This is a genomic window from Arthrobacter sp. TmtSoilC51 (genome assembly GCF_055388015.1).
The window spans coordinates 4,751,543-4,808,230 of sequence record NZ_AP035877.1 but is presented as its reverse complement, the minus strand read 5'-3'; the positions used below and the strand labels follow the sequence as shown (position 1 = coordinate 4,808,230).

The following is a 56,688-nucleotide window of genomic DNA, read 5'->3' as shown; positions in this document are numbered from 1 at the left end:
GGCAGCCGCAACGAACGCCCCATGACACGGTATTTCCCGGAACTGGTGGAAGCCCTCAAGAAGAACCTTCCGGACAAGTGCGTCATCGACGGCGAGATCGTCCTCATAGCGAACAACAGGCTCGACTTCGAAGGCCTTCAGCAGCGCATCCACCCCGCCGACAGTCGTGTGCGGATGCTGGCTGAAAAGACGCCGTCCTCCTTCATTGGATTCGACATCCTGGCGATAGGAGATGAGGACCTCATGGACAAGCCGTTTTCCGAGCGTCGCGCTGCCCTGGAGAAGGCCCTGGCCAAGGCTGAGGCGCCCGTGTACGTAACGCCGGCGGTGACGGAACTGGACCAAGCGCAGGATTGGTTCGTGCAGCTGGAAGGTGCTGGGCTGGACGGCATACTTTCCAAACCGCTCGGCGGGACATACCAGCCGAATAAGCGGGTCATGTTCAAAACCAAGCATGAACGCACCGCCGACTGCGTAGTGGCTGGATTTCGCTGGCATAAGACAGGAAAGGTTGTGGGGTCGATGCTGCTCGGGCTCTATAACGACGCCGGCCAGCTGCAGCACGTTGGGGTGGTGGCTTCATTTCCCATGGCCAAGCGCGAAAGCCTGGTGGCCGAACTCGAGCCATACCAGACCGAGTTCAGCGAACATCCTTGGGGCCAGTGGGCTGATCAAGGAGATGCAGCAACCACTGGCTCCCGCATGCCTGGCGCACAGAGCCGGTGGAGCGCTGGCAAGGACTTCTCCTTTGTTCCCCTCCGGCCAGAGCTCGTCATCGAGGTCGCCTACGACTACATGGAGGGCGAGCGGTTCCGGCACACCACCCAGTTTCGCCGGTGGCGGCCGGACCGGACTCCAGGGAGTTGCACCTATTCCCAGCTGGAGGAGCCGGCTGATTACGACCTCGGGGAGATCCTGAGGCTGCCGTAACCGGAGTCGGCCGCCGCTATTACGTCGTTGGGCCGCTGTTACGTTGTTGGGCAGCGACGAAACAGCGGCTGGGAGACGACCTACTCTTCGTGGCCTTGGTCGCCGCTCATACTGCCCTCGCCCGGCGGGGTTTCTCCCGGGGGCACCCCGCCACCGGGCTCCAGTCCCGTGATGTTCCCGTCCGCAGGATCGGGGTTGGACGATGCCGCGGGGTCCTTGTCCTCTTCCTGGCGCATATCCGGATCGGCGTGGACATCGCCCGGGTCGCCCGCAGTGTCGCCGGCCGTATCGTCCCGCTCGGTTGCGCCCGAGGCCCCGAAGGTCCGCGGATCGTCTTCCGGGTCATAGCTGGTCATGGTGAACCCCTTCCTAAGCAAACTTACTATTGAGCCTGCCCGGCCAGCCTCCCGGTCGCAAGCCCAACAAGGGGCACCCGGGCCCGGCTCCGCCGTCGTGCGTTAGTGCCTAACTCTGGCGCGAGGTGGCAGCGACAAAGCTCCTGATAGCGTCCGCAACAGCTTTCGGACGCATGTGCTGAGCCACGTGGCCCACTCCTGGAATCTCCACAAGCCGCCCTTGGGGGATTGCCCGCGAGAGGCGAAGCGCCCAGTCCGGTCCGGCCACGTGATCGCGGCTCCCGCGGAGCACCAGCACGGGAATTCGGAGTTTGGCCAGCTGCTTCTCGGTTGGGTACTTCATCATCACCCGCAGCTCCGTGAGGTACCAGCGCGGCCCGCATTGCAGGTAGTCGGTGATCACAATCCAGTTGGACGATGGGCTTTCGCGGAGAAGCCCGTCAAGGAATAGGGCCAGCGATTGCTGTGCCACGTTCTTGTGCCGGGAGTCCACCACGGGGCCCATGAGGACCAGGTTCCGGGCCCGTTCGGGCTCGTAAAGGGCCGCTTCGATGGCGAACTGCACGCCCATGGAGTGCCCTACCAGGATGTACGACTCGATGCCGCACACTTTCAGCGCCTCGGCAATGAACGCCCCATGCTCCTCAACGGACAGTTGCCCGCCCGGTTTCGGTGTGCCGGCAAAGCCCGGAAGATCCAGTGAATAGGTAGGCGCGCCCGCGGCGAGAACGGCGTGAAGGCGGGCAAGGTAGCGGTGCGAAACGCCGATGCCATGGATAAGGACGTAAGCGGGCTCCGCCTGGTCCCCGGTTTCGGCGGGCCCAGGTTTTGCATGGCTTCCCAGCTGCGGCGGTGCCGTTCCTTCCGTCCACAGAATCCGGCCAGTCAGCCCGCGGGCCTCGACGTTGGCAGATAGTAGCGTTGCCGGCTTTCCTGAAGTCAATGGCATACCGCTATTGAAACAGTCCCGGCGTGGGTTTGCCGGTGTCCGACCCGCCCCGGGGCTTAGTCGCGGGTGGCGTCATCGGACTCGGCGGGGTCGCCTGTTGGATGCGAAGCATCAGGTGCGGCGGCAGCTTCAGCCGCTTCCCGGCGTCGGGCAATCTTGGATTCTGTCCACATGGCAACCGCCACGAACACTACGCAGGCAAACATGAAGGTGGCTACGAAGTTCAATCCCATGGCCGATCCCAAGGGTGCGGCAAGGGCCATTGCGGCCACCCCGGCCACGATATGCCACCCTTTGAAATTGCCCACCAAACAAGCGTAACCCCGGGCTAAACAGGTGCTGGCCCGTTGGCTGGGATCGTTGCTTGATCCTTATCACTCCGACGCTTTTAGTCGCCGCGCGTGTCATCTCCGGCGTCATTTGCCGCTTCATCTGCAATGGAGGCCTCGGCCTGCTTCCGCTTCTGCGTTTCAAGCCACGCGATGATGGCGGCCTGGCGGATCCGGCGGTGCGTTCCGCGGTATTCAACCGGGATCTCGCCGCGGTCGGTCATATTGCGCAGATACGTGTGCGAGATACCGGCGAGTTCCGCTGCCTGGGACGTGGTGAGCATTTCCTCCACGCTGCTGACCGTCACAGTTTCGCCACGGCTGAGCCGGGCGAGGAGATCGACGACGGCGTCCCTCGCCTGATCGGGCAGGCGGTGGACAGTGCCGTCCACGAACACGGTGATGTCGTTGCTCTCGTGGAGGGAGCGTGCGAGATTCCGGGCGTCGTCGGCGGGAAGGCCCGCCGTGACGCGGGGAGCTATCAATGCCATGGCAGAAGCCTAACCTGCGCCCACTCCGGCCTGGGGGTGATCGCCCGTTTCGATGGTTCGCTGCGTACTCGCTGGTTCGTACGGCATAGTGTGCAGCGAGCCATCGAAATGGCGCAAAAGAAGCTGTTGACAGCAAACAGGTAACGCGCGTAACCTAAGTCACACGTTCCAAGTAACGCGCGTTACCAATCCACCGAGCAAAACCTCGACCCACCGAACAAAGACGCGGAGCATTCAATGGCGAAAAGCACCTCCCCCAACAAGGCCGCAGCTGTGCGGCAGCGGGGTGTCACCATGAATGACGTCGCCAAGCACGCCGGTGTATCAAGGACCGCAGTCTCGTTCGTGCTGAGCAACCGCGAAAACGCCAGCATCTCCGAGGAAACCCGCACCCGTATCAACGATGCCGTGCAGGCACTGGGCTACCGCCCGAACGCCGGAGCACGGGCCCTGGCATCCCAGCGCAGTGATTGGTACGGGCTTGTCACCGAGATCGTGACGGCACCGTTCGCCGTCGACATCATCAAAGGAGCCCAGGACCAAGCCTGGCTTGATCGTCGGTTCCTGCTCATCGCGCCCTCCGACCAGGCCGATGCCGTAGGACCCAACAAGGGCTTGGAAGATGCCGCCATTGAAAAGCTGCTGGAACAACGAGTGGAAGGACTTCTCTACGCAGCAACCTTTCACCGGGGCGTGCACGTTCCGCAGAGTGCCAACGAAGTACCAACCGTCTTGATCAACTGCTTCGACGCGGACGGAAAGCTGCCCTCGATCGTCCCTGACGAGCGTGCGGGTGGCAGGGTCGCGGTCGAGCGCTTGCTTCAAGCCGGCCACACCCGGATCGGAATCATCAACCTTGACCCGGTCATTCCGGCAGCAGTGGGGCGATTGGACGGTGCCCGCGAAGCACTGGCCGTCGCAGGACTGGAGCTGGACCCGGAACTCGTGGTGTCCGGATACGCAACGGCCGACGGCGGCTACGAAGCCGCGTGCCGGATCCTGGACCACAAGAACAGGCCAACCGCACTGTTCTGCCTCAATGACCGCATGGCGATGGGTGCTTATGACGCCATCAAGGAACGGGGCCTGACCATCCCCGGAGACATCGCAGTGATCGGCTTCGATAACCAGGAGCTGATTGCGGCCTACCTGAGGCCAAAGCTGACCACCGTTGCCTTGCCGTTCCAAAAAATGGGAGCCCTGGGAGTCCAGACGCTCGCCGCTCTTACAGCAGGACAGCCGATCATTGCCGACCAGCAATTGGTCGACTGTCCGCTGCTAGAACGCTCTTCGGTCTGACCGCGAAATCAACTTCGAAGAGCAAACCCCTTACCCACCCCTTCACCTTGGACGATGAAGATAGGAAAGAGATAACCATCATGACACAACCCCGATTCCTGAGGTCTGCCCGCATCACGGCGGCCGGACTGGCGGTGGGCGCGATGCTGCTGACCGGCTGTGCCGCCACCGTCAATAAGACCGCCGGCACCGACGCCGCAGCAAACGCGAGTGCGTTCCTCACCATCCCGCGTGAGGACATGGGCACGTTCGTGCAGAACTTCAACCCGTTCGCGCCCACCGTCAACCCGATGGTCCAGCAGTCCATTTACGAGTCCTTGCTGATCTTCAACCCGGCAAAGGGAGACACTGTGCCGTGGCTCGCAACTGAGTGGAAGGCAGCCGACGACGGCAAATCGATCACCTTCACGTTGCGTGACGGAGTGAAGTGGTCCGACGGCAAGCCGCTGGTCGCTGACGACGTTGCTTACACGTTCGAGCTTCAGAAGAAGATCAAGGGTGGCTACGACTACCTGGACACGGTGACCGCCGAGGGAACCAACAAAGTCACGTTCAACTTCAATAAGCCATGGTCGCCGGCCCTTTACGACGTCGGACAGCTCAGCATCCTGCCCAAGCACATCTGGTCCGCGCTGGCGGACCCGGAGAAGGACGCCAACGCCAAGCCCGTGGGCACCGGCCCCTACACGGAAGTGGACAGCTTCCAGGCCCAGTCCTTCGTGCTGAAGAAGAACCCCAACTACTGGCAGCCGGAAAAGCAGAAGATCGCCGGCATCAAGATGCTCGCTTTTGCAGGGAACGACGGCGCCAACCTCGCCGCTGCGAACGGGGACGTGGACTGGGCTCCGCAGTACATCCCGAACATTGAAAAGACCTTCGTTTCCAAGGACAAGGAACACCGCCAGTACTGGTTCCCGGCAACCGGCGCCATGATCAACTGGCAGCTCAACACCACCAAGGCACCGTTCAACGATGTGGATGTCCGCAAGGCGCTGAGCATGGCCGTTGACCGCGACCAAGTCACCAAGATCGGCATGAGCGGCTACGCCAAGCCTGCCGACTGCACCGGCCTTTCCGGGAACTACGAGAAGTGGAAGAACTCCGAGGTCAAGGACAACTGCACCTGGACCAAGCTGGATGTGCAGAAGGCCAACGAGCTGCTGGACAAGGCCGGCTACGCCAAGGGTGCTGATGGCAAGCGCAAGCTGAAGGACGGCTCGCCGTTTGAATTCAAGATCTCCGTTGGCGCCTCGTCCTCCGACTGGCTTTCAGTAGCCAACGTGATTTCGCAGAACCTCGCCGAGGTCGGCGTCACGGCAAAGGTTGACTCCCCGGACTGGGCTGCCGTGGTTGCAGGTTACGAGACGGGCGACTTCGACTCCGGCATCGTGTGGAGCGCCAACGACCCCAGCCCGTACAAGTACTTCAACACCTCCATGGGGACTGCCACGGTGAAGCCGGTGGGTACCAAGACGTTCGACAACTACCACCGCTTCGGCGACGCCAAGGCCGACGCGCTGCTGGCCGACTTCGCCGCAGAGGCCGACGAGTCCAAGCAGAAGGACATCGCCAACAAGCTGCAGGAAGAGTACAACGACGTTGCGCCGCTGGTGCCGCTGTTCTCCGGCCCGGAATGGGGTGCCTTCAACGACACCCGCTTCACCGGCTGGCCCACCGAGGGCAACCCGTACGCAACCCTCTCGGTACGGTCACCCACCACGGTGCTGGTGCTGACCACGCTCGAACCGCGCAAGTAGCGTAGCCGGCCGCAACCGGCGGCCAGCCCGCACACTGCACGCCCGGCGGCGAACCGCCACCCGGTCAACCCCGCCGGGCGTGCCCCCAAACTTTCCGTAATTCCCGAATGGAGGGAAACCGTGCGCTTCATCCTGCGCCGCCTGGGTTTCTACCTGATCGCCTTCTGGGCATCCATCACCCTGAATTTCCTGCTCCCGCGCTTCATGCCCGGCGACCCCGTCTCCCGCATGTTTGCCCGCTCCCAGGACAGAATGCAGCCCGAACAGATCGAGGCCCTGCGCAAGCTTCTTGGCGTGGACGATCGGCCCATTTGGGAGCAATACGTCGACTACATGCACAACATCTTCACGGGCCAGATGGGCGTCTCCATCTCCCGTTTCCCAACACCGGTCACAGAGGTTATCTCCTCCCAGATCGGTTGGACCCTCCTGCTGGGCGGAACCGCGCTGGTGATTGCCGCCGTCGTGGGTAACCTGCTGGGCATCCTGGCCGCTTGGCGGCGGGGCGGCGCTATCGACTCGGCACTGCCTCCGGTGCTGGTGTTCATCGGCTCGTTCCCGTACTTCTGGCTCGCGATGGGTGCGCTGTACCTGTTCGGCGTAGTGCTGGGTTGGTTCCCGATCCGCCACGCGTTCACGGATGGTTTGGAACCCGGGTTTACCTGGGAGTTCATCGGCGACGTCGGTGCGCACCTCGTGCTGCCGGCGCTGACGATCGTGCTGGTTTCCATTGGCGGCTGGATGCTGGGCATGCGCAACACCATGATCGCCACGAACTCGGAGGACTACATCACCATGGCCGAGGCCAAGGGGCTCCGTCCAGGCCGCATCATGCTCCGGTACGCAGCCCGGAATGCCATGCTGCCGTCCGTCACGAGCTTCGGCATGGGGCTGGGTTTCGTGGTAGGAGGTGCGCTGCTCACCGAGGTGGTGTTCGCGTATCCCGGCGTGGGCTACCAACTCCTCAACGCCGTCCAAGGCCTGGACTACCCCCTCATGCAGGGTCTGTTCCTGACTATCACCGCCGCCGTGCTGCTGGCGAATTTCCTGGTGGACATCCTCTACGTCCGCCTCGACCCGCGCGTGCGCAGCAACTAGAGGACTGATCATGACAACCGCACTTCTGAAGCAGCCAACTCCAACCCCGGCTGTCCGCAAGCCCAACCGCAGCTTCGTCCACGGACTCCTCACCAATAAGAAGGCCATGCTGGGCATGACCGTGATGCTCGTGTTCATCGCACTTGCGTTGCTGGCGCCCGTGCTCTTCCCTGGCGACCCGTCGCGGATCACCGGGATGGCCTCGCTGGAACCCTCCCCCGAGCATTGGCTGGGCACCACCGCCAAGGGACAGGACGTGCTCGCGCTGACCGTCCACGGCTCACGGAGTTCCCTGTTCGTCGGGCTGACCGTAGGCTTCGCGTCCACGTTCGTCGGCATCCTGGTGGGCCTTGCTTCTGCCTACTTCGGCAAGTTCATCGACGAAGCACTCTCCTTGGTGACCAACGTCTTCCTGCTCCTTCCCGGCTTGCCGTTGCTGGTTATCCTGGCCGCGTTCCTGCCGCCGGGCCTGGGCACCGTAATCCTGGTACTCGTGGTCACAGGTTGGGCCGGTTCGGCCCGCGTGCTGCGCTCGCAGGCCTTGTCCATCCGTTCCAAGGACTTCGTGGCCGCCGCCGCGGTGTCCGGTGAACGGGCTGGCCGGATCATGTTCCGCGAGATCCTGCCGAACATGGCCTCGATCGTCATGGGCACCCTGCTGGCTTGCGTCATCTACGGCATCGGCGCGCAAGCAGGCCTGGAGTTCCTGGGCTTGGGCGATGTCAGCACGGTCTCGTGGGGCAACAACCTCTTCTGGGCTGGCAACGAGGGTGCCCTGCTCACCGGAAGTTGGTGGGTCTTTGTGCCCTCAGGCGTGTGCATAGCACTGGTCGCGTTCGCCCTTGCCCTCATCAACTACGCCGTGGACGAGGTCACTAATTCGCGGCTGCGAAAGATCAAGACTCCGAAAGACATCGAAACGAGCGCCGCAAAATGACCATCTCCCAAGTCTCCTTCGGCTCCCACGAACCCGTCCTGGACGTCAAGAACCTCACCGTGAAGTACGTGGGCGATACCCGCTCCACCACTGCCGTCGATCGCGTTTCCTTCAGCATCGGCACCGGCGAAGTGTTCGGCCTCGCGGGCGAGTCCGGCTGCGGCAAGTCCACTATCGCCAACTCGATCATGCGCCTGCTGAAGGATCCCGCCAAGATCGCCGGAGGCAGCATCTCCTTTGGCGGCAAGGACGTGCTGGCCATGAGCCCGGAGGAACTGCGGCGCTTCCGTTGGCAAGACGTGGCCATGGTGTTCCAGTCGGCCATGAACTCGCTCAATCCGGTCCTGACCATCGGCGAACAGATCGTGGACATCTTCACCACCCACGCCAGCTACTCCCGCAAGGAATCGCTCCGCCGGGCGGGCGAGTTGCTGGAACTCGTGAGGATCGATCCCGCGCGCCTGAAGTCCTACCCGCATCAGCTCTCGGGCGGCATGCGGCAGCGGGCGGTCATCGCCATGGCCGTCGCCCTCAAGCCGTCGCTGTTGATCCTGGACGAGCCCACCACCGCACTGGACGTGGTGGTGCAGCAGGAAATCATGGCGCAGATCAAGGAACTCCAGCGCGAACTGGGCTTCTCCGTCCTCTTCATCACGCACGACATGTCCCTCATGGTGGAGCTCTCGCACCGCATGGCCGTCATGTACGGCGGACGGATCGTGGAAACGGCCAAGGCCCAGGACGTCTACGCCAACCCGCGCCACCCCTACACGCAGGCGCTCATGGGCGCCTTCCCGCCGCTCACCGGTCCGCGGGTTCCGCTGACGGGACTGCCCGACGGCGTGAAGTTCCGGAACATCCCAGACCTTGCCGAAGTGGCGCCCGGCCACCTCGTGGCACCGTTTGGTGCCGACGCTTTGGCGGTTGCCGGCACCACGGCCGTTGATCCCGCGATCCTGGAAGGAGTCGCACGATGAGCCACTCTGTACTTTCCTCCCATCCCGAAAGTGCCGCACGTCCTGCCGTTGCCACCGACACGCCCGCCCTCGAAGTCCGCGGTCTGGGTAAGTCGTTTCCCATCGGCGGCCTCTTCTCCCGTCAGTCTGTCCGGGCCCTGCACGGCGTTGACCTGACCATTGGCCGCGGCGAAATCGTGGCACTCGTGGGGGAGTCCGGCTCCGGCAAGAGCACGCTGGCCCGCTGTGTTGCCCGGCTCGAAAAGCCGAGCACCGGCGCGATCCTGGTTGACGGCGTCGACGTCCTCAAGCGTGACCGGTTCCAAGCGTCCCGTGCTTTCCGGTCACAGCTGCAGATGGTCTTCCAAGACCCCTTCGGCTCGCTCAATCCAGCCCACAGGATCGAACACTTCCTGCGCCGGTCGCTGGCGATCCACGGGAAAGGCGGTTCGGAGTCCGACACCCAGCGGCGGCTCGACGAACTCATGGCCACCGTTGGCCTGCAGTCCGACATGCTGAACTCCTACCCCCACGAGCTCTCAGGCGGCCAGCGTCAGCGCGTCGCGATCGCCCGTGCGCTCGCTGTGGAGCCGCAGGTCATCCTGGCTGACGAGCCCACATCCATGCTGGATGTGTCAGTGCGGATCGGCGTGCTGAACCTGATGCGCAAGCTCCGCGACGAGCAGGGCATCTCCATGCTGTACATCACGCACGACCTCGCCTCGGCCCGCTATTTGGCAGACCGGACAGCCGTCATGTTCGCCGGTGAACTCGTGGAGGAGGGCGAGTCCCTTGACCTGCTGGCCAACCCGGCCCACCCGTACACGCAGCTGCTTGTGTCCGCTGTACCGGACCCGGCCCGCGCTGGCTCCTACGATCCCGTTCGCCGGGCCGAACTGCGCCAAGCCGTGATGGCTTCCCCGCACTGCGCATTCGACGGCGACCCTGACCAGGCCTGCTCGGACACCGAACCCGTACGCCACCAGGTTGGCGATCCCGCGAACCGCCACTGGGTCCGCTGCCACCTCTACCGGCCGCGGGCTGGAGCGGGCGGACATGCACTGGCTAATGAACCCCTGGCGACCGAGAAGACAGACAAGAAGGCTTCCGCATGACTGAACTGACCCACCCGCTCGCCACCGTTCCGCGTGACGAGCTGGTTTCCCGCGCCGAGGCCGATCCCCTCCGGCCGCGATTCCACTTTGTTTCCCCGGCGGGCTGGCTCAACGATCCCAACGGCGTGAGCCAGTGGAACGGCGTGTACCACCTCTTCTATCAGTACAACCCGGAGGGCGCGTTCCACCACCGGATCCAGTGGGGCCATGCCACCAGCACCGACCTCGTCACCTGGACGGACCAGCCGGTGGCCTTGGAGCCGTCGGGGGGTCCGGACGCCGACGGTTGCTGGTCCGGCGTGTTGGTGAACGACGGCGGTACGCCCACCTTGGTGTACTCGGGACGACTCGACGAGCGTGAGCTGCCGTGTGTGGCAGTGGGATCTGCGGACCTCATGACCTGGACCAAAGTGCCCGAAAACCCGGTCATCGCAGCCCCTCCGGCGGGGGTGGACATCACCGCGTACAGGGACCACTGTGTGTGGCGCGAGGGCACCAAGTGGCGGCAGCTGGTGGGCTCGGGCATTCGTGGGCGCGGCGGCACGGCGTTCCTCTACGAGTCGGAGGACCTGCGCTCGTGGGACTACATCGGTCCATTGTTCATCGGCGACGCCTCGCAGGGAGATCCGACAGACACCGACTGGACCGGCACCATGTGGGAGTGCGTGGACATGTTCCGCGCGGGCGGCGGTTCCCTGGGTTTGACCACCGGGCTTTCTGCCGACGCCGATCCTGATGTGCTGGTTTTCTCCGCCTGGGACAACGGCGACACCCGCCACCCGCTGTACTGGACCGGTCGCTACGCGGGGGACACCTTCGAGCCTGCAGCCCTGCACCGGCTCGACTACGGCGGTCGGTTCTTCTACGCACCGCAGTCGTTCGAGGACGAGTCCGGGCGGCGTATCATGTTCGGCTGGATGCAGGAAGGACGCAGCGACGCCGCGATGGTGGAGGCCGGATGGTCGGGCGTGATGAGCCTGCCGCGCGTCACCACCCTGGCCGACGACGGAACCCTGGCTTTTGCGCCTGTCCCTGAAGTGGAGAAGCTCCGCCGGGATCACGTCAGCGTTCCGGGACAAGTCCTGGTGGGCTCCGGCAAGCCCCTGGATACGGGAGTGTCCGGTAACCAGTTGGACCTTGAGCTGGACGTGCAATTGGCACCGGGAGCTGTGCTGCAACTGGGCATCCTGGGGTCGGGGGATGGTGCTGAGGAGACGGTCATCGAACTCAGCCGCTTCCTTGAGGGCGAAAACGGCACCCTCCGACTCGACCGCACCCGGAGCAGCCTTGACCCTGACGTGGATGTGGAGGACAAGTCCGGCCCGCTCCCAATGCCTGACGGACGGGTGCGCCTGCGCGTCCTGGTGGACCGGTCCGCCGTCGAGATTTTCGCGAATGGCAAGCCGCTCACGGCCCGTGTGTACCCGACGCTGGGCGGGGAGCGCGTGACCCTCGCGGCAGCGGAGGGAACCGTCACCCTGGCGAGCTTCGACGCCTGGACCATGGCCGACTCCTGGAAAGGCCCGCGTCCCCTCTTCCCCTAACACCGATCCTCTCTCACATCCCAAGCGTTTTTCGCCGATCCTCTCTCAGATCATGGGCGGTTTTGGCGAACGCTCTCTCACCCCTGAGATCAAAGGCGATCTGAATGCACAAGAGAATAGTTGCCGGCCTCGCGGCCGCAGTCCTGGGTGTTGGTTTCGCGGGAACGGGGGTCACTGCTCCGGCGGTGGCCCTGGACCCCGCGCCAGCCACACTCAACAGCACCACCAGCCCCATTCCAGATGTCGTCGGAGTCAGTGGTTCCTGGACCCGGTCAGCGGAAGGCGGGTACACCGCCGTCGCGCCTTCCGGACAGAACATCGCTGCGGTCAGTGAACAGCGTGTGGCGGGCACCGCCCGCTACACGGCCGAAGTAAAGGTCGACGCCGGGAGTCCCTACGCTGTGGGCGCGCTCGTCTTCCGCGCGACTCCCGACGCCGGCGCCGGATACGCGGCGACGATCGACCCCAACCTGGACCGCGTGAGGCTGTTCGACCTCGCGACGGGCGAGGACATCGTAACCCCCGCAACCGTAGCCCTCACCGCGGGACAGTCCTACAGCGTGGACGTCCACGTGGACGGGCCCCGGATCTTCGTGGCAGTGGACGGGGTTGCCAGGATTGACGCCACGGACCGCCGTTACGAATCGGGCCGAGTGGGCCTGCACGCCTACAACGGAACCGTGGTCTTCGGCACGCCCGGTGTGCGGACCATCGACGCAAATGTCAGCGGCTGGGCAGTCACCGGTGCGGGCTGGTCAGCGACCGCCACAGGCTTCCGCGGCGCGGCCCCAGCCGGCACGAACATCCGCGCCATCGCTACCGGGGAGTCGCCCGCCGACGTCGATTTCTCCACTGACGTCCAGGTCACGGCTCAATACGGCGTGGGCACAGCCCTGTTTCGAACCAATGCGTCGGGAACGTCCGGCTACGCCGCGGAGGTCGACCCCAACGCTGGCCGCTTGCGCCTGTACCGGGTCTCGGATAACGCCACGCTCGGCACGTTCACCACAGTCATCACGCTCAACAAGGTCTACCGCCTTCGGGTCACGGCGCTCGGAAACCAGTTGGCTGTCTACTGGCAGACCGATTTCCTTGACCCGAACGGCACCATGCCCGCCATCACTGCCACGGATGCCTCGCAAGCGTCCGGCCATGTGGGCCTCGGTTCCTACAACGGCACCGCCGCGTTCCAGAGCATGACGCTGCGCGGACTGGAGACGTCCCTGCAGGGTTGGCGGAGCTCCGCAGGTTCGTGGGAGCCCGACTCCAAGGGTCTCCGGGCTTCGGTGACTAGCGGCACCGCAGTGAGGTACATCCCGGCGGTGGCGTCCGACGTCGTAGCCTCCTTGGACCTGACCGTCACCTCACCGGCCACTGCCTCAGTGGTGGCCCGCAGCGGGGCGGACGGCACCGGCGGTACCGAACTCCGGATCGATCCCGGAGCGGGCACCGCGAAGCTGTACGACCGGGCCACTTCAGCGTTGCTGCACTCCGGAACCTTGCCTGCCACGAGCTTCAAGGCCGGGCAACTCAACCGCGTCCAGCTCACAGTTCGGGGGACCGAGGCCTCCGCGCTGATTAATGGCACGCCTGTGCTAAATGGCGCTGTGTCCGTGGCGACCGGCACGGGGTTCGCCCTGCTGGCCACAGGATCAGCCTGGTTCCAGAACGTCCGCGCGGACAACGTGGACCAGTACATGAATGGGCTCTACCAGCCGGGCTACCACTACAGCCAGAACTCGGGCAGCAGTTCGGACCCCAACGGGCTGGTGTACTTCCAGGGGGAGTACCACCTGTTCCACCAGGACCGCGGACGCTGGGCGCACGCCGTCAGCTCCGACCTGCTGCACTGGAAGCAGCAACCCATCGCCCTGCCGCACATGGCAGCAGGGGAGTCGTGGTCCGGTTCGGCAGTGGTGGACGCCTCGGATGCGAGTGGATTGTTCGACGGCGGCTCCGGCCTGATCGCCTACTACACGAGCTTCAACCATGATGCCTGGAACGGAAACCAGTCCGTTCGCGCCGCCTACAGCAAGGACCAAGGCCGCACCTGGCAGACGGTCCAAGCCGCTCCTGTGGTGGAAAACCCGGGCGGTCCCGACGGTGGCTGGGACTTCCGCGACCCCAAGGTCACTTGGGACGTCGGGTCCAGCAAGTGGGTCATGGTGGTGGCAGCCGGCGACCATATCCGCTTCTACTCCTCCACAGACCTCATCCACTGGACCTTTCAAAGCAGTTTCGGCTACGGCGACTGGATCCGCGGAGGCGTCTGGGAGTGCCCGGACCTCTTCGAAATGCCCGTGGAAGGCCAGCCCGGCGTGAAGCGCTGGGTGCTGTGGTGGAGCACGGGAGCTGTCCGAGCCACGAACGGTTCAGCGGCACAGTATGTGACGGGCACGTGGAACGGCACGGTGTTTGCGCCGGACACTCCTGTCTCCCAGGTGCTTCAAGCGGATCACGGCAGGGACTACTACGCGGCCATGAGCTTCTTCGGGGCCCCGGACGGCCGACGGATCATGATCGGCTGGATGAGCAATTGGGACTACGCTTTCAGCCCTCCGACGGGCCGATGGAATGGCCAATTGTCCATCCCACGTGAGCTCAAACTTGTTGACGTTCCCGGCGCCGGGCTCCGGCTGACGCAGGCTCCCGTTGTGGAGGAAGAGTCCCTGCGGACATCAACCTGGCAGGCCTCCGATGTGACTGTGACGCCGAGCTCCGCGAATGCGCTTGCGGGTGTTTCCGGTCGCTCCTTCGAGCTTGAGGCGGAGGTCGGGATTCCTTCTTCCGGAGGTGCCACATCCTTCGCGTTCGGGCTAAGGAAAGGGACCGGATCAACGGGCGCTCAAGAAACAACAGTGAAGTACGACGCCGGTGCTGCCGCACTCACCGTGGACCGCGGCACGGCCGGTCGGGAGGACTTCACCCGGTATTTCGCGGCCTCGGCGACCGACAATTCCACGGCGCCATGGAGTTCCACTGTGGTGGGTTCCGAGCGCCGCGTGAAGCTCCGAATCCTGGTGGACGCATCCTCAGCGGAAGTCTTCGGCGGTGACGGCACGGCTGCCATCACTTCGCTGATCTTCCCGGACCCGTCCTCCACAGGTTTGTCCTTTTCGGCGAGCGGGGGGAATGCCCGGCTGGTGTCCGTCAAAGTACACCAGCTCAGCGACACGGCCCGCCTGACTACCGCGCCGCCGTCGGACGTTCTGCCTCCCACCAGCGGGACAGCACGCCACAACCTGGGTACGTACGCCGTGGTCCCGGGCGGCAAATGGGAGAGCACGGGCGCAGGGCTGGCCGGTACGTTCGACAAAGACTCGACGGCCATGAGTCCGGCTGCCTTCACTGACGTCCGCGTGCAGGCAACCGTTCGTTTCGGTGCGGATCCCTTCGCTGGCGAGATGCTCAACCGGGACCTGGCTCCGGAGAAAGGGTACGGGGGCGCGGGCTCGGTGTTGCTCAGATCCTCCGCCGATGGATCCAGCGCCTATTACGTGAATCTGGACCCGAATCTCCGCGTGGTGCGGGTTTTCTCGCTGAACAACGGTGTCTTTACGGTGCTCGCGAGCGTTCCGGCGGCCTTGAGTCACGGGGTGAGCTATGCACTGGACACTTCGGTTGTTGGCAACAGGATCACAGTGTCCGTGGATGGAACGCAACTGATCGACGTCACGGATTCTGCCCTTGTTTCCGGGAAGGTTGGCGTCAACGTGTTCGACGGCAGGGCGGCCTACCAGGATGTGGTGGTGACGGCACTGCCGTAGGCCTGGCATCCAAGCGGGTGAGCCAGCCAAGCCAGCCAGCAAGAACTACTCCGCGTCCAGATCCGTCTCCAGCAACGCCACCAGCGCGTCCAAGGCTGCATCCGCGCCGTCGCCCTCAGCCCTCAAGACGACGACGTCTCCCTTAGCGGCACCGAGTGTCATAAGCGAAAGGATGCTGGCGGCGTCGAGCGCGTCATCGGCGGGTTGGCCCTGCATGGCGATGGTGACCTCCACCGGCTGTTCTCCCGCGGCCTCTGCGAAGAGGGCGGCCGGACGGGCGTGCAGGCCGGAGCGGCTGGCGATGGTGGCGGTGCGTTCGGGCATGGGTTTCTCCTTATGAGTAGACGCAGTAAAAGGGGTTAAAGGCCGAGCTCTTCGAGCACGGGGAGTTTTGCCCGGACCCACTCGCGGGCCTCCGTTGCGCTCGGCGCGGTGAGGGCCAGCCGGGCGAGTTCCTGGGCCTGCTCCAGAGTGACGGTTTTCAGCACAGTCCCCACTGCGGCCAGCGAGCGGGCGGTCATGGACAGCGTGCTAACGCCGAGTCCGGTAAGTACGACGGCGAGGGCCGGGTCAGCGGCCGCCTCACCACACACGCCCACGGGTTTGGTGCTGCCCTCCCGGCCCGATCCTTCCAGAACGGAGCCTTCCACAGTGAGTTGCACGAGCCGCAGGACGGCGGGCTGCCACGGTGTATTGAGTTCAGCGAGGGGTCCGAGCTGACGGTCGGCGGCCATGGCGTACTGCGTGAGATCGTTGGTACCGAGAGAAGCGAAGCTAACTTCACGGAGCACTGAGGCGGCAGTCAAAGCAGCCGAGGGAACTTCCACCATGACGCCGGGCGTTTGGATGCCGGCAGCAGCACACATTGAGGCGAACCTGCCTGCCTCCGCAGCCGTGGAGATCATCGGGGCCATGACCCAGACGTCGGCCTCGGACTCGGAAGCAGCCCGGGCAATGGCCTCCAGTTGACGCTCCAAAACACCGGGCGTGGTGAAGTCCGTCCGGTAGCCGCGAACACCCAAAGCAGGATTGGGTTCGGTAGCGTCCGTGAGGAAGGGGAGGGGCTTGTCGGCGCCGGCATCGAGCGTTCGCAGCACAACTTTCTTACCTGGGAACGCATCAAACACGGCCTTGTACGCGGCGGCCTGTTCGTCCACCGAGGGCTCGGTGTCGCGTTCCAGGAAGCAGAACTCTGTGCGGAAGAGGCCAACACCCTGTGCGCCCAGACCGGCAGCTGCCACGGCATCCTTGGCACCTCCGACGTTGGCGAGCAGCGGGACCAGGTGGCCATCCGCCGTCGTGCCGTTTCCGTCGAACTCAGCAAGCGTTGCCGAGGTTTCAGCCCAAGCGGTGGCAGCAGCGCGCTGCTCCTCCGACGGCGGGGAAGCCACGAATCCGGCAGCGCCGTCTACGTAAACCTCTGTGCCATCAACAATGGAATCAACGCCGTGGGCGGCAACCACGGCGGGCAGTCCGAGCGAGCGCGCGATGATCGCGGTGTGTGACTGCGGCCCGCCCCCAGAGGTCACAAGTGCCAGGACTTTGGAAGGATCCAGTGTTGCCGTGTCCGCAGGGGCGAGGTCCTCGGCCACCAGGATGAAGGGTGTGTCTGAGGAAGGGATGCCTGGGGCGGGAACGCCCCGCAGCTCAGCCACGATGCGGGCGCGGACGTCCAGCACGTCTGTAGCGCGCTCGGCCATGTAGCCGCCCAGGTTGTGCAGCATTTCGGAAACGGAGGCGCCAGCTTCCCAGATGGCGCGTTCCGCGGACGAGCCCGCGTTGATGAGTTTGGCCGCCGACTTCTGGAGCATGGTGTCTTTGGCCATGAGCGCGGTGGCCTCGAGGACGGCTTTGCCGTCGCCGGAGGCACTATCCGCGCGCCCCTTGAGCTCGTCGTGGACGGCTTGCGCTGCGGCTTTCAAGCCCGCGACGGCGTCCTCCGGACTGACGTCTGCGGCCAACCGCTCGCCCGACGGCGGTTCACTCACCGGTTTGGGCATCTGGCGGACGGAACCAATGATGCGGCCAGGGCTTACCCCTACTCCTTGGAAATTCTGCACTGAATCCTCTGTTCCTGCTGGTTGTTCAGACCCTGCGGCAACGGCACCCCAAGCCTGCGGAATGTAGCCACAAAATTCTGCTGTGAGCCACTTCATATAGCAACGCTATAGGTGCTAGGGTAGCGGCTATGAGTTTCGATGACCAGCTTCCGCCAAAAATTCGGTTGCTCCGCGCAGCTGCTGAGTTGCTGGCAAATTCGGAGGGGTCAGCGGTCTCAACGCGCCAGATCACAGCGTTGGCCGGCGTTACGGCGCCAACGCTCTACCACCACTTTGGCGACAAAGAAGGACTGTTCGACGCCGTCGTTTCTGCCGGTTTTGAAGAGTACGTGGCGGGGGAACGGGATTTTGCACCGTCCGGGGAACCGTTGGAAGACGTCCGGCGGATGTGGGACAACCACGTCCAGTTCGGGTTGACCCAGCCCCACCTTTATCTGGTGATGTTCGGCAATATCAGGCCGGAAAGCCGCCCAGCAATCGTGTCCGATGCTGAAGCGCTTCTGGAGGAAATGCTGAACAAGGCCGCTATCGCCGGTCAGATCAATGTGCCGCCCCGCGAAGCGGCACGAAGCATCCTCGCGGCCAACGTGGGTGTCACGCTCATGCTCATCGCCGAACCGGTGGAAGAACGGAACCTCGAGCTCTCAACGATGACCCGGGATTCCATGATTTTCGCCGTCTCCACGGATACCGCCCGTGGCGCCGCAGCGGAGGACTCCGGTAAGTCCTCCGTGGTTGTTGCGGCAATCGCCCTGAATGCGGCACTGCAGGCCTCGCATTCGGACCAACTTTCCAGCTCTGAATTGAAGCTCTTCCTTGAGTGGCTTCACCGTATTTCCAGCAGCTCCTAAGGCTGTTCTCTCTCGATCTATATCGACTGACCCCGCGCCGCCGCGGGACACACGTTAGGAATTCACATGGCAACAGAGACCGTTGCGAAGCCCCGCACCAGCCTGCGCGTTGGCGTCCAAAAGTTCGGAACATTCCTGTCCGGCATGATCATGCCCAACATTGGCGCCTTCATCGCCTGGGGCCTCATAACGGCCCTGTTCATCAAGGAAGGGTGGATTCCAGTCGCGGAACTTGGCGGTTTCGGGACCAACGCCGAGGGCGTTACCAACCCGGGCCTCGTTGGCCCCATGGTCAAGTACCTGCTGCCCCTGCTGATTGCCTATACCGGCGGCCGGATGGTCTACGACGTCCGTGGCGGCGTTGTGGGTGCCATTGCCACCATGGGTGTCATTGCGGGTACAACATCTCCGATGTTCATCGGCGCAATGATCATGGGTCCGCTGGGTGGCTGGACCATCAAGCAGCTTGATCGCCTCTGGGATGGCAAGATCCGTCCCGGCTTCGAGATGCTGGTGAACAACTTCTCCGCTGGCATCTGGGGTGCGGCATTGGCCTTGGGCGGCTTTTACGGCCTCTCATTCATTGTCAAAATCTTCACCGACGGCGCCGGAGCCGTGGTCCAGTTCCTCGTCAACAATGGCCTGCTTCCGCTGACCAGCATCTTCATTGAGCCTGCCAAGGTCCTGTTCCTCAACAACGCCATCAACCACGGTGTGCTTACCCCGCTTGGCATCCAGCAGTCCTTGGACCACGGCAAGTCCATCCTGTTCCTGCTCGAAGCCAACCCCGGCCCGGGCATGGGCATCCTGCTGGCATACATGTTCTTCGGCCGTGGCGCAGCAAAGGCTTCAGCGCCGGGCGCAGCGATCATCCACTTCTTCGGTGGAATCCACGAGATCTACTTCCCGTACGTCCTGATGAAGCCGATCCTGATCCTCGCTGCCATCGGTGGCGGCATGACGGGCATCGCGACCCTGGCCATCACCAACTCCGGCCTCGTGGCTCCTGCAGCCCCGGGTTCCATCCTTGCGGTCATCGCCCAGACGTCCCGTGACAGCTACGTCGGCGTGATTCTGGCCGTGGTCCTGGCAACCACCGTTTCCTTCCTCATTGCTTCTTTGATCCTTCGCACCTCCAAGAACAAGGGCGAGGACGATCTCACCGAAGCCACATCCCGCATGGAAGCCATGAAGGGCAAGAAGAGTTCCGTCTCCTCGGCCCTTGTGGGCGACCGGGCAGGCGAGCGCGGCGGCACCGTCCTCACCCGCCCTGTCCAGAACATCGTGTTCGCCTGCGACGCCGGCATGGGCTCCAGCGCCATGGGTGCCTCGGTGCTGCGCAACAAGATCAAGGCTGCCGGTTTCCCTGACGTCAAGGTCACCAACTCGGCAATCGCCAACCTGAGCGATTCCTACGATGTCGTGATCACCCATGAAGACCTCACCGAACGCGCCCAGCCGAGGACGGCAAGCGCCATGCACTTCTCGGTGGACAACTTCATGAACAGCCCCAGATACGACGAAATCGTGGAGCTGGTCAAGGCAAGCAACACCGAAAGCCCTGCCGGCGACACAACCGCCCCCACAGCAGCCGCCACCCACGGTGCGCATGCCGCTGAGCCGGCGGCCGCCGTCGTGGGCAAGGGAGTCCTGCTCCCCGAAAGCGTTGTGCTGAACGGTACGGCCCAGGACCGCGATACTGCGATCGACGAAGCCGGGCAGCTCCTGCTGGACCGCGGTGCCGTGGATGTCAGCTACGTGCACGCCATGCACGAACGCGAGGAATCCGTGTCCACGTACATGGGCAGCTTCCTGGCGATCCCGCACGGCACCAACGATGCCAAGGAGCACATCCGGCACTCGGCAGTTTCCATCATCAGGTACCCCGAGGGCATCGACTGGGGCGGCAAGAAAGTTAAGTTCGTGGTCGGCGTGGCTGGCCTCAACAATGAGCACCTCCACATCCTGTCCTCGATCGCCAAGATCTTCACCGACAAGGCCCAGGTGGCCCAATTGGAGGAAGCGACCACGGTTGAGGAAGTGCTGGAACTGTTCGGAAAGGTCAACGCATAGTGAAGGCAGTCCATTTTGGGGCAGGCAACATCGGACGCGGCTTTGTGGGGCTGTTGCTCCATGAGGCCGGATATGAGGTGGTGTTCGCGGATGTTGCGGACGCGCTGATCAGCCAACTCGCTTCTGCGGGCAGCTACAACGTCCATGAGGTGGGCGAGAACCCCGCGGTGAAAACCGTGGACGGGTTCCGTGCGCTGAACTCAAGCACGCAGGAAGCTGCCGTTGTTGAGGAAATCTCGACGGCGGATGTGGTCACCACTGCTGTAGGGCCGCACATCCTGAAATTCGTGGCACCCGTGATCGCTCGTGGGCTTGCAGCACGGGAGCCATCACTGCCGCCGCTGCAGGTTATGGCCTGCGAGAACGCCATCAACGCAACGCACCTCCTGCAAGCAGAGGTCCGGGCAGCCTGGGATGACTCCGCCGCTGACTTGGACTCAGTGGCTGTCTTTGCCAACACCGCGGTGGATCGAATTGTCCCGAATCAGGAGCCCGGCCAAGGCCTGGATGTCACGGTGGAGACGTTCTACGAGTGGGTCATCGACCGCACACCGTTTGGTGACCACGTCCCCGCTATTCCTGGAGCGACGTTCGTGGACGAACTTGGCCCGTACATCGAGCGCAAGCTGTTCACGGTGAACACCGGGCATGCTTCTGCTGCATACTTCGGCTATGCAGCGGGCTTCGAGAAGATCTCCGACGCCATGGCCGATCCGTCCGTGGCGGCAAAGGTCCGTGCTGTGCTGGAAGAGACCAAGGAATTGCTGGTGGCCAAGCACGGATTCGTGGAGGCCGAGCAGGAAGCGTACGTGCAGAAGATCCTGTCCCGCTTCACCAACCCGTACCTGCCCGATACTGTGGCCCGCGTCGGCCGGGCACCACTGCGGAAACTGGGCCGGCACGAGCGGTTCGTCGGCCCAGCGGCCGAACTCGCCGAGCGTGGCGTCACTCCCGTCGCGCTGCTGGAGGCCATGTCCGCCGCCCTCCGGTTCGACGACGGATCCGACGACGAAGCCGTGGAACTCGCAAACATGCTGTCCGAGCTGGACGCAGCTGCCGCCGTCGAGCGCATCACCGAACTTCCGCCGTCGCACCCGCTGTTCCCTGCGCTGCAGAAGCTCATAGAGGACCGCAAAGCGGAAGCGTAACCATCTCTTAAGAATGGCTGACGGCGAAGGGCCGGTGAGACTCGTCGCCAAGCGAGAGAGCGTATATGGGGCTGCGGCGTGGTGGGCCTCGCGAAGCGGGCACAGCCCCATATACGCTCTTAGAGCGCCCCGGCTACTTTGTCGCTGCCGCCGTTTCGGCTTCCGCCATCGCCTTCCACTCGGCCACGCGGGCCTGGTGCAGCGGCGACTTGCGAACAACCGCATAGGCGATGCCAAGGATCGCGAACCAGATAGGCGTCACCAGCAGTGCTGTGAGCGTGTCCGGCTGCGTGGTCAGCGCCCACACCAGGAACGCGAAGAACGCGAAGACCACCCACACCATCGGGATGCCACCAGGCATCTTGAACGGCGACGCCGCGTGCTGCTCCGGGCGGCGCTTCCGGAAGACGAGGTAGCTGGCCAGGATGATGGACCAGACGAACATGAAGCAGACGGCGGACACGGTGGTCACCATGTCGAACGCGGCGCCAACGTCCTTGCCCGCGTACAGAAGCACGACGCCGGCCAGCAGCAGAACGCAGGACAGGAACAGCGCGTTCTGGGGTACTTTGCGGCTGGAGAGCCGGCCGAAGACCTTGGGAGCGTCGCCGTCGTTGGCCAGGCCGAACACCATGCGGGACGTCGAGTAGATGCCCGAGTTGGCCGAAGACATGGCCGATGTGAGCACCACGAGGTTAACCACGGTTGCCGCCATGCCGAGGCCTGCCAGCGAGAACATGGCGATGAAGGGGCTGTGGCCTGCTTTGAATTCGGTCCACGGGGTGACGGACATAAGGATGATGAGTGCGCCTACGTAGAACAGCATGACGCGCAGGGGGATCGCGTTGATGGCGCGGGGCAGGTTGTGCTCAGGGTTTTTGGTTTCGGCTGCGGCCGTGCCCACGAGTTCGATGCCCACGAACGCGAAGACTGCGATCTGGAAGCCGGCGACGAAGCCCATGAATTCCTTGGGGAAGAATCCGCCATGGCTCCAGAGGTTGGTGAAGCTTGCGGTTCCGGCGTTGGACTGGAACCCGGTGAAAATCATCACCAGGCCCACCACGATCAGCGCCACGATGGCCACGATCTTGATAAGGGCGAACCAGAACTCCGTCTCGCCGAACGCCTTGACGGTGGGGAGGTTCAGAAGGAGCAGAATCACGATGGTTGCCAGGCCCGGGATCCACAGTTGGATTCCCGGCCACAGTTCATTGGCGTAGCCGGCGATCGCAATCACGTCGGCAACACCCGTGACCACCCAGCAGAACCAGTAGGTCCAGCCGGTGAAGAAGCCGGCCCAGGGGCCCAGGAGGTCCCCCGCGAAATCGCTGAAGGACTTGTAGTTGAGGTTGGAGAGCAGGAGCTGGCCCATGGCCCGCATCACGAAGAAAAGCATGAAGCCGATGATCATGTACACGAAGATCACGGATGGGCCGGCCACGGAGATGGTCTTGCCGGAACCCATGAAGAGGCCCGTTCCGATGGCGCCGCCGATTGCCAGGAGCTGGATGTGGCGGTTGCTGAGCGAGCGTGACAGGTGGGGCTCGCTGTCCCTGCTGGAGGCGCGGAGCTGCCCCGTTGTTGTCTGATCGGACATTAGTTTCAAGAACCCTTCGGAAGACCCGTCACAATGGTGACGGCCGTTACAAATCTGTTCGATAAAGCTATAGCTAATGTCTGACCAATGGCCAATCGGTCTGCATGGCGAAAGCTCCCCGTCTTGGAAAGAGGGGAGCTTAGGCCGGTGTGCGCTTAGGCGATCTTCCGCCGGTACGCGGCCATGGCGAAGGCGTAGGCGAGAGCCAGGATGCCAAGGCACCATGCGAGGGCAACCCAGATGTCGCTGCCCACCGGCTGTTGTGCGAACAACGCGCGAATGGAGTTCACGATCGAGGTCACTGGCTGGTTCTCGGCGAACCAGGCCACCGGGCCCGGCATCGTCGCGGTCGGCACGAACGCTGAACTGATGAACGGCAGGAAGATCAGCGGGTAGCTGAACGCGCTGGCGCCGTCGACGGTTTTCGCGGAGAGCCCGGCGATCACGGCCAGCCAGGTCAGGGCGAGCGTGAACAGGACCAGGATCCCGGCGATTGCAAGCCAGGCGCCCACGGATGCGCCGGTGCGGAACCCCATAAGAAGGGCCACGCCGACGACGATCGCGACCGAGACGAGGTTGGCCACAAGTGAGGTGAGCACGTGCGCCCAGAGCACGCTCGACCGCGCGATCGGCATGGACTGGAAGCGCTCGAAGATGCCGCCCTGCATGTCGAGGAACAAGCGATAGGCGGTGTAGGCGATGCCGGAGGCAATCGTGATCAGCAGGATGCCGGGGAGCATGTAGTTGATGTACGACTCGTCGGATCCGGTATTGATCGCGCCGCCAAGCACGTACACGAACAGCAGCATCAGCGCGATCGGCGTGACCGCGGTGGTGATGATCGTGTCGGGGCTGCGCAGGATGTGGCGCAGCGAGCGGCCGGTGAGGACGCGGGTATCGCTGAGGACGTGGGTGCTCATCGGGATGCCTCCTGTTCTTTCTGCTCTTCAGCCGTCTCGCCGACGAGCGCCAGGAAGACGTCTTCGAGTGAGGGCTGCTTCTCGACGTACTCAATCTCGGCCGGCGGCAGCAGCCGCTTGAGTTCGTCGAGCGTGCCGTTCTGGATAATCGTGCCCTTGTGGAGGATCGCGATGCGGTCGGCCAGATGCTCGGCCTCGTCGAGGTATTGGGTGGTGAGCAGCACTGTTGTGCCGTTCCGGGCGAGATCCTTCACGGTCTGCCACACTTCGACGCGCGCCTGCGGATCGAGCCCTGTGGTCGGCTCATCCAGGAAGATCACCTTCGGCTGCCCGATCAGGCTCATGGCGATGTCCAAGCGGCGGCGCATGCCTCCTGAGTAGGCCGCCACTTTCCGTGAGCCGGCGTCGGTGAGGCTGAACTGTGCCAGCAGCTCATCCGCGATCTTGCCAGGGTTCTTTAGGTGACGCAGTTTCGCCACCAGGATCAAGTTCTCCCTGCCGGACAGCACCTCGTCCACTGCCGCGAACTGCCCGGTCAGGCTGATGGACTCCCGGACCTGCAGCGGTTCCGTTGCGATATCAAAACCCTCGACGGCGGCAGTGCCGGCGTCCGCTTTGAGCAGGGTGGACAGGATCTTCACCATGGTGGTCTTGCCTGCCCCGTTGGAGCCGAGGAGGGCGAAAATGCTGCCCGACGCCACCTCGAAGTCCACGCCGCGCAGAACATGGAGATCCTTGTACGACTTCTCGATGCCCTCTACCCGGATTGCCGTTGCAGTCATGATTCAGCCTCCTTCGCTTTATCGACAGCCTTCGTGAGGCGCTCGCGTTCCTTATCAATCCAGCGCTTTCCGCCGTATGCCTGGGCAAACGCCTCGGCGAACTCGATGGGGTCCTCGCCGACGATCTCGCTCACGGGCGTACCGTCGATGGCGGCGCGTTCCCAAAGGTCGGCCAGGTCGGTGAACATCTGCACGATCGTGTCCCCCTCGGTGACCCCGCCGTAGTACATGAAGTACCGGTTGAAGGCGTTTGCCACGGAGGAGTAAGGCTCAGGCAGGGCATCCAGCCGCGCCTTGGCCTGCTTGTACTGCTTCTTTTGCTCGAGCGATCCGGTTACCAGTTCGATCCACTTCGCTGCCATGTTAATTTCCTCCCTTGCGGAGCTGTTCAAGCCGTTCGGACAAGAAGCTCCATGTGTTCCAAAATTCGTCCAGTTCTTTTTCGCCCTGTGGGTTGAGCGTGTACACCTTGCGGGGTGGCCCCTTTTCGGATGGCCGCTTTTCGACGTTCACCAGCCCCTTTTGTTCGATCCTGACCAGCAGTGCGTACACGGTGCCCTCAGCGATCTCGGTAAAGCCCTGCGCCCGGAGCAGCGTCGTGATTTCGTATCCATACGCCGCCTTTCCGGTGAGGAGGGCCAGAACAATGCCCTCCAATGTGCCTTTGAGCATCTCCGTCATTTGCTTGCCCATCGGACACCTCCCTCGCTACTCAGTAGTACTAGCTACCACTACATAGTAGAACTAAGTACCGGTACTTAGCAATACTGAGTTCTGATCAAAAATGACATGCTGAGGTAATGACCCCAGACTCTGCCGCCGCGCCCGCCCTGCTGACTGTCGACGTCGGCTCCGGAACCTTCAGTCTTCGTCGCGCCACTAAAGCCGACCTGCCGCGCATCCTTGCCTTGCTGATTGATGACCAATTAGGCGCGACCCGCGAAAATCTGGATGACCCTGCGCCGTACGAGCGGGCTTTCGACGCGATCGACGGCGACCCGGCCCACCTCTTGGTGGTGGGCGAGCTCAACGGCGAGGTAGTGGCCACGTTCCAGCTCAGCTTCCTCCCGGGCCTGTCCCGCAAGGGATCCTGGCGGGCGCAGATCGAGGCCGTGCGGGTTTCCGAGGTGCTCCGCGGCCAAGGCGTGGGCGCGCTCATGATCCAGTGGGCCATCGACCACGCGCGCGAGAGTGGCTGCTCGCTGGTGCAGCTCACCACGGACAAGTCGCGCGTTGCGGCGCACCGATTCTACGAGCGGCTGGGCTTCGTTGCGAGCCATGAGGGCATGAAACTGAAGCTCTAATCCCGTCCGATACTCATTAAAGCTTGACTCTTAGGCGACCTAACTCTTAGGCTACCTAAATATGACGAGCGCTTCGCCCTTCGACCCCCGACTACTGGACCTCGCCCAGGAATTCCGCGAGTCATTGCGCCTGGGCGTGTACATGTTCCGCCGCCTGGATCCGGAGGGCGAACTCACCGCTGCGCAGCTGAGCCTGCTGTCCATGATTTCCGACGGCGGCCTCCGCGTGGGCGATATCGCCAAGAACCTGGGGATCAAGGTCCCCAGCGCGACGGAGCAGATCATCAAGCTCGAACGTGCCGGCCTCGTCAGCCGGCAGCCTGACGTCAACGATTCCCGCGCCGTCCAGGTGGTCATCACCAAAGCCGGCAGTGCCGCCGTCGAGTCTGCCAACCAGCGGCGGAACGCGATGGTGGCCGAGCTGCTCCAAGAGCTGAGCAGCGACGAAGTCGAGCAACTCGCTGCGGCGCTCCCGATCATCAGCAAACTCAACAGCTCATTCCAGAACTAACCAGAACTAAACGCACCGACAAGGAGCCATTGAATGTCACGCCAGCTGGCTGACGCTTCAGAAAGCGCCGAGACAACTACCGAATCCACACTCGAAGCTGAAAAAGCTTCATTACTCAAACAGCCGAAGGCCGTGTGGGCCACCGCGCTTGCTGCCGTATTCGCGTTCATGGGCATCGGGCTCGTAGACCCGATTCTTCCGGCAATAGCCAAGAACCTTGAGGCCTCCACCAGCGAAGTTTCCTTGCTTTTCACGAGCTACTTCCTGGTGACGGCGATTGCGATGTTGATCAGCGGCTTCGTGTCCTCGCGCATCGGCGGGAAGAAGACGCTACTGATCGGGCTGGCCGTGATCGTAGTGTTCGCATCGTTGTCCGGTTTGTCCGGCAGTGTTGAGCAGTTGGTGGGTTTCCGTGCTGGTTGGGGATTGGGTAACGCCCTCTTTGTCGCGACCGCCCTCGCCGTGATCGTTGGTGTGGCCAGTGGCGGGACCGGAACGGCCATCATTCTCTACGAAGCAGCGCTCGGCCTGGGCATCTCACTCGGCCCGCTCCTCGGGGCATTGTTGGGCGGATGGCAGTGGCGTGCACCGTTCTTTGGAACTGCGGTTCTTATGGCCGCTGCTTTCATCGCGCTACTGGCGTTGCTCCCCAAAACACCAGCCCCCGCGAAGAAGTCACGCTTGCGGGATCCGCTCCTGGCGCTGGGACACAAAGGCCTCAGCACAACCGCGGCGAGCGCTCTCTTCTACAACTACGGCTTCTTCACCATCCTTGCTTTCACGCCTTTCATCCTCGGCATGGACGCATATGGCATCGGGGGAGTGTTCTTCGGTTGGGGCGTCGCGGTAGCCGTGTTCTCCGTGTTCGTGGCACCCGTGCTCCAGAAGCGCTTTGGCGCTGTAAAGGTCCTGACCGGCACGTTGTTCGCGCTCATGCTCGACCTCATTGGACTGGGACTTGCTGCGGGGCACTCGGTGACTGCCGTCGTCGTGCTTGTCATCGCGGCGGGCGCCCTGCTGGGAATCAACAATACGATCTACACGGAACTGGCCATGGGCGTCTCCGATTCGCCGCGACCCATCGCCTCGGCCGGCTACAACTTTGTGCGCTGGATGGGTGGTGCGCTGGCCCCGTTCGCGGCAGCCCAACTGGGTGAGCACTTTGGACCCCAGGTGCCCTTCTTTGCGGGTGCTGTTGCCATGGTGATCGCGATCATCATTGCCTTCGGCGGCCGCGGATATCTGAAGTCGCACGAACCGCACCTGGTGTAGATGCTCGTTATCTGGGCCCGTTGGACGTGACCGGTAATGGCGCCACCGGTGCGCCCTTGGGGATGAAAAGCGTCTCTGCCTGCTCCAGCGACATGCCGTTGGTCTCGGGAACCTTGAACATCACAAAGAAGAACGACGCCGAAGCGAACGCTGCGTACACGGCGTACGTCAGTGGCAGCGAACCTGCCGCCATGATGGGGAAGCTGAGGGTGATGGCGAAGTTGGCGATCCATTGCGCGGCGGCGGCCAGTCCCAGCGCGCGGGCCCGGATACGGGACGGGAAGATCTCGCCCAGCAACACCCACACCAGCGGACCCCATGAAGCACCAAAGCTGATCACGAAGACGTTGGCCGCAACAAGGGCAACGGGACCCCAAGCCCCGGGGAGGCTGATCTCGGAGCCGGTACCAACAGCCGAGGAGAACGCCAACGCCATGACGCCCAGGGATACGGCCATGCCGATTGAACCGGTGAGCAGGATTGGTCGGCGACCAATGCGGTCCACCAGTGCGATGGCTACGAGTGTCACCAGAATGTTGGTAACGGACGTGGCGACGGAGATGGTCAGGGAGTCCTTCTCCTGGAATCCAACCGCCTTCCACAGCGTGGTGGAGTAGTAAAAGATCACGTTGATGCCAACAAATTGCTGCAGCACGGACAGGATGATGCCAATCCACACCACTGCTTGCAGGCCGAATGAGTTGCCCCGCAGCGAGCCCTTCTTGGTGGACAGCTGGTCCTGCTGGATGGACTCGCGGATATCGCGAATGTGCCGTTCGGTGTCGTCGCCCGGGATGAGGGTGTCGAAGATCTTGCGGGCGGCATCTTCCTTGCCGTTGAGCACCAGGAAGTGCGGCGACTCAGGCAAACGGAATGCGATCCAGCCATACACAGCAGCGGGCACGGCACAAGCGATGAACATCCAGCGCCAGGCTTCCATGCCGAGCCACAAGGTGCTGCCGGCGCTGCCGGCTGAGTTGGCCAGGACGGCGTCGGACAACAGTGCCGCAAAGATACCCGTAGTGATGGCTAGCTGCTGAAGGGACGCCAAGCGACCACGCACGTGTCGGGGAGAAATCTCGGAAATGTAGGCAGGGGCGATGACCGAAGCAAGGCCGATGCCCAAGCCCCCTACCAAACGCCAGAAGATCAGGTCCCACGCGCCAAAGGCCAGTCCCGTTCCGATGGAGCTCACTAGAAACAGGAGCGCGCCGATCTTCATGGCCGGGATGCGGCCGTAGCGGTCGGCCACCTTGCCCGCCAGGTAGGCTCCCAGTGCGCACCCCAGCAAGGCGACGGCGACAGCAAAGCCAGTGACGGCTTCGCTCATAAGGAACTCGTCCTTCATGGCATCCACGGCACCGTTGACCACGGAAGAATCGAAGCCGAACAGGAAGCCGCCCACCGCTCCAGCGACGGCCAAGCCGATCACTTTCCTGGATACTGGGGGCACGCCTTCGGTGCTGGGATTGGACATGGGTCTCCCTTGGGAATGGTGGTGTGGGATTCACGGTGCAGGACGTCGTCGGCTGTTCCGACGGGGACGCCGGTGCACACGCGCTACACAGTGTTGCACGCCATATCCGCCAACTTCCAGTCAAGGTGAGTCAGATGACGTGCATTCACTAAATTAACGCAGCGGTCCTGATTGGTGGCTGGGAGTGAGCTGTGGGCTGCTGATGCGCCCTGGGCGGGTCAAAGAAGGCGGCTTTGAGCCAACTACTTGAACGCAAAGCACGACGGCGGCAGGTGCGTTGGGAGCGGAACGCACGTGCCGCCGTCGTTAGCTTTCATGCCCCAAGTGCGGGCGCTAGCTGCGGTACTCGATCGTCTTGCCGCTCCATTGGGGAATGAGGTGATTATGTTGACCAAGCTGAGGAGCGGGCCGTGGCGGCACGGACCCTGTTAGACGCAGTGGGGATGCCAGGGTAGCGAACCCGTCTTCTTCCATAGCAACCAGACCTCGTTCCCGTGCGTGCTCATTGGTCAAAGCATCGGTGACGGAACGGACCTCGGCGACGGGGACCTGATGGTGCTCCAGCAGGGCCACGGCTTGCTCGTTTGTCATGGCACTAAGCGCCTCCTCCAATTCAATGCGGAACTCCGATGAATGCTTGTTTCTCGTGGTCTGCAGGCGGAATCTAGGGTCGGACAGCCACCTGTCCCGGTCCAGAGCCGCTGATAGCCTGGGAAACAGTCGGTCGCCCGCAATAGCTATGGCGATTGATCCGTCCATCGTTTTATAGGTGCTGAATGGCGTGGACATGGCATGGTCATTTCCGCAGGCCGTGGGTTCTTCTCCGTGCAGGGCCCGCATACCCACGGACTCCAAAATGGACACCAGACTGTCCAACATCGCTAAGTCGATGTGTTGGCCTTTTCCGGTGGTGTGGCGCTCCTGAAGAGCGGCTAAGGCGGCAGTAGCCCCGTAGATTCCAGGGATGATGTCACCGAGGCTGACTCCTGCTCGGGTCGGTTCCCCGTTAGGCCAGCCGGTGACCGACATGAGACCGCTCATGGCTTGGGCGATCAGGTCGTAGGCCGGAGCGCCGCGAAGCTTGCTGGTTTGCCCGAATCCACTGATGCTCACCACGATGAGGCGCGGATTGATCTGCCGTAGTTTTCCTGCACTGATGCCGAGGCGTTCCATGACTCCCGGACGGAAGTTCTCAACGATGATGTCCGCTGTTTTTGCAAGATCGAGGAGCGTGCCACGATCGTCATCCTCTTTCAAGTTAAGCGTGATGCCATATTTGCTCCGGTTGAACAGCCGGTAATAGCCTGACTGGCCGTTGACAGTAGGGCCGAAGTGGCGGGAGTCGTCACCCTCAGGACTCTCAACTTTAATGACTTCGGCGCCAAGGTCGGCCAGAATCATTGCACAGAAGGGGCCAGCGAGCACACGGGAAAGATCCAGGACCCGGATGCCGTGGAGTGCGCCTTGAACCGGCGAAGCTGTGGCGTCATCGGGCTGGCCATCGGGCACGTGTTGAAGGCCGGAAGGGACTGTTTGGTTGGTGGTCATTTGCGTTCCTTAGGTTGACGGCTTTTCCTGTTTCCATCTCAACAGCACGCTGTTTTGGAATGAAGGGAAGGGCCCCCAAGTTGTCCGAGATACCGGACGATGCGAGGAGTATGCTTCGGATATGAACGGAGCTTTGCCGAGGTCGAAAGCGCCCGCTGCGGCGCAGGTCCTTGCCGTGCTGAGATATGTTGCGGGTCAAGCAGGACCAGTGAGCGCTTCAGCGATTGCCAGGGATGTAGGGCTGCCTCGGTCCACCACCTATCAACTGATCTCTGCGTTAATTGATGATGGATTCCTGCTGCATCTTCCCGAGGAACGAAAATATGCGCTCGGAGTTACGGCCCACGAGTTGGGGACCGGCTATTCGCGGCAGGCCCCACTTCAGCGCATCGCACGCTTCCCGTTGGAGCGGCTGGTGGCCCGTACGAGGCGGACCGCCCACCTTGCGGTCATGCATGGAAGGGACGTCGTCTATGTCATCGAGGAGCGTGCTCCCCGGCAGCGTCCCCTTGTGACAGATACAGGGGTGAGGCTGCCGGCTCATTTGACCGCGAGCGGAAGGGCAATGATGTCACAGATGGACCGTGCCCAAGTGTCTGCGCTCTTCCCCGGCCCGGAAGCCTTTTCGGTGCGTAACAGCAATGGTCCTCAATCGGTGCCTGCACTGGAGGACCTCTTGGCAAGAGCGCGTACCCTGGGCTATGCCTGGGAACAGGACGAGATTACGGAGGGTTTTTCCTCCGTGGCGGTTGCTGTCCTCGATAGGCAGCGATATCCGGTGGCAAGTGTGACGTTGACTGTTTCGAACCGGGCATTCCTACCAACTGAGAGGCGCCTTAGAAACGATGAGGAGTCGGCTGAGGAGAGGGCTTTAAGAATCGAAGATGTGGCCCGGACCTGGATCCCCGAGGTCAATCGATGTGCCCGGGAGATCTCACGGAGGCTTGGAACCCACAACTAACTAAAACGAGCAGTTGACCCCTTATGAAGGGGTCAACTGCTCGTTTGATGTATCTTCGCCGCGCTTTGTAGCGCGGGCTGCCGGCCTAGTGGTTTAAGGTTGTGCCCACGCCAGCCGGGATTGCGTCGACGGGATAGATCATTTCGGTCGGGGCGGTCGAATTCCGCTTAGCCAAGGGGAAATACAGGGCTGCCGTTACAACCAGTCCGACCAGCCAGGAGATGTCGGCTCCGCCCAGCAGTTCAGTCATCGGACCGGTGTACAGGGTCTGGGCCAGGAACGGTATCTGGACGAGAATACCCGCAGCGTAGGAGACCAAAGCAGTCTTATTCCAACGGCCGTATCGTCCGTTCAGATCGTAGAGCGCCGGGATATCCACCTTTTCCTTGGACACCAGGTAGTAATCAACAAGATTGATCGAGCTCCACGGGATGAAGACCATCAGCAAGAGCAACACAAAGTTCTTGAAGTTTGCTATGAAGTCCGGTGAGGCTACGACTGCAATGACTACGGACAGTCCGATGAAGCCCACCACATACGCGAAACGGGTCCATGTGGCCACTTTGGTCTTTCGGGTGAACGCTGTGACGGACGTGAGCATCGTCATGTACCCGCCGTAGGCGTTGAGTGTGTTGACGGTTAGTTTGCCGATGACGATGACCAAGTAAATAACCAGTGCAATGGCACCTCCACCGCTGAGGCCTCCAAGGAATGCAACTTGTCCATCCAGGAACCTCGAGCCTTTCGGCAGGGCAAGGGAAGCGAAGAGCGCACCGAGAGTCATGGACCACTGCGAGCCGATAACCGTGCCCAAGTAGCAGGCCCAGAAAGTCTGGCGCACCGGCGTTTTTGATGGCAGGTAACGGGAGTAATCTGCCACGTAGGGACCGTATGTCAACTGCCAGCCAGCGCTGAGTGATACAGCTAAGAGGAATGTGGGGAATTGGAACTCAGCGGATCCGAGGAGCGCACCCACATCATGGCTGGTAAACAAGCGGATGCCCAGGTAGCCAAAGCCGAGGATACCGGCAACAGTCGCGATGCGGCCCATGAGGTGGATATACCGGTAGCCCAGCGTTGCTACGAGGACTGTTAGAGCACCAAAAATCACCATACCCACCGCGGGCGTGCCCGTCTGCAGGATCTGGTCTACCGCCTGTCCGGCAAGGACGGTACCGGTGGCGGCGAAGCCCAGATACATGATCACTACCAATATCAGGGGAATAACTGCGCCGAGGATGCCGAACTGTGCTCGGCTGGAAATCATCTGGGGCAGTCCCAGACGCGGTCCCTGGGCAGCGTGCAGCGCCATTACCGCAGCGCCCAGGAGATTGCCGATCAGGAGGCCGATGATGGCCCATAGAGCGTCTGCTCCGAAAAGTACCGCCAAGGCGCCGTCCACGATCGCGGTGATCTGCATGTTGGCCCCAAACCACAAAGTAAATTGCTGGGCCGGTGAACCATGGCGTTCGTTTTCGGGAACGAAGTCGATGGAACGGCGCTCCACCCGCGTCCCGCCTGCCCCTGTATTTGTTGCTGTCTGCATGGTGTTCCTTTGACTAAATGAACGGAGAGTCCAGGTCCCCCTACCTGCGATCCATCTGAGCACGATCCGTGTTTTGCATCACGAAAAGTAACTCACGTTCCGTCCGGTATTTCGGACGATGTCTGAAAAGCTGTGACCTGGGCCATTTCGCGGGTCCTTCGGCGTATACCTTCAGAAAAGACCGCCGAACGCTGAAGCTGTCCGCGACCCTCCGTTCTGGCGGTCCATTCCAATCACCTTCCCGTAATACCTTCCATGGAGGACCGCATGAGTACCCAGTCTCTTCCCAACGTAGATCTCCCCTACTCCGATGGGGACTTCTTCCACTTTGAGTCGATGCTTCCCGCAAATGAATCTTGCCGCTTGGATGAGATCAGGGATTGGCTTGAGGCGGAAGTCCGTCCAGTAGCGGCTGACCACTGGAACCGTAGCGAGTTTCCTAAACACCTGATTCCCAAGGTTGCAGAACTGGACATCATCAGCCCTGTCCGCCGCCAGGGGCATTCCCATCTTTTTGCCGGGATGCTGACCGCGGCAATCCACAGGGTTGACGCATCCTTCGGCACTTTCTTCAGTGGCCACGATGGCCTGTTTACTGGCTCGATTGAGCTACTGGGTTCGGAGGAGCAGAAGGCTGACTGGCTACCGGACTTCTACTCCCTCAAAAAGACTGGCGTCTTTGCAATTACGGAGCCTTTGGCTGGTTCCGATGTTGCGGGCGGGACGCGTACGACGGCACGTCGGGACGGGGACAAGTGGATCCTTAACGGCGAAAAGCGATGGATTGGCAATTCGACGTTCTCGGACTATGTGATTGTCTGGGCAAAGGATACCGATGACGACCAAGTCAAGGGCTTCCTCGTGGACACCACAACGCCAGGGTTCAGGGCGACGCTTATTCCGAACCGAATAGCATTGCGTGCGGTGCAGAACGCCGACATCGTTCTGGAAGACGTCGTTGTGCCCGACAACATGAAGCTCGCGGGAGCGAATAGCTTCCGTGACACCAACAAGGTCCTGAAGAGCACGCGTGCCACCGTCGGTTGGCAGGCCGTGGGACTTCAGATGGCCGCCTTCGATGTGGCCCGCAAATATGCAGTAGAGCGCCACCAATTCGGCAAGCCCATCGCGAGCTTTCAGTTGATCCAGGAACAACTCGTCACCATGCTCTCCAACGCGCAAAGTTCCATGGGAATGATGGTCAGACTGGCTCAGCTCGAGGACCAAGGCAGGTCCAGGAACGAGCACTCAGCGATGGCTAAGGCATTCGTCACAAAACGCATGCGCGAATCGGTGGCCATGGGCCGCAGTGTCCTTGGCGGCAACGGGGTGGCCGTGGACTACGAAATGGCAAAAATCTTCTGCGATGCGGAGGCCATCTATACATACGAGGGGACGTATGAAATCAACACCTTGGTGGCCGGCCGGGCGATCACGGGAATGGCGGCGTTTGTCTAACGTCCCGCTATGCCATTCCAATGCGTTCGGCGCTTCATCATGTCTTCCATTGTCCGGTATTTCGGACAAGATGCTTGATTCCCCCCTCCCTGGACGCAGGAAAATCCGGCCTACTTGTATCAGCAGGTCCTGGGCATAAGGCGACTCATGCATGAAGGTCCGTTGTGCTCGCAAACAAACCAGGGATCAGACAGTCCATGGACATTTTACGAAGGAGTCATTATGGCACCCGCCGATTTCACTACTGGTGCCCGTCCGGTTAAGGCCGCGCGGGGTACTGAGCTTACTGCCAAGTCGTGGCAGACCGAGGCGCCGTTGCGTATGTTGATGAACAATTTGGATCCTGAGGTTGCTGAGCGTCCTGATGATCTGGTGGTTTATGGCGGTACGGGCCGGGCTGTGCGGTCCTGGGCTGCGTTTGATGCGATCACCCGGACGTTGGAGACGATGGAGAAGGACGAGACGCTGCTGGTCCAGTCGGGCAAGCCGGTGGGTGTGTTCCGCACTCATGAGTGGGCTCCGCGGGTGCTTTTGGCGAACTCGAACCTGGTGGGGGACTGGGCGACGTGGCCGGAGTTCCGTCGCCTGGAGGCCGAGGGTTTGATGATGTACGGGCAGATGACGGCCGGGTCCTGGATTTATATCGGCACGCAGGGCATCCTGCAGGGCACGTATGAGACGTTCGCCGCGGTGGGGAACAAGCTGGCCGCCGCCAGGCAGAACACCGCCGGCCACCCGGCCCCGGCCGCAGCTGGTTCCACCGAAGGCCCGCTGGCCGGGACCTTGACCCTGACGGGTGGTTGTGGTGGGATGGGCGGCGCGCAGCCGTTGGCCGTGACCCTGAACGACGGCGCGTGCCTGATTGTGGACGTGGACGAGACGCGCCTGCGTCGCCGGGCCGGGAAGCGGTACCTGGACGAGGTCGAAACGGACCTGGACGCCGCGATCGCGAAGGTCCAGAAGGCCAAGGCTGAGCGCCGCGGCTGGTCCGTGGGGTATGTGGGCAACGCCGCGGAGGTGTTCCCGGAGCTGCTGCGCCGGCACAAGGCCGGGGAGCTGAGCATTGATGTGGTCACGGACCAGACCAGTGCCCATGACCCGTTGTCCTACCTGCCCGAGGGCATCACCGTGGAGGAGTGGCACACCGAGGCCGAGGCGGACCCGGAAGGGTTCACGAAGAAGGCCCAGGCGTCCATGGCCAGGCATGTCCAGGCGATGGTGGAGTTCCAGGACGCCGGGGCCGAGGTGTTTGATTACGGCAACTCGATCCGCGACGAGGCACGCAAGGGCGGCTACGACCGGGCGTTCGAGTTCCCCGGCTTTGTCCCGGCATATATCCGCCCGTTGTTCTGCGAGGGCCTGGGCCCGTTCCGCTGGGTGGCGCTCTCGGGTGATCCGGAGGACATCGCGGTGACGGACGCGGCGATCAAGGAGTTGTTCCCGGAGAACAAGCACCTGCACAAGTGGCTCGACGCCGCGGCGGAGCGGGTGGAGTTCGAGGGTTTGCCGGCCCGTATTTGCTGGCTCGGTTACGGTGAACGTGCCAAGGCCGGGTTGTTGTTCAACCAGCTCGTGAAGGAGGGCAAGGTCAAGGCCCCGATCGTGATCGGCCGTGACCATCTGGACTCCGGTTCCGTGGCGTCCCCGTACCGGGAGACCGAGGCCATGGCCGACGGGTCCGACGCGATTGCTGACTGGCCGTTGCTGAACGCGCTGATCAATACCTCTTCGGGTGCTACCTGGGTTTCGATCCATCACGGTGGCGGGGTCGGTATCGGCCGGTCCCTGCACGCCGGGCAGGTTTCCGTCGCGGACGGCACGGATCTGGCCGCGGAGAAACTCGAACGTCTCCTGACCAACGACCCCGGCATGGGCGTCATCCGCCACGTCGACGCCGGCTACGACCGCGCCGTCGAGGTCGCCAACGAACGCGGCGTCCGCATCCCCATGAACGAAAAGTAGCTTCCAATCCCCAAAGAAACGGCAGGCAGTCCGAAGACTGCCTGCCGTTCTGGTTTTGGTTTTGGTTTTGGAAGAGCCTGTACCGCCTAGTTGTACTGCCCAGACAGGTTGGTTAAGCGGCTGATGGGCGGGTGGCCTCCGATTGCGGTGTGGGGCCTGTGGTGATTGTAGTGGTGCAGCCATGCCGGGAGGGCGTTTCTGCGGGCTGATTCGGTGGCGTAGAAGCGTTTGAAGGCCCATCCGTCGGCGAGGGTTCGGTGGAAGCGTTCGATCTTTCCGTTGGTCTGCGGGCGGTAGGGCCGGGTCTTCTTTGCCTTGATGTTCAGCTCCCGGCAGGTATCTCGCCAGAGGTGGGACTTGTAGGCCGAGCCGTTGTCTGACAGGACCCGCTCGACGGTGACGCCGCGGGCAGCGAACCAGGACACGGCACGCCTGAGCACTCCAACTGCGGTGGCCGCTGTTTCGTCGCCATGGATTTCGGCGTAGGCGATCCGGGAATGGTCGTCGATGACCGTGTGCACATAGGCAGTGCCTATGACCGGGTGGCTGCGGCTGCCGGACCTGACCGGTGTCGCTGCACGGTTCCGGTCGCCCTGATTTCGGCCTACGTAGCGCCATCCGCCGCCGTCGGGGATATTGCCGAGCTTCTTCACATCGACGTGGATCATCGCCCCGGGCCTGTCGTGCTCGTAGCGGCGGATGATCTCGCCGGTGCGTTTATCCACGTGATGGAGGCGGTTCAGCCGGCACCGGACCAGAACCGCGTGCACGGTCGAGGCCGGCATGGCCAGCTTCGCGCCGATCGCGACCGGCCCCAGCCGTTGCTTCCAGCGCAGATGCACGACTTTGCGCACCAGCTGCTGCGGCGTCCGGTTCGCCACCCTGTGCGGGCGGGAGGATCTGTCGGCCATGCCTGCCTCGCCCATCGCGGCATAGCGCTCAGCCCAGCGCTTCGCCGTCGGCCAGGAGCAATTGAACTGTTCGGCGGCCCGCGACACCGGCCAACCGTGTTCTACGACCAGACGCGCGACGCGTAAACGTTGGCGTGGCGTCAAAGCGGCATTAGCGTGGGACATGAGGACCTCCTGGTCGCCTCAGCGGTTGTCTAAGCAACTCCACTGTGCAACCGGAGGTCCTCACCTTTGGGTCAACGACTCCAGCGAGTCATCACATTCACCCAACCAACGTCCCTGGGCAGTACACCTAGTGCGCCGGGACGGATTCCTTGGCTGCAGCCTTCGGGTCCATGAGCTTCTTGTTGGGCAACGCGAAGCTGATGAGGAATGCGATCAGCATCAGGCCAGCTGCCGTGAGCATGACCGCATCAATTGCTTGGGCGAAGCCCTCGGTGATGGGCCTCGTGAGCGTGCTGTTGGCTGCGTGCAGCCAGCTCGTGTCGTTCAGCGAATCGTTGGTGGCGCCATTCTTGAAGAAATCGAAGAGCTTGGCATTCGCGGGATCTGCCGCCACGGCCGGATCCTTCATGACAGCCTGGTAGTCCGGGGTGGATGCAGCGGTCTTCATGCCATCGGCGATCTTGTCCGCGGCCAGGCTGAACAGCATGGAGATGAACACGGCCGTGCCCACGGCTCCACCCATGGAACGGAAGAAAGCCGCGGTGGAGGTTCCGACGCCCATGTCCTTGGGCGGCACCGAGACCTGCATGGCGAGTGTCAGCGGCTGCATGCAGAAGCCCAAGCCGACGCCGAAGAACACGGCAATCAGTCCGGGGACCCAGAGGCCCGTATCCACGCCGAGCACCAGGCCCATGACGGTCGCGGCGCCAGTCAGGATTGCCGTTCCAAGGATGGGGAAGATCCTGTAAACGCCCGACGACGAGATGGTTCGCCCGGCGCTGATGGAACCGAACAGGATGCCCACGGTGAAGGTGATCATCATCAGACCTGCTTCGGTGGGGGTGAGGCCCTTCACCAGCTGCAAGTACATGGGCAGCATGGCGATGGCGCCGAACATGCCGATGCCGATGATGAAGTTCAGCAGGGATGACAACCCGAAAGTTGCGTTCTTAAAGAGACGCAAGGGGATCAGCGCATAGTCCCCGGCCCGCATCTCGGCGAACAGGAATGCCACTATGCCGATGACGCCAAGGCCGTAGCAGAGCCAGGATCCGCCCGATGACCAACCCCAGGACCTGCCCTGCTCGGCGACAAGAAGGAGCGGAACGATTGCCAGGGTGATGGCCGCCGCGCCCCAATAGTCGATCTTCTGCTTCACGTGCCGGGCAGGCAGGTGCAGGAACATGAAGACCACGGTGAGTGCGGCCAGGCCAATGGGAAGGTTGATGAAGAAGACCCAGCGCCAGCCGTCGAAGCCAAGGATGCTCGATGTGCCGGCAAAAGCGCCGCCGATGACTGGACCAAGGACGGACGAAATACCGAACACGGACATGAAGTAGCCCTGGTACTTTGCGCGGTCCTTCAAAGCAACGATGTCGCCAATGATGGTCAAAGCCAGCGCCAACAGGCCACCTGCGCCTAGGCCCTGGACGCCACGGGCGATAGCAAGCTCGGTCATCGAATGGACAGATCCCGCATAGAGGGATCCGGCCAGGAAGATCAGGATGGCGGCCAGGTACAGCGGCCGGCGTCCGAAGATGTCACTGAGCTTGCCGTAGAGCGGCGTACTCACAGTGGATGTGATGAGGTACGCGGTGGTGGCCCAGGCTTGGAGCGACAGGCCGTCGAGGTCGTTGGCGATGGTGTAGATGGACGTCGACACAATGGTCTGGTCCAGTGAGGACAGGAACATGCCGAGCATGAGTCCCACCATGACGGTGAGCGTCTGACGATGGGTCAAGACCTCGCCAGCGGCCCGGAGGGGCGCAGATTTGGACATATCTTCTCCAGAGGTGGCAGAAAAGTGGATTTTAAGCAGGATAGTTGCTTTCAGTAACTATCCTAATGCCTGTTTGATTCCCGGAAGAAGAATGTTTCTTGAACAACCCTCGTAAGTCGCCCAGTCCCTGGGGTCAGCGTTCCACGAGAATGCCATCCGGATCGCTGTAGATCATTACCCCGGGTTGGATCCTCACGCGATCAATCACCAACTGGACATCAACCTCGCCCACACCCGTTTTGGCACTCTTCTTCGGGTTGCTGCCCAGCGCCTTGATGCCCAGCGGCAGCCGCGCAAGAGCTTCACGATCCCTGATGGCACCGTTGATGATCACCCCTGCCCAGCCGTTTGCGACGGCACTTTCAGCAATCATGTCCCCCATGAGGGCAGTCCTGAGTGATCCCTGACCATCAACCACCAGAACGGCTCCTTCGCCTGGCGTTCCAAGGACTGTCTTTACCAGCGCATTGTCCTCGAAGCACCTGATGGTACGTACCTGTCCGCTGAAGTGCGTGTGACCGCCCAGGTTCTGGAATTGGACTGCAACGGATTCCAATTCCTCACCCCGGTCGTCATAGAGATCGGCCGTATTAATCTGCTCGCTCATGTCCTTCTCCTCCAAACGTTTGAGGCCACACTAACGCGTGCGCGGGGTGAGCGGCATGGCGCGTTGTGGGCTATGTGGATAACTGACGTGAACTTAGGTTCCAGACCCTTCACCCGCGTTAGTCTGAATCAAGACGTTGAAAACTAGGGGGAACCTGCCATGAGCCTGTCCGACCTGCCCGGTCCTGTGCCGGATCCCGCCATTCTCCGCGGCGGCACGGCCACCGCTCTCGTTGAGCCACTGGACCGCGTCCGTACGCTATGGATTACGGGCGTCGTACTCATCAACGTGGGTATCAACGCGGCGTTCTTCGGCCCCATCCAGGTGTTGTTGGGCCAACAGGCGGCTCACTTCGATGAGGGACAAAAGGAAGCGATCCTCGCTTTGGTCACAGGCTGCGGCGCTGCTGTTTCTTTGGTGGCCAACCCCTTGTTTGGCGCATTTAGCGACCGGACCGTCTCACGCTTCGGACGTCGCGTTCCGTGGGTCCTCGTGGGAGCCATCCTCGGGGCAGTGGGGCTCGTGGGCCTGGCAGGAGCGCCCAACGTTGCCGTTATGACGGTGCTGTGGTGCTTGGTGCAAGCCGGATGCAACGGCGCTTACGCAGCCATTACGGCCGCGATTCCAGACCGGGTTCCAGTGCCGCAACGCGGCACCGTGGGTGGCTTGGCAGCCATGGGACAGACCGTTGGCATCCTGGCAGGCGCGGTGATTGCCGCCGTCGTGGCCGGAAACTTTGCTGCTGGCTACCTGGTGTGTGCAGCAGCGCTGCTGGCCGGCGTCGTGCTTTATCTGTTCAAGAATGACGACCAGCCGCTTCCACCTCAGGCGCGCCCACCCTTCAGTCTTGTCCGATTTTTCCAGGGCTTTTGGGTTTCGCCAACGCGGTACCCGGATTTCGCATGGGCTTGGCTGACGCGACTGTTGGTGAACATCGGGAACCACATGGTCACGCTCTATCTGCTGTTCTTCCTCAGCGATGCCGTGCATGTGAAGGAAACCGAGGGCATCGAACCTGCCTTCGGTGTCCTCATCCTGACCGGCCTGTATGCGGTCATGGTGATTATCACCAGCGTGATCGGCGGAACATTGAGCGACCGGATGGGCAAGCGGAAGCCTTTGGTGATCGCGTCGTCCGTGATCATCGCTGTCGCATCATTGATTCTCGGGTTTGCGCCGACGTGGGCCGGTGCCATCACAGGGGCACTGGTCCTGGGCCTCGGTTTTGGAGCCTACCTTGCCGTGGACTTCGCACTGATCACCCAGGTCCTGCCCACGGCACTGGACCGTGGCAGGGACCTGGGCGTGATCAATGTGGCAAACTCGCTCCCGCAAGTCATCGCCCCGCTCATCGCTTTCCCGTTCGTCACGTATTTGGGCGGCTACGTCTCGCTGTACGTAGCCGCCGCGGTCATCGGATTGCTGGGCGCCGTGTTCGTGGTGAAGATCAAGAGCGTGGCGTAGGCCTAGAAAACGGCGGTGAAGTTACCCCAGCCCCAACCCACCGCTGATTGGCCTAGCCAGTAGCTACCCGGCAGTCCTTGGGCCAGGTAATCCGCGCCATTGCCGTAGTACATGGTGAGCTGGCCGCTGCGGTCGATGCCAAACACATCAATCTTGTCGTCACCGTTGAAGTCCCCCGCAGAGCCGATCGTGTTGAGGGCCTCCCAGCCGTAACCGACCGTCGCTCCCGTATAGCGCTTGAAGGACCCATTACGGCTGCTCGAAAAGATCATCAGGTTGCCGTATGGGCCCCGCGCGGCAACCTGCAAGTCGCTTCTGCCTTCGAAGTGACCAACGCTCATCAAGGAGTCGTATCGGCCCCACCCCCAACCGATGGTGTACGAAGGCAGCCAACCGCCGTGCCCGTTGCCGGGGTAGAGGACGAGATTGGTCGCTGCGTCCCTTGCAATGAGATCGTTCGTACCGTCACCGTTGAAGTCGCCCGCACCAAAAATGGCGGTGAATCCGTTCCAGCCCTGGCCGACCTGGATGGCCTTCTTCCAACCGCCGGACCCGTTTCCTTGGTACAGGTGCAACCGACCCTGCCCATCGCGTCCCATAACGTCAACGGTGCCGTCGCCGTCGAAGTCACCCGGTGAGAAGAGAAGGTTGAAGGCATCCCAACCAGTACCGATGACCTGGGTGGGCTGCCAGTGTCCGCGGCCGTCCGTCGGGTACAGCAGGAGGCGTCCCGCGGCATCGCGGGCGAAGATGTCCATGGTGCTGTCCCCGTTGAATCCACGGGCCCTGGGCTTGGCTGCTATCCGTAGCGATTCACGGGCCTGCAGGGTCAAGGTTGACTCGACGTCGTAGGTGACAGTTACGAAAGCGGTCACAACACGACCGTAGTCAGCAGCGGTAGCCCTGTACGTCTGACCGGTGGCACCGGGAATGACTTGGCCGTCCCGCGTCCAGTAGAACGAGAGCGAAGGGCTTCCGCCTTCTGGCACTACCATCGGTGTGGTCCAGCTAAGGTCGGCCTTGAGAAGTCCGCCGACTGCAGGCTCCCCGGTTAGTTCCGGTGGCGCCATGTACACCTGGCGCATCGGCATTGCCAAGGATGGAACGGCAGCTTGGGCGGGCAGGCCCGTAGCGACGAGAGCACCGGCCAAGGCCGAGGCAGCAAGCAAAGTAGACAACCGGCGCAGTCGGTTAGGCGTGCTGAAGCGCGGAGCATTGCGAGAGTTCAAGATTTCCTCATGAAGAAAGTTGGCCGATGCGGCCATGCGAAGGGGATGAGAGCAACAGAATGCAGAAGTGAATCCTAGAAGACGGCGGTGAGTCCTCCCCAGCCCCAGCCAACAGTGGATTGGCCGGACCAACGAGTCCAAGGCTGTGCACTCGTCAAATAATCGGTGCCTTTGCCGTAGTACATGGTCAGTTGGCCTGCGCTGTCGATGCTGTAGACATCGACTTTATTGTCTCCGTTAAAGTCACCGGCCGAACCGACCGTGGTGAAGCCGCCGAATCCCCAGCCGATGGCGGTAGCGTGACCATCGAACCATCCGTTACGGGTGGTCTCGTGAAGGGCCAGGGTTCCCTGGATATCGCGGGAGACGATTCCGAGCTTGTTTTGTCCACCGAAGTGGCCCACCGTGAAGACTGGGTTCTGGTTGATCCAATAAGTGTCAACACCGTAGGGCTGAAGCCATCCGCCGCGTCCGTTCCCAGGGTAGAGAATAGCTTGGTGCCACTGGTCCACGGCAAGGAGATCGTTGGTCCCGTCGCCGTTGAAATCACCTGCAGCGGAGATTGTCTTGAAGCCCTGCCATCCTTGACCAATCTGCAAGGCGTTCTTCCATCCCCCGGTGCCGTTGCCTTGGTAAAGGAAGAGTCGGCCTTGACCGTCGCGACCCACGACGTCCACAGTGCCATCGCCGTCGAAATCGCCCGGCGACACCAGGAGGTTGAAGATGTTCCACCCGGTTCCGAGCACTTGCGCGGGGCGCCAATTGCCGCGGCCGTCGGTGGGGTACAGAAGCAGCCTGCCTGCTGCATCCCGGGCAAAGATGTCCAGGGTGTCGTCGCCATTGAACCCACGTGCCCTGGGCTTGGCCGCGATCCGCAACGGGTAGTCGGCCTGCAATGTCAGTTTCGACTCGGCATCGTAGGACACCGTGACGAACACGGCCAGTACGCGGCCTTGGTCGGCCTGGGTTGCCCGGTAGCTTGCGTCGGTAGCCCCGGCGATGGTTTGTCCGTCCCGGGTCCATCTGTAGGTGAGGGCAGGGGTGCCACCCTCAGGGATGACGAACGGAGCATACCCCGCGAGCTCAGCCTTCAGCAGCCCATCAACGGTGGGGTCGCCGTTTAATTGCGGCCGGCCCATGTAAACCTCACGGGCAGCTGCTGCAACAACGGTAGCCACTCGGGACGGTGCGGCTTCCGCGGGTCCAGCCAAGGTGCAGGCTGCAGCTGCACAGGCTAAGGCGGAGGCGGTCAGCAAAGTCAAGAATCGACGACGGCGGCTGGGGGCGGTTGGATACGAAGCAAGAGCTGATTCCATGGATTCCCCTGACAAGAAGGACAATTTTGAAGGACCCCGCCCGAAGCCTTCGGACGAAGTCCTGTTGATGGTGGTTACTTAGAAGACAGCGTTGAAGCCGCCCCAGCCCCAACCAACTACGGCGGAGCCCTTCCACCCGCCTGAGCCGTTGCCGTAGTACATGCGCATCTGACCCGAAGTGTCGATGCCCCAGACGTCGTTGGTGCCATCGCCGTCGAAGTCGCCGGCACCGCCGAGCTTGGTGATGGCGTTCCAGCCCTGGCCAATCACACGGCTGGTGGTCCAGCCTCCATGACCATTCCCACCGTAGAAGACAAGGTTTCCGGCGCCGTCGCGGGCCAGGACATCAGGCTTGTGGTCGCCGTCGAAATCACCGGGGGAGAACACGGAAGTCATGCCGCCCCATCCCCAGCCGACCGTCGAGGCAGCAAGGAAGCCGCCTTGGCCGTTGCCCGGGTACAGCATGAGCTCGCCGGAAGACTTACGGGCAAGGAGGTCGTTGTTGCCGTCTCCACTAAAGTCGCCCGCAGCGAAGATGGTGCTGAAGATCCCCCAGCCCCAACCGATCTGCTGTCTCGGGAACCAACCGCCATGCCAGCCAGCCGGGTAGAGGAAGAGCGAGCCGGAGCTGTCACGGGCGATCACGTCATTCTCGCCGTCGTTGTTGAAGTCGCCGGCAGCGAACATCGTGTTGAAGATGTTCCATCCCGAGCCGACTTCATATGCCTGCTGCCACGTGCCATTTCCACCGGTGGGGAACAAGCCGAGGCGGCCCCAGGAATCCCGGACATACAGGCTCATCGTGTACGAATCCCAGTACTCGGTGCGGTAGAAGCCGGACGTGTGGGGACGATCGATGTCTACGGGAGTCACGTAGTTGAAGTCCAAGGCATCCAAGGCCACGGCCGCAGTTCCGGAGGCGGGGAGGTTGCCGGGGTTGTGGATCAAGGAACCGTCGCGCCAGTAACCGACTTCCTGACCACCTGCAGTTTGAATCTGCATGTACTGGGCAAGGTAGGTTCCCGGCGGAGTTCCCTGTGCAAAGAAGACGTCGAACGAGTACGTCGAATCTGCGGCGCTGTACGAGCCCTGCGTCATCGTCGTGTGGAGCTTGCCCGTTGCTGTATTCCGGAACAGGACGTAGACGTCGGTAATCGGACCTGAAGCCTGGAAGGTAACGCGTGATGTTGCCTGCCCCCCGGCGCCGATCGCGTCTGGCGTCGTGGAGACCGCTACAGGTACCGGTGCGAAGGTGTCATCGGCATGCGCTGGGGGTGCCAAACTCAGTCCGCCGACCAAAATAACGCTGCCCACAAATGCGGCCAGCCAACTGCGCACGCGGCGCAGAGGAATGCTCCCCATGGTTCCCCCAAATCAGGCCGGTCCCAGATGGCCGGCGCGTGTAAGTGACTTGAGAGTACATGGGGGGAGCGACAGTCTGGGAATTTGCTGGCAAAAGTTCACGGGAAAGACAAGTCAAACCCAAAACGCAACCGAAATCGGCTTAGAAAACCGCCGTGAAACCGCCCCAGCCCCAGCCAACAACCCCGGCGCCTTTCCATCCGCCGATGCCGCTGCCGTAGTACATGTTCAGTTGGCCTGCGGCGTCGATGGCCCAAACGTCGTTGAAGCCGTCGCCGTTGAAGTCGCCAGCCCCACCAATGCGGGACATGACGTTCCAGCCAGTCCCAATGGACCGGGCAGTCGTCCATCCGCCGTTGCCGTTGCCGCCGTAGAGCCGCAGGTTTCCAGTGCCGTCGCGGCCCAGGACGTCAGGGTTGCCGTCGCCGTCGAAGTCGCCGGGCGAGAAGACCTGGCTGAGGGCATCCCAGCCTTGGCCGACGGCGCCGGGGGATCTGAAGCCGCCCGTCCCGTTGCCCGGGTAGAGCACCAAGGCGCCTGACGGGGTGCGGGCAAGGACGTCGTTGATGCCGTCCCCGGAGAAATCGCCGGCAGCAATGACCGAGTCGAAAACGTCCCAGCCCCAGCCGATCTGCTTGCGTGCAAGCCAGCCGCCGGTTCCGTTGCCTGGGTACAGGAACAGCGATCCATCGTGGTCGCGGACGATGACGTCATTGAAACCGTCTCCGTCAAAGTCGCCCGCGTTGAAGACGATATCGAACACGTCCCAACCGAAGCCGATGGTCCGCGGAGCTTGCCAATGGCCCGCGCCGTCAGTGGGGTACAGCAGCAGGTTCGCCGCAGTATTCCGCGCGAACAGGTCCATGGAGGCCCCGGCGTCGAAACCTGCTGTGTGCGGTTTGTTCCGAACCACGGTGCGGCCGAAAACCGTAAACGGCCGCGTGGCCGCCACCGGATTGCCTGCTTGGACTACTGCTCGGAAACCAACGACGGCGCCACGGTCCGCTGCCTGCAGGGTGTAAGTCTTGGTAGTGGCTCCGCCGATCACGGTACCGTTGCGCACCCATTCGTACCTGACGCTGACGGGCCCGCCGACTGTCCCACTGGAGACGCTGGCCTCGTTGAAGACGCCGGTGAGCTTCTGGCCGACGATCAGCTTGCCTTGGAGCGTGGGAGCGGTTGCTGTGATGGGTGACGTGGGGGTCAGCGGGAGCGATGATGCCGACACAGCCCGGTAGCCTGCCCGCGTGGCCGTGACCCGTACGGACAGCGTCTGGTCCAGGTCTGCTTCTGCGATGCGGTAATTGTTGAGCGTGGCTCCAGGGATCGGCTGGCCGTTGCGCAACCACTGGTAGGCGAAGCCCGTGGGCGTTTGGGTCCAAGAGCCATTGTCCGTGGTCAGCACTTGGTCGTAGCGTGCCACGCCTGTGATGGTTGGCGGCTTGACGTTTGGATTGTCCACCAGCGGGAAGTTGGGATTGTTGACGGCGAAGTCGACGCCGTCCAAGGCTCCCGGCCGCTGCGTTGGTGCTTCCAGTCCTTGCGAGAGGAAGAGAATGTTGCCGTCGCGGCCGTAGCGGACAACCCCCTGGCCCAAGGGGAGCATGATGTTGACGCTGAGGAGTTTGTAGCGCCCGGTTCGCTGGAAGGCGCTCCCGTCCACCGGCACTTTGGCTTGGGCGCTGTAGGGCCCAGGCAGCTGGCTGGTAGGTCCGTACAGGGTCGCCTGCTCCAAGGTGTCCTCATTGACGTAAGTGAAACCAACTTCCTTCGCCGGACCGCTCAGTGTGAAGGACAAGGAGATAACACTCCCGGGACCCACCGTGGCTGGCGATGTCCGCGTGACCACAGTGGGAAGCGGCACGCTTGGCCCTGCGGCCGTAGCGCGGGGAAGCGGGACTGCGATTGCCACAGCGGCGCACAGGAGAATGGCAAGAAGGATGTGCAAACCCGTCCGAACTGAACGCACAAAAGCTGAATGCACAAAAGCTGGTGGGCGCATGGAAGAAAAAGCTGTCATGGTATCCCCCCAATCCCTAGAAGACTGCGTTAAACCCGCCCCAGCCCCAGCCGATGGCACCGGCACCGTTCCAGCCGCCGTCGCCGTCGCCGTAATAGGCGAGCAACTGGCCGGAGCTGTCCACTGCATAGACGTCCACATTGCCGTTGGCGTCGATGTCGCCGGCGGCGCCGATGGTGGTCATCGCGCCCCAGCCCTGTCCCACTACGGTCATTCCGTTCCAGCCACCGCTGCCGTTGCCCTTGTACAGGCGCAGGCTGCCGGCGGAGTCCCGGGCAAGGATGTCCACGTTGTAGTCGCCGTCGAAGTCGCCCGGCGTGATGATTTGGTTGACCACGTTCCAACCACTGCCAACCAATGAACGGTTCAGCCAGCCGCCGCTGCCGTTGCCGGGGTAGAGATAAAGGAGGCCGCCGGAATCACGGGCCAGGATGTCGTTATTGCCGTCGCCGTTGAAGTCGCCGGGAGAAACGATCGACGTAAAGCCGTTCCATCCGCTGCCCACTTGGCGGCCGGCGAGGAAGCCGCCGTCCCCAGTACCCGCATAAAGGAAAAGCCTTCCGGAGGAGTCCTTCGCAAGGATGTCGTTGGTGCCGTCGCCGTTGAAGTCGCCTGGGGAGAGGACCGTGCTGAACCCGTTCCAGCCCGGACCCACTGTCCGGGCGTTCTCCCACGTGTTGTTGACGCGGGGATACATCATGAGGGTGCCGTCCGTGCGCCGGGCCAGCATCTCATAGGCGCCCCGACCGGTGAAGCCGTTGGCCCTGTTGGACGCTGAGATCGGCGCTGTTTCTTCGCTGGAGACTTCCTGCGGCTCACACCCGTTTTGGCTGGCAGCGACATGGGCAGCGATGGTCTTGCCGCGATCTGATTCATCGAGCGTGTACGTCCACCAAGCCCAGTGGTCCTCGGCTCGAACACCGTCGCGGGTCCAGTAGATCTGGTAGTCCGGGCCTGCCGCCGCGCCGCAGCCACGGTAGGAAGCAGGATCGATCTCAAGCGTGAGCGTTGAGCCAACAAACGGCGCACCATGAATCACCGGATTCGAGGGATCCATGGTTGCCATGGCAGGCGCAGGCGCGAAAGCTATTGCGGCAATGACTGCCGCTGCTATGCCAGCCACCACTCGGCGCACACCTGACGTAGGGCGTGTTGGTGCGTTCATGATGTCCTCCCCAGACTTATGCAGCCAATTCTACCGCGGCTGGGACTCTGCTAGAAGATTGCTGTGAACCCGCCCCAGCCACTGCCTACGGTTTCCGTCGTGCGCCATCCGGTCCGGCCATCACTGTAATAGATCACCAGCCGGCCCTGTTGGTCCACGCCATATACGTCCTGGAAGCCATCCTTGTCGAAGTCACCAGCGGCACCGGCGGTTTTGAGTGCATTCCAGCCGACACCGATGAGCCACGACCGCGTCCAGCCGCCCGCCCCATTGCCGCCGTAGAAATACAGGTAGCCGCTGCGGTCTCGGGCCAGCACGTCCACCTTGCCGTCGCCGTTGAAATCGCCGGGCGTCAGCAAGGCGTCCATCACCTGCCAGCCCTGCCCGACGGCGGTCCTCGCCAACCAGCCTCCGGAACCATTTCCCGGGTACAAATAGAGGGCGCCCCCGGGTTCCCTGGCCAGGATGTCGTTGTTGCCGTCCCCGTTGAAGTCGCCCGGGCTGACGATTGAGTCGAAAATGTTCCAGCCTTTGCCGATGGTCTGGGCCGGTTTCCAGCCACCCGTTCCGTCGCCGGCGTAGAGATACAGCGTCCCTGCGGCATCGCGTGCGATCACGTCACCCTTGCCATCACCGTTGAAGTCGCCAGGGGAGAGGATGAGGTTGAAGACGTTCCATCCCCAGCCCACGGTGCGGGCGGCGTCCCACCCGGCGCCTGACCGACCGTAAAGCATCAATGATCCGTCACTGCCGCGCGTCAGGAGTTCGAAGCTGCGGCCCGTGAATCCGTTGGCCCGGTTGGGCGCGGCGACGGGCCCGGTCTCATCGCTGTGGAGGGTTTCACCCCCGCAGGCAGTCTTGCTGGCGGTCAGGTGCACGGCCATCCGTGCGCCGGTGTCGTCCTGTTCCAGGACGTAGTTGCGTCCGGTTTCACCGGCCACCAGGAAGCCGTCCCTGGTCCAGTAGACAGTGAAGTCTGGGCCCTTGCCGCCGCCGCAGCCATAGAAGGTGTATGGGCCGATTTCGGTTGTCAACGTCTTGCCTACGAACGCTTCGCCGTTGACTATGGGGTCCGGACCGCTGCTGGACGCGCCCGACGCCGGCAGGGGGCTAAGTGCGGCGGCCCCCACAGCGGCGGTCAGCAGCGCTGCTGCCATCCGACGTCGAAAATTCCCCATGCTGGTCTTCCTCCCGTAGCGCACCCAAATCTTCCTGCAGTGTATGTGTGGCGCTCGCGGTTTCCCGGGAGCGGCATGGGACGCGTTAGACAGGGCACTCTCAGGAAACGGTCATTTTGCTCCCGTATCATTGATGCGATCGGCCTGCCGCGGGTCCTGTGACCTGAGCCGGCCGTTTCCTTGCCAGCCTGCCAAGAGATCGCCGGAAATGCCCGAACCGTATTCCCTGGAACCGTACTCCCTTGATCTGACGACGGGGTTGCCCCGTATGGCTGCCGCACCGACCACCCCGCGGCAGCTTTTGCGCTATGCCCGCATCCTGAAGACGGCCTCGGGCTTTGCGCAACGTCAATTCGACACCTTGAGTTTGTCGGACGTTGCCGCGAAAGCGGACGTTCCGTTGGGCACCCTTTACCGCTACTTTCCGTCCACGGCGCACCTTATGTTGGCCGTCTACCGGCAGCAGTTGCGCGAGCTTCGCGATGGCGTGCGCCAGAGGAAGGGCAAGGGCCATGCGTTGTCAGGTTTGATGATGGAGATCTTCCACCTGCGGGTCATGCAGCCCGGGGTGGAGCACTGCCTCATCAGGCCAGCCGGCAAGGATAGCGATACTGCCCAGCTGCTGCGGGAAATTGATGCCTTGTCCGAAGAAGTCGTGGGTTCCTTGAGTAAGGAGCCAGGCAACGACGCCCCGAAAGCCAGGATTCTGTTGCATTTGGTCAGTGGTCTGGTCCAGGCCGTCCGGTGTCGTCGGTTGTCCCTCTTTGAAGCCGAAAAGGACCTCAAGAAGGCGTGCAGCCTGCTGACCGGGGAATGACGATATGGGTCTTCCGGTCTAGACCACCCAGCCCTAAGAATGCGGTTTTTTGCGTGAGCTGGGTCACTTTTGGATCTGCATAAACGTTTTACTCTCGAATCGTCTCTGTTGGTATTGAATCTTGTACCCTTGGCGCTTCCCTACGCTGGGAATACCGAAGCGGCTAGCAGCCCATACCTGCAGATGCACCTTCCGGGCCAGCCACCCTTGGTCCGAACCAGCAGTTCTGTTCCTGCCCGAACCATGCCGTGGGTCCACGGCTAGCCTGAGGAGACAAAGACGTGTCCATTGAGACAATCGCTACTGACAACGACGCATTGGTACTGAGCGAAGAAGAGATCTTCGCGGCCCACGAGGGCGGCAAGCTGACGATTTCCAGCACCGTTCCCCTGAACAACAAGCGTGACCTTTCCATCGCGTACACCCCGGGTGTCGCCCAGGTCAGCCGCGCCATCCACGCAAACCCCGAACTTGCCCGCACGCACACCTGGGCTGAGCGCCTGGTTGTTGTGGTTAGCGACGGCACCGCCGTCCTGGGCCTGGGCAACATTGGCCCCAGCGCTTCCCTCCCGGTCATGGAAGGCAAGTCCGCCCTGTTCAAGTCCTTCGGCGACCTCGACTCCATTCCGCTGGTGCTCAACACCACCAACGTGGACGAGATCATCGAAACCCTGGTCCGCCTCCGCCCGAGCTTTGGTGCGGTGAACCTCGAGGACATCTCCGCTCCCCGCTGCTTCGAACTCGAAGAGCGCCTCATCGAAGCCCTTGACTGCCCCGTCATGCACGATGACCAGCACGGCACGGCGGTCGTGGTTCTCGCTGCCCTGACCAACGCTGCCAAGGTGACCAAGCGCGAGCTCGAAGGCCTGAAGGTTGTTGTCTCGGGCGCAGGTGCCGCCGGCATTGCTATCGCCGAGATTCTTCTTGCTGTTGGCATCAAGGACGTCATCCTGCTCGACTCCAAGGGTGTAGTCAACGCTGAGCGCGCTGATCTTGTGGCCGATCCTGGCAGCGTCAAGGCCCGCATGGCCCAGCGCACCAACCCCCGCGGCGTCACAGGTGGTCCGGGCGAGGGGCTGACCGGCGCCGATGTCTTCGTGGGCGTCTCCTCCTCCAAGCTGGACGAAGAGCACCTGAAGCTCATGAACGATCAGTCGATCGTGTTCGCCCTGTCCAACCCGGACCCGGAAGTTCTCCCCGAGGTTGCCCAGAAGTACGCGGCGGTTGTCGCCACCGGGCGCAGCGACTTCCCGAACCAGATCAACAACGTGCTGGCCTTCCCGGGCATCTTCCGCGGCGCACTGGATGCCGGCGCCCGCCGCATCACGCCCGCCATGAAGATCGCCGCCGCCCGCGCCATCGCTGAACTGGCCGAGGAAGACCTCTCCGCCGACTACATTGTGCCGAGCCCGCTGGACGCCCGCGTGGCACCGGCAGTCACCGCGGCTGTTGCCGCAGCCGTGACCGAGTAGCGTTTACTCACGCAAGACCGACGACGGCGACGCCTCCCGTGCTGGGGAGCGTCGCCGTCGTTCTTGGGTTCGCCTTCGTTCTGGTCTAACGGCGATCCGGATTTCCTGGCCCGTCCGGTAGCCGCGCGTCCGTTACCAACGTGATCCCTGCGCCGGTAAGCCATTCCTTCGATGGGTAGCGTTCACGGCCCATAGACTTGGGGCCATGAACGCCGAACTCGTTGTGACCATCCTGTGCGGCCTGGCGATTGCGGTGGGCGTGGCCGGAACCATCATTCCGGTCCTTCCGGGAAGCATCCTTATTGGTGCGAGCCTGCTTGCGTGGGCCATTTGGGGTGGCGCGGGAACGCTGGGCTGGGTGGTCTTCGCCATCGGCATGGTGTTCGTGGTGGCGGGAATGGCCGCCAGTGCTGTGCTCACAGGGCGAAAGCTAAAGCAGCATGGGATTCCCAACAGGTCCGTGGTGATTGGAATACTTCTCGGCGTGGTCGGAATGTTCGTGATTCCGGTGGTCGGGCTCGTGGTGGGGTTCGCCGTCGGACTTTTGCTGAGCGAGGTCCAGCGGACCCGTGACTTCCGCACTGCTGTACGCTCGAGCGGTGCCGCGCTCAAGGCGACTGGCATCGGGATTCTCGTGGAGTTCGGGCTCGCCTGTGCCGCCGCGAGCACGTGGGTTATCGGCGTGTGGCTGTCCTAGTGCGCCGAGATGGCATTAGGTGACAATCCCAAGCTCGGACATTGTCATCTAATGCCATCTCGGCGGAGGCGGAGGGGTTACTGGAGGCTGGGTACCCGCACCTGGGCCGGGCGGAATGCTGCACCCGCTCCAGGGAACAAGGGGACATCGATCCGGGCGTGGGTATGGATTTCCTGCACCGTGGACTTGGTGTGCTGTGCGATCCCGGCAAGCGTGGTGACCCACATGCCCTCAAGGCCCTTGACCCGTTCGATCAGCTGCTCCAATGCGACAGCCCTGGACGGCCTGCCCGAGATGAATGGGTGGTTGGTGAGGACGAAGCAGCTGCCCTGGGCGTGGTGCGCCTGGGCCTCAAGCGTCCACATTTCCAAGGCCTTGGCCGGGCTTTCAATGACCCCGCTGCCGGTGACGCCCGGATAGAACGCGTACTGCTCCCAGTCGTCCAGCGCCCAGTCCACAGGAATCTCCACGATGTCCCGGGGATCGTCCTCGGCCACTGACATGCGGTAGGGGGCGTCGCCGTCGAGCAGGCTTGAATCGTAAAGGAAGCCGCGGTCCGCGAGCAGCGCGGGCGACTGCCAGTTCAACTCCCACCACGGAGCCCGGTAGCCCACGGGCCTAACACCGGCGACGTTGGCGAGTGCCTCCAAACCGCGGTCCAGGTAACTGGCTTCGGTTGCGGCGTCGATTCCCTGCATGGGCTCGTGAAGGTAGCCATGGTGGGCGATTTCGTGCCCACCATCAGCGATCCGGCGCACCACGTCCGGGTAGCTCTCCGCCGTGAAGCCAGGGATGAAGAACGTTCCCTTGATGTCCTGGCGATCCAGGATCTGGAGGAGTCGCGGGACTGCGATCTTTGGCCCATACGACTGGTGGCTCATGAGGGACATGCGCCGGGTGCTGGAGGGATCGTGGGCGATGGTGCAGGACTCGGCGTCGACGTCAAAGGTGAAGGACGCGGCGGCCTTGAAACCCTCTGGCCAAGTGATGGGATGGAGGGAGTCCGCGAAGGCGGGCTGGCTCATGCTGTGGTCCTTTCGGGAACTACGGGAGTTGCTGATGCGGCCGATGCTGAGACGTGGTTTTCGTCCGCGAGGACATACTTCCGGTGCGCCCGTGGGCCGAGGATTGCGTAGGCCGCCGCGCTGGTAAGTCCGCCTGCCAGCCACGAGAGATCCCAGCCACCAAGTGCCACGGCGATGGGGCCTTGCATGATGGGTATCAGCCCGTACATGAACAGCCACGTGCAGAAGATGCCAACCAACAGGGAGGCGATGCCGGCCCAGTTGATCACGGGGAGTCGGCGTGTGCCGATGCCGTCGAAGAGCCGGTCCACCTTGCCGGGCCAACGCTTCTCCAGCCAGAAATAGTGCACCAGCATGACGCCGCCCCAGGCTGCTACCCACGCCACCAGCCCGATCAGCCAGGCATCCAGTACGGAGGCGAAGTCCTCCTGGAAGATGAAGAACACCACGGCGAGCAGCGAGAAGACGCCCACGAACAGGTTGAGCTTGCGACGGTTAATGTTGATGTCCAGGGCCTGCGTGGCCACGGAGAAGGTGTAGATGTTCAAGATGTTGGTGGCGATGGGGCCGTGCAACACCATGAGAAGGACGGGAAGGGCAAGGACTCCGAAGTTCTGGACGATCAGCTTGCCGGGGTCGATCTCGCCGCTGTTTGTCGCCAGGCTTGCGCCAAGGACGCCGAGCCAGACCACCGGGATGAACTGGCCAAGTACCGACGCCAAGTACACCTTGCGCTTGGGAACCGAGGTGCTGACGAAACGCGAATAGTCCGCGGCGTATGTGAACCACGTGATGCCCCAACCGATGCCGATGGCCGTCATGACCGCACTCATCGCGGCGATCCGCTCGGATCCTTCAAGGATGTTGCCAGCTGGACCTGCATAGCCCCAGTCAATCTTCATTCCGAACCACGCCACTGCGGACATGACGGCCAGGATGATGATGGTGGGTGGGACGGTCCACTTTTCGAAAGCGGCGATTGCCTTGTAGCCAAACCAGGCGATGGCTACCTGCGCGGACATGATGACGGTGGCCACGCCGATCTTCCAGGCGTAGTTCCGGGCGGTGGGGTCCACCCAACCCAACGTTCCGAACAGTGCCATGACCAGGTCCAGGATGATCCACGTATTGACCGCGCACCAACCGATGACCAGGAGAGCCTGGATGGCGGCGGGGAGATAGTTGCCGCGACGACCGAACGCGGCCCGGGCAAGCACCATGCCTGTGGCGCCGGTCTTCTGGCCAAGGAGAACGAAGCAGCCAAACAGCAGCATGCCGATCAGGTTGCCGAGGACAAGGACAAACACGGTATCGGCGAAGCCGAGGCCAAGGTGGATTCCGAGTGCGCCCAGAACCCAGTTGATAGGAGCCAGGTTGGCACCGGCCCAGATCCAGAACTGGCCTGAGACCTTGCGGGTGCGGTCGGACTCGGGGATGGGTTGCAGCCAGGCTTCGCTGTCATGGGCCGGCGCCGTTGCCGGACCTGACTGCGTTGAGCCTGGCTGCGGTGAGGCAGGGGAGAGGTTGTCTTGCATGGGGAGAGCCTCCGTGTGTGAAAGGGACTCTTTCAGCGTATGTGCTACAGATCACAGCAACAAGATACGATGTGTCTAAAGAAGATCAGATCCGCCATACGGAGTGTCATGTCAATTCTGTTGAGTGAGGCGTTGGAACGTGAAAGCCTCAAAGCAGCCGAGCCACGCCTGCTCAATTCAGTGGCGGACGCCCTGACCCGTCCCGTTCGTTGGGTCCACTCCAGTGAGGTTTTGGACATCGCTCCGCTCCTCAGCGGTGGTGAACTGCTCCTCAGCGGTGGCCAGGCGCTGGCCCTTGAGACAGGGGAGCGGCAAACGGAGTACGTCCGCGAGCTCGCGGCGCGGGGGATTGCGGCACTGGCTTTGGAGACTGGCCCGGCTTTGCCCGAGGTGCCGGCCGGCATGCTGCAAGCCGCTGAGGCGGCTGGCCTGCCCGTTATCGAACTCCGCCACGTGGTTCCGTTTGTCGCCGTGATGCAGGAGATCAATTCGTTGTTGGTCAGCGAGTCCGTGGAACAGCTTCAACGCGGCGATCAAACCAGCCACGCGATGGCCGCGGAACTCGCCCATGGCGGCGGACTTGACCAACTCCTGGCTGTCCTGGCGGAAAGGACGGGTGCCAGCGCCCGGTTGGTATCGCCGTCGGGCCTCACCCTGGGTTCGGCAGCGGGCTCGGCAGCGGGCTCGGCGCCGCCGGTGGACGGCGGCAGGCTCATGACGGTTGATGTGCCTGTCCGGGGCGTCCTCGCCGCCCGCTTGGAGCTGCACGTGCCCGACGGCGGCGATAGTGGCCTCGCGCAGGTGGCTGGCGAGCGGTCCGTGGACATTCTTGGCTTGGCACTCTTGCAGCGCATGCCGCCGGGATTGAGGGAATTGGCGGGCATCGAACTGATGCGTGCCATCAACTCCGGGAGCCAATCCTGGCAGCTCCAGCAGCTTGGGCCGGC

The 56,688-nt window shown here is 62.6% G+C and carries 48 protein-coding genes (2 of these 48 only partly in view); 23 read left to right on the top strand and 25 right to left on the bottom strand.

The features are described from left to right. On the top strand, window positions 1-930 hold the 3' portion of the coding sequence (locus ACZ5G6_RS21950; protein WP_498688144.1) for an ATP-dependent DNA ligase. It extends 138 nt beyond the left edge of the window; 930 of the gene's 1,068 nt are visible here — the last part of the coding sequence; the start codon falls outside the window, past its left edge; it ends in the stop codon at window positions 928-930. An 80-nt stretch (window positions 931-1,010) separates the two neighbouring features. Here the strand turns inward: ACZ5G6_RS21950 and ACZ5G6_RS21945 are convergent, their stop codons facing one another. From ACZ5G6_RS21945 to ACZ5G6_RS21930, 4 genes are all read right to left on the bottom strand, one after another. Continuing rightward, on the bottom strand, window positions 1,011-1,286 hold the full coding sequence (locus tag ACZ5G6_RS21945; RefSeq protein WP_498688142.1) for a DUF6480 family protein: 276 nt from the start codon (window positions 1,284-1,286) through the stop codon (window positions 1,011-1,013). Window positions 1,287-1,395: 109 nt separating this feature from the next. Then, window positions 1,396-2,235 carry an alpha/beta fold hydrolase gene (locus ACZ5G6_RS21940; RefSeq protein ID WP_498688140.1) on the bottom strand — a complete coding sequence of 280 codons (840 nt, stop codon included), beginning with the start codon at window positions 2,233-2,235 and terminating at the stop codon, window positions 1,396-1,398. 56 nt (window positions 2,236-2,291) lie between these two features. After that, entirely contained in the window at window positions 2,292-2,543 is a 252-nt protein-coding gene (locus ACZ5G6_RS21935) for a hypothetical protein (protein WP_498688138.1), read from the bottom strand. A gap of 80 nt (window positions 2,544-2,623) precedes the next feature. Beyond that, window positions 2,624-3,055 (bottom strand): helix-turn-helix domain-containing protein, encoded by a 432-nt coding sequence (locus tag ACZ5G6_RS21930; RefSeq protein WP_498688136.1) that lies wholly within the window; start codon window positions 3,053-3,055, stop codon window positions 2,624-2,626. A gap of 237 nt (window positions 3,056-3,292) precedes the next feature. Between ACZ5G6_RS21930 and ACZ5G6_RS21925 the strand changes: the two genes are divergently transcribed. From ACZ5G6_RS21925 to ACZ5G6_RS21890, 8 genes are all read left to right on the top strand, one after another. Next, window positions 3,293-4,354: a LacI family DNA-binding transcriptional regulator gene (locus ACZ5G6_RS21925; RefSeq protein WP_498688134.1), complete on the top strand. Its 1,062-nt coding sequence runs from the start codon at window positions 3,293-3,295 to the stop codon at window positions 4,352-4,354. Between the two features lie 80 nt (window positions 4,355-4,434). Next, entirely contained in the window at window positions 4,435-6,111 is a 1,677-nt protein-coding gene (locus tag ACZ5G6_RS21920) for an ABC transporter substrate-binding protein (RefSeq protein ID WP_223934896.1), read from the top strand. A 120-nt stretch (window positions 6,112-6,231) separates the two neighbouring features. Next, window positions 6,232-7,209 carry an ABC transporter permease gene (locus ACZ5G6_RS21915; protein WP_224165690.1) on the top strand — a complete coding sequence of 326 codons (978 nt, stop codon included), beginning with the start codon at window positions 6,232-6,234 and terminating at the stop codon, window positions 7,207-7,209. Window positions 7,210-7,219: 10 nt separating this feature from the next. Further along, window positions 7,220-8,146, top strand: a complete 927-nt coding sequence (locus ACZ5G6_RS21910; RefSeq protein WP_498688131.1) for an ABC transporter permease — start codon at window positions 7,220-7,222, stop codon at window positions 8,144-8,146. Further along, entirely contained in the window at window positions 8,143-9,123 is a 981-nt protein-coding gene (locus ACZ5G6_RS21905; RefSeq protein ID WP_498688129.1) for an ABC transporter ATP-binding protein, read from the top strand. The genes ACZ5G6_RS21910 and ACZ5G6_RS21905 overlap by 4 nt, the downstream gene beginning before the upstream one ends. Continuing rightward, complete coding sequence (locus ACZ5G6_RS21900; RefSeq protein ID WP_498688127.1) at window positions 9,120-10,217, top strand: ATP-binding cassette domain-containing protein; 1,098 nt, start codon at window positions 9,120-9,122, stop codon at window positions 10,215-10,217. Before ACZ5G6_RS21905 ends, ACZ5G6_RS21900 begins: the two co-directional genes overlap by 4 nt. Next, complete coding sequence (locus tag ACZ5G6_RS21895) at window positions 10,214-11,761, top strand: glycoside hydrolase family 32 protein (protein WP_498688125.1); 1,548 nt, start codon at window positions 10,214-10,216, stop codon at window positions 11,759-11,761. The genes ACZ5G6_RS21900 and ACZ5G6_RS21895 overlap by 4 nt, the downstream gene beginning before the upstream one ends. Before the next feature lie 104 nt (window positions 11,762-11,865). Next, a complete protein-coding gene (locus ACZ5G6_RS21890) occupies window positions 11,866-15,528 on the top strand; it encodes a glycoside hydrolase family 32 protein (RefSeq protein ID WP_498688122.1) in 3,663 nt (1,220 codons plus the stop codon). 45 nt (window positions 15,529-15,573) lie between these two features. On the opposite strand, the gene ACZ5G6_RS21885 is transcribed toward ACZ5G6_RS21890, so the two are convergent. Next, entirely contained in the window at window positions 15,574-15,852 is a 279-nt protein-coding gene (locus ACZ5G6_RS21885; RefSeq protein WP_223934884.1) for an HPr family phosphocarrier protein, read from the bottom strand. Window positions 15,853-15,887: 35 nt separating this feature from the next. Beyond that, window positions 15,888-17,588, bottom strand: a complete 1,701-nt coding sequence (gene ptsP / locus ACZ5G6_RS21880; protein WP_498691989.1) for a phosphoenolpyruvate--protein phosphotransferase — start codon at window positions 17,586-17,588, stop codon at window positions 15,888-15,890. A gap of 128 nt (window positions 17,589-17,716) precedes the next feature. On the opposite strand from ptsP, the gene ACZ5G6_RS21875 reads away from it, so the two are divergent. From ACZ5G6_RS21875 to ACZ5G6_RS21865, 3 genes are all read left to right on the top strand, one after another. After that, window positions 17,717-18,439, top strand: coding sequence for a TetR/AcrR family transcriptional regulator (locus ACZ5G6_RS21875; protein WP_223934882.1), 723 nt, complete (start codon window positions 17,717-17,719; stop codon window positions 18,437-18,439). 66 nt (window positions 18,440-18,505) lie between these two features. After that, complete coding sequence (locus ACZ5G6_RS21870) at window positions 18,506-20,512, top strand: PTS mannitol transporter subunit IICBA (protein ID WP_498688119.1); 2,007 nt, start codon at window positions 18,506-18,508, stop codon at window positions 20,510-20,512. After that, a complete protein-coding gene (locus ACZ5G6_RS21865) occupies window positions 20,512-21,660 on the top strand; it encodes a mannitol-1-phosphate 5-dehydrogenase (protein WP_223934880.1) in 1,149 nt (382 codons plus the stop codon). The genes ACZ5G6_RS21870 and ACZ5G6_RS21865 overlap by 1 nt, the downstream gene beginning before the upstream one ends. 133 nt (window positions 21,661-21,793) lie before the next feature. Here the strand turns inward: ACZ5G6_RS21865 and cycA are convergent, their stop codons facing one another. From cycA to ACZ5G6_RS21840, 5 genes are all read right to left on the bottom strand, one after another. Continuing rightward, on the bottom strand, window positions 21,794-23,257 hold the full coding sequence (cycA, locus tag ACZ5G6_RS21860) for a D-serine/D-alanine/glycine transporter (RefSeq protein ID WP_498688115.1): 1,464 nt from the start codon (window positions 23,255-23,257) through the stop codon (window positions 21,794-21,796). Between the two features lie 155 nt (window positions 23,258-23,412). After that, window positions 23,413-24,177, bottom strand: a complete 765-nt coding sequence (locus tag ACZ5G6_RS21855; protein WP_223934878.1) for an ABC transporter permease — start codon at window positions 24,175-24,177, stop codon at window positions 23,413-23,415. Further along, on the bottom strand, window positions 24,174-24,959 hold the full coding sequence (locus tag ACZ5G6_RS21850; protein ID WP_498688114.1) for an ABC transporter ATP-binding protein: 786 nt from the start codon (window positions 24,957-24,959) through the stop codon (window positions 24,174-24,176). Before ACZ5G6_RS21850 ends, ACZ5G6_RS21855 begins: the two co-directional genes overlap by 4 nt. Next, on the bottom strand, window positions 24,956-25,321 hold the full coding sequence (locus tag ACZ5G6_RS21845) for a DUF1048 domain-containing protein (RefSeq protein ID WP_223934876.1): 366 nt from the start codon (window positions 25,319-25,321) through the stop codon (window positions 24,956-24,958). The genes ACZ5G6_RS21850 and ACZ5G6_RS21845 overlap by 4 nt, the downstream gene beginning before the upstream one ends. 1 nt (window position 25,322) lies before the next feature. Next, window positions 25,323-25,652, bottom strand: coding sequence for a PadR family transcriptional regulator (locus ACZ5G6_RS21840; RefSeq protein WP_223934875.1), 330 nt, complete (start codon window positions 25,650-25,652; stop codon window positions 25,323-25,325). Window positions 25,653-25,759: 107 nt separating this feature from the next. Here ACZ5G6_RS21840 and ACZ5G6_RS21835 point away from each other — a divergent pair, with 107 nt between their 5' ends. The 3 genes from ACZ5G6_RS21835 (at window position 25,760) to ACZ5G6_RS21825 (ending at window position 28,046) form a co-directional block, all read left to right on the top strand. Further along, a complete protein-coding gene (locus ACZ5G6_RS21835) occupies window positions 25,760-26,263 on the top strand; it encodes a GNAT family N-acetyltransferase (protein WP_498688112.1) in 504 nt (167 codons plus the stop codon). 61 nt (window positions 26,264-26,324) lie between these two features. After that, entirely contained in the window at window positions 26,325-26,774 is a 450-nt protein-coding gene (locus tag ACZ5G6_RS21830) for a MarR family winged helix-turn-helix transcriptional regulator (protein ID WP_223934873.1), read from the top strand. A gap of 33 nt (window positions 26,775-26,807) precedes the next feature. After that, a complete protein-coding gene (locus ACZ5G6_RS21825; RefSeq protein ID WP_498688109.1) occupies window positions 26,808-28,046 on the top strand; it encodes an MFS transporter in 1,239 nt (412 codons plus the stop codon). A 7-nt stretch (window positions 28,047-28,053) separates the two neighbouring features. Here ACZ5G6_RS21825 and ACZ5G6_RS21820 read toward each other — a convergent pair whose 3' ends face one another. Both ACZ5G6_RS21820 and ACZ5G6_RS21815 read right to left on the bottom strand, forming a co-directional pair. Further along, a complete protein-coding gene (locus tag ACZ5G6_RS21820) occupies window positions 28,054-29,523 on the bottom strand; it encodes a sugar porter family MFS transporter (protein WP_498688107.1) in 1,470 nt (489 codons plus the stop codon). A gap of 333 nt (window positions 29,524-29,856) precedes the next feature. Beyond that, window positions 29,857-31,071, bottom strand: coding sequence for a CaiB/BaiF CoA transferase family protein (locus ACZ5G6_RS21815; protein ID WP_498688105.1), 1,215 nt, complete (start codon window positions 31,069-31,071; stop codon window positions 29,857-29,859). A 208-nt stretch (window positions 31,072-31,279) separates the two neighbouring features. Between ACZ5G6_RS21815 and ACZ5G6_RS21810 the strand changes: the two genes are divergently transcribed. Further along, the gene (locus tag ACZ5G6_RS21810) at window positions 31,280-32,032 is read left to right on the top strand and encodes an IclR family transcriptional regulator (protein WP_263422340.1); all 753 of its coding nucleotides are present in this window, start codon (window positions 31,280-31,282) and stop codon (window positions 32,030-32,032) included. 85 nt (window positions 32,033-32,117) lie between these two features. Here the strand turns inward: ACZ5G6_RS21810 and ACZ5G6_RS21805 are convergent, their stop codons facing one another. Continuing rightward, a complete protein-coding gene (locus ACZ5G6_RS21805; RefSeq protein WP_223934868.1) occupies window positions 32,118-33,578 on the bottom strand; it encodes a purine-cytosine permease family protein in 1,461 nt (486 codons plus the stop codon). Between the two features lie 267 nt (window positions 33,579-33,845). Between ACZ5G6_RS21805 and ACZ5G6_RS21800 the strand changes: the two genes are divergently transcribed. Further along, entirely contained in the window at window positions 33,846-35,036 is a 1,191-nt protein-coding gene (locus tag ACZ5G6_RS21800; RefSeq protein WP_223934867.1) for an acyl-CoA dehydrogenase family protein, read from the top strand. 222 nt (window positions 35,037-35,258) lie between these two features. Then, complete coding sequence (gene hutU / locus ACZ5G6_RS21795) at window positions 35,259-36,998, top strand: urocanate hydratase (protein WP_498688102.1); 1,740 nt, start codon at window positions 35,259-35,261, stop codon at window positions 36,996-36,998. 86 nt (window positions 36,999-37,084) lie between these two features. Here hutU and ACZ5G6_RS21790 read toward each other — a convergent pair whose 3' ends face one another. The 3 genes from ACZ5G6_RS21790 to rraA form a co-directional block, all read right to left on the bottom strand. Next, window positions 37,085-38,074, bottom strand: a complete 990-nt coding sequence (locus ACZ5G6_RS21790) for an IS481 family transposase (protein ID WP_498688100.1) — start codon at window positions 38,072-38,074, stop codon at window positions 37,085-37,087. 127 nt (window positions 38,075-38,201) lie between these two features. After that, window positions 38,202-39,854, bottom strand: coding sequence for an MDR family MFS transporter (locus ACZ5G6_RS21785; RefSeq protein ID WP_223934865.1), 1,653 nt, complete (start codon window positions 39,852-39,854; stop codon window positions 38,202-38,204). A 133-nt stretch (window positions 39,855-39,987) separates the two neighbouring features. Continuing rightward, window positions 39,988-40,461 (bottom strand): ribonuclease E activity regulator RraA, encoded by a 474-nt coding sequence (gene rraA / locus ACZ5G6_RS21780; RefSeq protein ID WP_498688098.1) that lies wholly within the window; start codon window positions 40,459-40,461, stop codon window positions 39,988-39,990. A 159-nt stretch (window positions 40,462-40,620) separates the two neighbouring features. Between rraA and ACZ5G6_RS21775 the strand changes: the two genes are divergently transcribed. Then, window positions 40,621-41,925, top strand: coding sequence for an MFS transporter (locus tag ACZ5G6_RS21775; RefSeq protein WP_498688096.1), 1,305 nt, complete (start codon window positions 40,621-40,623; stop codon window positions 41,923-41,925). 2 nt (window positions 41,926-41,927) lie between these two features. Here the strand turns inward: ACZ5G6_RS21775 and ACZ5G6_RS21770 are convergent, their stop codons facing one another. The 6 genes from ACZ5G6_RS21770 to ACZ5G6_RS21745 form a co-directional block, all read right to left on the bottom strand. Further along, a complete protein-coding gene (locus tag ACZ5G6_RS21770; RefSeq protein ID WP_498688094.1) occupies window positions 41,928-43,154 on the bottom strand; it encodes an FG-GAP repeat domain-containing protein in 1,227 nt (408 codons plus the stop codon). A 74-nt stretch (window positions 43,155-43,228) separates the two neighbouring features. After that, window positions 43,229-44,470 carry an FG-GAP repeat domain-containing protein gene (locus ACZ5G6_RS21765; RefSeq protein ID WP_498688092.1) on the bottom strand — a complete coding sequence of 414 codons (1,242 nt, stop codon included), beginning with the start codon at window positions 44,468-44,470 and terminating at the stop codon, window positions 43,229-43,231. Window positions 44,471-44,548: 78 nt separating this feature from the next. Beyond that, entirely contained in the window at window positions 44,549-45,832 is a 1,284-nt protein-coding gene (locus ACZ5G6_RS21760) for an FG-GAP repeat domain-containing protein (protein ID WP_498688090.1), read from the bottom strand. Window positions 45,833-45,974: 142 nt separating this feature from the next. After that, the gene (locus ACZ5G6_RS21755; protein ID WP_498688089.1) at window positions 45,975-47,696 is read right to left on the bottom strand and encodes an FG-GAP-like repeat-containing protein; all 1,722 of its coding nucleotides are present in this window, start codon (window positions 47,694-47,696) and stop codon (window positions 45,975-45,977) included. 172 nt (window positions 47,697-47,868) lie between these two features. Then, window positions 47,869-49,017 carry an FG-GAP-like repeat-containing protein gene (locus tag ACZ5G6_RS21750; protein WP_223934859.1) on the bottom strand — a complete coding sequence of 383 codons (1,149 nt, stop codon included), beginning with the start codon at window positions 49,015-49,017 and terminating at the stop codon, window positions 47,869-47,871. A 50-nt stretch (window positions 49,018-49,067) separates the two neighbouring features. Further along, window positions 49,068-50,195 (bottom strand): FG-GAP repeat domain-containing protein, encoded by a 1,128-nt coding sequence (locus tag ACZ5G6_RS21745; RefSeq protein WP_498688087.1) that lies wholly within the window; start codon window positions 50,193-50,195, stop codon window positions 49,068-49,070. A 208-nt stretch (window positions 50,196-50,403) separates the two neighbouring features. Here ACZ5G6_RS21745 and ACZ5G6_RS21740 point away from each other — a divergent pair, with 208 nt between their 5' ends. The 3 genes from ACZ5G6_RS21740 (at window position 50,404) to ACZ5G6_RS21730 (ending at window position 53,181) form a co-directional block, all read left to right on the top strand. After that, window positions 50,404-51,012 (top strand): TetR/AcrR family transcriptional regulator, encoded by a 609-nt coding sequence (locus ACZ5G6_RS21740; RefSeq protein WP_223934857.1) that lies wholly within the window; start codon window positions 50,404-50,406, stop codon window positions 51,010-51,012. Window positions 51,013-51,293: 281 nt separating this feature from the next. Next, window positions 51,294-52,484 (top strand): NAD(P)-dependent malic enzyme, encoded by a 1,191-nt coding sequence (locus ACZ5G6_RS21735; protein WP_223934856.1) that lies wholly within the window; start codon window positions 51,294-51,296, stop codon window positions 52,482-52,484. A gap of 205 nt (window positions 52,485-52,689) precedes the next feature. Continuing rightward, window positions 52,690-53,181 carry a DUF456 domain-containing protein gene (locus ACZ5G6_RS21730; protein WP_498688084.1) on the top strand — a complete coding sequence of 164 codons (492 nt, stop codon included), beginning with the start codon at window positions 52,690-52,692 and terminating at the stop codon, window positions 53,179-53,181. 77 nt (window positions 53,182-53,258) lie between these two features. Here the strand turns inward: ACZ5G6_RS21730 and ACZ5G6_RS21725 are convergent, their stop codons facing one another. After that, entirely contained in the window at window positions 53,259-54,206 is a 948-nt protein-coding gene (locus ACZ5G6_RS21725; RefSeq protein WP_223934854.1) for a polysaccharide deacetylase family protein, read from the bottom strand. After that, window positions 54,203-55,741, bottom strand: a complete 1,539-nt coding sequence (locus tag ACZ5G6_RS21720; RefSeq protein ID WP_498688081.1) for a purine-cytosine permease family protein — start codon at window positions 55,739-55,741, stop codon at window positions 54,203-54,205. The genes ACZ5G6_RS21725 and ACZ5G6_RS21720 overlap by 4 nt, the downstream gene beginning before the upstream one ends. A gap of 108 nt (window positions 55,742-55,849) precedes the next feature. On the opposite strand from ACZ5G6_RS21720, the gene ACZ5G6_RS21715 reads away from it, so the two are divergent. Beyond that, window positions 55,850-56,688, top strand: partial view of a PucR family transcriptional regulator gene (locus tag ACZ5G6_RS21715; RefSeq protein ID WP_498688079.1) — the 5' portion only. It continues 652 nt past the right edge of the window; 839 of the gene's 1,491 nt are visible here — the first part of the coding sequence; its start codon is at window positions 55,850-55,852; the stop codon falls past the right edge of the window.

Bases quoted from the DNA above. Each gene is read 5' to 3' on its own strand.
- ACZ5G6_RS21855 (WP_223934878.1), bottom strand. From the start codon at position 24,177: ATGAGCACCCACGTCCTCAGCGATACCCGCGTCCTCACCGGCCGCTCG.
- rraA (WP_498688098.1), bottom strand. From the start codon at position 40,461: ATGAGCGAGCAGATTAATACGGCCGATCTCTATGACGACCGGGGTGAG.
- ACZ5G6_RS21850 (WP_498688114.1), bottom strand. From the start codon at position 24,959: ATGACTGCAACGGCAATCCGGGTAGAGGGCATCGAGAAGTCGTACAAG.
- ACZ5G6_RS21920 (WP_223934896.1), top strand. From the start codon at position 4,435: ATGACACAACCCCGATTCCTGAGGTCTGCCCGCATCACGGCGGCCGGA.
- ACZ5G6_RS21890 (WP_498688122.1), top strand. From the start codon at position 11,866: ATGCACAAGAGAATAGTTGCCGGCCTCGCGGCCGCAGTCCTGGGTGTT.
- ACZ5G6_RS21930 (WP_498688136.1), bottom strand. From the start codon at position 3,055: ATGGCATTGATAGCTCCCCGCGTCACGGCGGGCCTTCCCGCCGACGAC.
- ACZ5G6_RS21720 (WP_498688081.1), bottom strand. From the start codon at position 55,741: ATGCAAGACAACCTCTCCCCTGCCTCACCGCAGCCAGGCTCAACGCAG.
- ACZ5G6_RS21820 (WP_498688107.1), bottom strand. From the start codon at position 29,523: ATGTCCAATCCCAGCACCGAAGGCGTGCCCCCAGTATCCAGGAAAGTG.
- ACZ5G6_RS21765 (WP_498688092.1), bottom strand. From the start codon at position 44,470: ATGGAATCAGCTCTTGCTTCGTATCCAACCGCCCCCAGCCGCCGTCGT.
- ACZ5G6_RS21805 (WP_223934868.1), bottom strand. From the start codon at position 33,578: ATGCAGACAGCAACAAATACAGGGGCAGGCGGGACGCGGGTGGAGCGC.
- ACZ5G6_RS21900 (WP_498688127.1), top strand. From the start codon at position 9,120: ATGAGCCACTCTGTACTTTCCTCCCATCCCGAAAGTGCCGCACGTCCT.
- ACZ5G6_RS21870 (WP_498688119.1), top strand. From the start codon at position 18,506: ATGGCAACAGAGACCGTTGCGAAGCCCCGCACCAGCCTGCGCGTTGGC.
- ACZ5G6_RS21835 (WP_498688112.1), top strand. From the start codon at position 25,760: ATGACCCCAGACTCTGCCGCCGCGCCCGCCCTGCTGACTGTCGACGTC.
- ACZ5G6_RS21840 (WP_223934875.1), bottom strand. From the start codon at position 25,652: ATGGGCAAGCAAATGACGGAGATGCTCAAAGGCACATTGGAGGGCATT.
- ACZ5G6_RS21730 (WP_498688084.1), top strand. From the start codon at position 52,690: ATGAACGCCGAACTCGTTGTGACCATCCTGTGCGGCCTGGCGATTGCG.
- ACZ5G6_RS21945 (WP_498688142.1), bottom strand. From the start codon at position 1,286: ATGACCAGCTATGACCCGGAAGACGATCCGCGGACCTTCGGGGCCTCG.
- ACZ5G6_RS21825 (WP_498688109.1), top strand. From the start codon at position 26,808: ATGTCACGCCAGCTGGCTGACGCTTCAGAAAGCGCCGAGACAACTACC.
- ACZ5G6_RS21830 (WP_223934873.1), top strand. From the start codon at position 26,325: ATGACGAGCGCTTCGCCCTTCGACCCCCGACTACTGGACCTCGCCCAG.
- ACZ5G6_RS21785 (WP_223934865.1), bottom strand. From the start codon at position 39,854: ATGTCCAAATCTGCGCCCCTCCGGGCCGCTGGCGAGGTCTTGACCCAT.
- ACZ5G6_RS21790 (WP_498688100.1), bottom strand. From the start codon at position 38,074: ATGTCCCACGCTAATGCCGCTTTGACGCCACGCCAACGTTTACGCGTC.
- ACZ5G6_RS21895 (WP_498688125.1), top strand. From the start codon at position 10,214: ATGACTGAACTGACCCACCCGCTCGCCACCGTTCCGCGTGACGAGCTG.
- ACZ5G6_RS21750 (WP_223934859.1), bottom strand. From the start codon at position 49,017: ATGAACGCACCAACACGCCCTACGTCAGGTGTGCGCCGAGTGGTGGCT.
- ACZ5G6_RS21725 (WP_223934854.1), bottom strand. From the start codon at position 54,206: ATGAGCCAGCCCGCCTTCGCGGACTCCCTCCATCCCATCACTTGGCCA.
- ACZ5G6_RS21845 (WP_223934876.1), bottom strand. From the start codon at position 25,321: ATGGCAGCGAAGTGGATCGAACTGGTAACCGGATCGCTCGAGCAAAAG.
- ACZ5G6_RS21910 (WP_498688131.1), top strand. From the start codon at position 7,220: ATGACAACCGCACTTCTGAAGCAGCCAACTCCAACCCCGGCTGTCCGC.
- ACZ5G6_RS21875 (WP_223934882.1), top strand. From the start codon at position 17,717: ATGAGTTTCGATGACCAGCTTCCGCCAAAAATTCGGTTGCTCCGCGCA.
- hutU (WP_498688102.1), top strand. From the start codon at position 35,259: ATGGCACCCGCCGATTTCACTACTGGTGCCCGTCCGGTTAAGGCCGCG.
- ACZ5G6_RS21745 (WP_498688087.1), bottom strand. From the start codon at position 50,195: ATGGGGAATTTTCGACGTCGGATGGCAGCAGCGCTGCTGACCGCCGCT.
- ACZ5G6_RS21740 (WP_223934857.1), top strand. From the start codon at position 50,404: ATGCCCGAACCGTATTCCCTGGAACCGTACTCCCTTGATCTGACGACG.
- ACZ5G6_RS21885 (WP_223934884.1), bottom strand. From the start codon at position 15,852: ATGCCCGAACGCACCGCCACCATCGCCAGCCGCTCCGGCCTGCACGCC.
- ACZ5G6_RS21905 (WP_498688129.1), top strand. From the start codon at position 8,143: ATGACCATCTCCCAAGTCTCCTTCGGCTCCCACGAACCCGTCCTGGAC.
- ACZ5G6_RS21800 (WP_223934867.1), top strand. From the start codon at position 33,846: ATGAGTACCCAGTCTCTTCCCAACGTAGATCTCCCCTACTCCGATGGG.
- ACZ5G6_RS21940 (WP_498688140.1), bottom strand. From the start codon at position 2,235: ATGCCATTGACTTCAGGAAAGCCGGCAACGCTACTATCTGCCAACGTC.
- cycA (WP_498688115.1), bottom strand. From the start codon at position 23,257: ATGTCCGATCAGACAACAACGGGGCAGCTCCGCGCCTCCAGCAGGGAC.
- ACZ5G6_RS21925 (WP_498688134.1), top strand. From the start codon at position 3,293: ATGGCGAAAAGCACCTCCCCCAACAAGGCCGCAGCTGTGCGGCAGCGG.
- ACZ5G6_RS21775 (WP_498688096.1), top strand. From the start codon at position 40,621: ATGAGCCTGTCCGACCTGCCCGGTCCTGTGCCGGATCCCGCCATTCTC.
- ACZ5G6_RS21760 (WP_498688090.1), bottom strand. From the start codon at position 45,832: ATGGGGAGCATTCCTCTGCGCCGCGTGCGCAGTTGGCTGGCCGCATTT.
- ACZ5G6_RS21815 (WP_498688105.1), bottom strand. From the start codon at position 31,071: ATGACCACCAACCAAACAGTCCCTTCCGGCCTTCAACACGTGCCCGAT.